This window comes from Streptomyces griseus subsp. griseus (assembly GCF_000720255.1).
Classification (GTDB): domain Bacteria; phylum Actinomycetota; class Actinomycetes; order Streptomycetales; family Streptomycetaceae; genus Streptomyces; species Streptomyces griseus_I.
The window spans coordinates 227,927-275,758 of record NZ_JOJE01000020.1; the positions used below are offsets into that span (position 1 = coordinate 227,927).

The 47,832-nt window shown below is 72.6% G+C and carries 38 protein-coding genes and 1 pseudogene (1 of these 39 running past the window's edge); 23 read left to right on the forward strand and 16 right to left on the reverse strand.

Features of this window, described 5'->3' with window-relative positions; genetic code table 11:
* The 12 genes in view from IG99_RS26420 to IG99_RS48880 are tightly spaced (at most 43 nt apart) and all read left to right on the forward strand, a layout consistent with a single transcriptional unit that may run on beyond the window.
* A protein-coding gene (locus IG99_RS26420) for a hypothetical protein (protein WP_037677789.1) crosses the window boundary here: on the forward strand, positions 1–344 show its final stretch. Its footprint begins 493 nt before the window's first position; 344 of the gene's 837 nt are visible here — the last part of the coding sequence; its start codon lies off the left edge, out of view; its stop codon occupies positions 342–344.
* Positions 344–1,426 carry a HesA/MoeB/ThiF family protein gene (locus tag IG99_RS26425; protein ID WP_051865896.1) on the forward strand — a complete coding sequence of 361 codons (1,083 nt, stop codon included), beginning with the start codon at positions 344–346 and terminating at the stop codon, positions 1,424–1,426. The genes IG99_RS26420 and IG99_RS26425 overlap by 1 nt, the downstream gene beginning before the upstream one ends.
* Entirely contained in the window at positions 1,423–3,204 is a 1,782-nt protein-coding gene (locus IG99_RS26430; RefSeq protein ID WP_037677791.1) for a ubiquitin-conjugating enzyme family protein, read from the forward strand. Before IG99_RS26425 ends, IG99_RS26430 begins: the two co-directional genes overlap by 4 nt.
* Positions 3,194–4,441 carry a JAB N-terminal domain-containing protein gene (locus IG99_RS26435; RefSeq protein WP_037677793.1) on the forward strand — a complete coding sequence of 416 codons (1,248 nt, stop codon included), beginning with the start codon at positions 3,194–3,196 and terminating at the stop codon, positions 4,439–4,441. Before IG99_RS26430 ends, IG99_RS26435 begins: the two co-directional genes overlap by 11 nt.
* 22 nt (positions 4,442–4,463) lie before the next feature.
* Positions 4,464–5,321 (forward strand): hypothetical protein, encoded by an 858-nt coding sequence (locus IG99_RS26440; protein ID WP_037677795.1) that lies wholly within the window; start codon positions 4,464–4,466, stop codon positions 5,319–5,321.
* Entirely contained in the window at positions 5,318–7,165 is a 1,848-nt protein-coding gene (locus tag IG99_RS26445) for an ATP-binding protein (RefSeq protein ID WP_051865898.1), read from the forward strand. Before IG99_RS26440 ends, IG99_RS26445 begins: the two co-directional genes overlap by 4 nt.
* On the forward strand, positions 7,162–8,337 hold the full coding sequence (locus IG99_RS26450) for an AAA family ATPase (RefSeq protein WP_051865899.1): 1,176 nt from the start codon (positions 7,162–7,164) through the stop codon (positions 8,335–8,337). The genes IG99_RS26445 and IG99_RS26450 overlap by 4 nt, the downstream gene beginning before the upstream one ends.
* 43 nt (positions 8,338–8,380) lie before the next feature.
* Positions 8,381–9,178 carry a hypothetical protein gene (locus IG99_RS26455; RefSeq protein ID WP_037677797.1) on the forward strand — a complete coding sequence of 266 codons (798 nt, stop codon included), beginning with the start codon at positions 8,381–8,383 and terminating at the stop codon, positions 9,176–9,178.
* A gap of 2 nt (positions 9,179–9,180) precedes the next feature.
* Positions 9,181–9,498 (forward strand): hypothetical protein, encoded by a 318-nt coding sequence (locus IG99_RS26460; protein WP_037677799.1) that lies wholly within the window; start codon positions 9,181–9,183, stop codon positions 9,496–9,498.
* Positions 9,495–10,205 (forward strand): hypothetical protein, encoded by a 711-nt coding sequence (locus IG99_RS26465; protein ID WP_037677801.1) that lies wholly within the window; start codon positions 9,495–9,497, stop codon positions 10,203–10,205. The genes IG99_RS26460 and IG99_RS26465 overlap by 4 nt, the downstream gene beginning before the upstream one ends.
* Positions 10,206–10,208: 3 nt before the next feature.
* A complete protein-coding gene (locus IG99_RS26470; RefSeq protein ID WP_037677803.1) occupies positions 10,209–11,834 on the forward strand; it encodes a hypothetical protein in 1,626 nt (541 codons plus the stop codon).
* Positions 11,831–15,112, forward strand: a complete 3,282-nt coding sequence (locus IG99_RS48880) for a WD40 repeat domain-containing protein (protein WP_037677805.1) — start codon at positions 11,831–11,833, stop codon at positions 15,110–15,112. The genes IG99_RS26470 and IG99_RS48880 overlap by 4 nt, the downstream gene beginning before the upstream one ends.
* A 46-nt stretch (positions 15,113–15,158) precedes the next feature.
* Here the strand turns inward: IG99_RS48880 and IG99_RS26480 are convergent, their stop codons facing one another.
* Together IG99_RS26480 and amrS are read right to left on the reverse strand one after the other, a co-directional pair.
* Positions 15,159–15,425: a radical SAM-modified peptide, FtsH ternary system-associated gene (locus IG99_RS26480; protein WP_199815600.1), complete on the reverse strand. Its 267-nt coding sequence runs from the start codon at positions 15,423–15,425 to the stop codon at positions 15,159–15,161.
* Positions 15,422–16,453, reverse strand: coding sequence for an AmmeMemoRadiSam system radical SAM enzyme (gene amrS / locus IG99_RS26485; protein WP_037677808.1), 1,032 nt, complete (start codon positions 16,451–16,453; stop codon positions 15,422–15,424). The genes IG99_RS26480 and amrS overlap by 4 nt, the downstream gene beginning before the upstream one ends.
* Before the next feature lie 80 nt (positions 16,454–16,533).
* Between amrS and IG99_RS26490 the strand changes: the two genes are divergently transcribed.
* On the forward strand, positions 16,534–17,076 hold the full coding sequence (locus tag IG99_RS26490; RefSeq protein ID WP_037677810.1) for an MOSC domain-containing protein: 543 nt from the start codon (positions 16,534–16,536) through the stop codon (positions 17,074–17,076).
* Between the two features lie 34 nt (positions 17,077–17,110).
* Here IG99_RS26490 and IG99_RS26495 read toward each other — a convergent pair whose 3' ends face one another.
* Positions 17,111–17,821 carry an NADPH-dependent F420 reductase gene (locus IG99_RS26495; protein WP_267882562.1) on the reverse strand — a complete coding sequence of 237 codons (711 nt, stop codon included), beginning with the start codon at positions 17,819–17,821 and terminating at the stop codon, positions 17,111–17,113.
* Positions 17,822–18,163: 342 nt separating this feature from the next.
* Here IG99_RS26495 and leuA point away from each other — a divergent pair, with 342 nt between their 5' ends.
* Positions 18,164–19,903: a 2-isopropylmalate synthase gene (gene leuA / locus IG99_RS26500; protein ID WP_037677814.1), complete on the forward strand. Its 1,740-nt coding sequence runs from the start codon at positions 18,164–18,166 to the stop codon at positions 19,901–19,903.
* Entirely contained in the window at positions 19,900–20,703 is an 804-nt protein-coding gene (locus IG99_RS26505) for an ABC transporter ATP-binding protein (protein ID WP_037677816.1), read from the forward strand. Before leuA ends, IG99_RS26505 begins: the two co-directional genes overlap by 4 nt.
* 43 nt (positions 20,704–20,746) lie before the next feature.
* Here IG99_RS26505 and IG99_RS26510 read toward each other — a convergent pair whose 3' ends face one another.
* Positions 20,747–20,959: an EF-hand domain-containing protein gene (locus IG99_RS26510; protein ID WP_037677818.1), complete on the reverse strand. Its 213-nt coding sequence runs from the start codon at positions 20,957–20,959 to the stop codon at positions 20,747–20,749.
* 58 nt (positions 20,960–21,017) lie between these two features.
* Positions 21,018–21,932 carry a MerR family transcriptional regulator gene (locus tag IG99_RS26515; protein ID WP_037677819.1) on the reverse strand — a complete coding sequence of 305 codons (915 nt, stop codon included), beginning with the start codon at positions 21,930–21,932 and terminating at the stop codon, positions 21,018–21,020.
* 61 nt (positions 21,933–21,993) lie between these two features.
* Between IG99_RS26515 and IG99_RS26520 the strand changes: the two genes are divergently transcribed.
* Complete coding sequence (locus tag IG99_RS26520; protein ID WP_051865901.1) at positions 21,994–22,686, forward strand: hypothetical protein; 693 nt, start codon at positions 21,994–21,996, stop codon at positions 22,684–22,686.
* A 7-nt stretch (positions 22,687–22,693) separates the two neighbouring features.
* Here the strand turns inward: IG99_RS26520 and IG99_RS26525 are convergent, their stop codons facing one another.
* The 6 genes from IG99_RS26525 to IG99_RS26550 form a co-directional block, all read right to left on the reverse strand.
* Positions 22,694–23,872, reverse strand: a complete 1,179-nt coding sequence (locus IG99_RS26525; protein WP_037677820.1) for a YncE family protein — start codon at positions 23,870–23,872, stop codon at positions 22,694–22,696.
* Positions 23,872–24,657: a polysaccharide deacetylase family protein gene (locus tag IG99_RS26530; protein WP_037677821.1), complete on the reverse strand. Its 786-nt coding sequence runs from the start codon at positions 24,655–24,657 to the stop codon at positions 23,872–23,874. Before IG99_RS26530 ends, IG99_RS26525 begins: the two co-directional genes overlap by 1 nt.
* A 91-nt stretch (positions 24,658–24,748) precedes the next feature.
* On the reverse strand, positions 24,749–25,252 hold the full coding sequence (locus IG99_RS26535; protein ID WP_037677822.1) for an ATP-binding protein: 504 nt from the start codon (positions 25,250–25,252) through the stop codon (positions 24,749–24,751).
* A gap of 281 nt (positions 25,253–25,533) precedes the next feature.
* On the reverse strand, positions 25,534–26,301 hold the full coding sequence (locus tag IG99_RS26540; protein ID WP_037677823.1) for an enoyl-CoA hydratase/isomerase family protein: 768 nt from the start codon (positions 26,299–26,301) through the stop codon (positions 25,534–25,536).
* An 89-nt stretch (positions 26,302–26,390) separates the two neighbouring features.
* Positions 26,391–27,650 (reverse strand): L,D-transpeptidase, encoded by a 1,260-nt coding sequence (locus IG99_RS26545; RefSeq protein WP_078947911.1) that lies wholly within the window; start codon positions 27,648–27,650, stop codon positions 26,391–26,393.
* Between the two features lie 162 nt (positions 27,651–27,812).
* Positions 27,813–29,057: a L,D-transpeptidase gene (locus tag IG99_RS26550; protein WP_037677824.1), complete on the reverse strand. Its 1,245-nt coding sequence runs from the start codon at positions 29,055–29,057 to the stop codon at positions 27,813–27,815.
* A 175-nt stretch (positions 29,058–29,232) separates the two neighbouring features.
* Between IG99_RS26550 and glgX the strand changes: the two genes are divergently transcribed.
* Positions 29,233–31,479 (forward strand): glycogen debranching protein GlgX, encoded by a 2,247-nt coding sequence (gene glgX, locus IG99_RS26555; RefSeq protein ID WP_037677825.1) that lies wholly within the window; start codon positions 29,233–29,235, stop codon positions 31,477–31,479.
* A gap of 11 nt (positions 31,480–31,490) precedes the next feature.
* On the opposite strand, the gene IG99_RS26560 is transcribed toward glgX, so the two are convergent.
* The 4 genes from IG99_RS26560 to IG99_RS26575 are packed head-to-tail and all read right to left on the reverse strand — an operon-like array spanning position 31,491 to position 35,050.
* Complete coding sequence (locus tag IG99_RS26560) at positions 31,491–32,135, reverse strand: response regulator (RefSeq protein WP_037677826.1); 645 nt, start codon at positions 32,133–32,135, stop codon at positions 31,491–31,493.
* Positions 32,125–33,375, reverse strand: coding sequence for a sensor histidine kinase (locus IG99_RS26565; RefSeq protein WP_051865902.1), 1,251 nt, complete (start codon positions 33,373–33,375; stop codon positions 32,125–32,127). Before IG99_RS26565 ends, IG99_RS26560 begins: the two co-directional genes overlap by 11 nt.
* Before the next feature lie 26 nt (positions 33,376–33,401).
* Entirely contained in the window at positions 33,402–34,136 is a 735-nt protein-coding gene (locus tag IG99_RS26570) for an ABC transporter permease (protein ID WP_037677828.1), read from the reverse strand.
* A complete protein-coding gene (locus IG99_RS26575; RefSeq protein ID WP_037677877.1) occupies positions 34,133–35,050 on the reverse strand; it encodes an ABC transporter ATP-binding protein in 918 nt (305 codons plus the stop codon). The genes IG99_RS26570 and IG99_RS26575 overlap by 4 nt, the downstream gene beginning before the upstream one ends.
* Before the next feature lie 198 nt (positions 35,051–35,248).
* Between IG99_RS26575 and IG99_RS26580 the strand changes: the two genes are divergently transcribed.
* The 5 genes from IG99_RS26580 (at position 35,249) to IG99_RS26600 (ending at position 43,882) form a co-directional block, all read left to right on the forward strand.
* Positions 35,249–37,063, forward strand: a complete 1,815-nt coding sequence (locus IG99_RS26580) for an ABC transporter ATP-binding protein (RefSeq protein WP_037677879.1) — start codon at positions 35,249–35,251, stop codon at positions 37,061–37,063.
* The gene (locus tag IG99_RS26585; RefSeq protein ID WP_037677829.1) at positions 37,060–38,931 is read left to right on the forward strand and encodes an ABC transporter ATP-binding protein; all 1,872 of its coding nucleotides are present in this window, start codon (positions 37,060–37,062) and stop codon (positions 38,929–38,931) included. The genes IG99_RS26580 and IG99_RS26585 overlap by 4 nt, the downstream gene beginning before the upstream one ends.
* Before the next feature lie 363 nt (positions 38,932–39,294).
* On the forward strand, positions 39,295–41,340 hold the full coding sequence (locus IG99_RS26590) for a M4 family metallopeptidase (protein WP_158973239.1): 2,046 nt from the start codon (positions 39,295–39,297) through the stop codon (positions 41,338–41,340).
* 297 nt (positions 41,341–41,637) lie between these two features.
* A complete protein-coding gene (locus IG99_RS26595; protein ID WP_037677831.1) occupies positions 41,638–43,302 on the forward strand; it encodes a M4 family metallopeptidase in 1,665 nt (554 codons plus the stop codon).
* Positions 43,303–43,372: 70 nt separating this feature from the next.
* A complete protein-coding gene (locus tag IG99_RS26600; protein WP_037677833.1) occupies positions 43,373–43,882 on the forward strand; it encodes a DUF1990 domain-containing protein in 510 nt (169 codons plus the stop codon).
* Positions 43,883–43,985: 103 nt separating this feature from the next.
* Here the strand turns inward: IG99_RS26600 and IG99_RS26605 are convergent, their stop codons facing one another.
* Entirely contained in the window at positions 43,986–46,604 is a 2,619-nt protein-coding gene (locus IG99_RS26605) for a glycosyltransferase family 1 protein (RefSeq protein WP_037677834.1), read from the reverse strand.
* Positions 46,605–47,338: 734 nt separating this feature from the next.
* On the opposite strand from IG99_RS26605, the pseudogene IG99_RS26610 reads away from it, so the two are divergent.
* Positions 47,339–47,832, forward strand: a pseudogene (locus IG99_RS26610) (maltotransferase domain-containing protein); the annotation flags it as partial.

Consider the following 47,832-nt stretch of genomic DNA (forward strand, 5'->3'; position numbering starts at 1 on the left):
GCACCCTGGACACGCACACCACGCGACTGGCGGCGGACTTCCACCGCGGGCTCGACGAGACCAACCCGCCCTCCCGCGACATGCACCCGGTGCGTCTGGCGCCCGGCCACGAACTGCTCGCCGTGCACGCGGGCTTCGGAGGCGGGCCGCCCAGGCGGTTCGACTGTTTCGTCTGCGCCATGACGCTCCGGCCCGGAGACCTCGTCATCCACTGCCCCTGCTCCCCCGGCCGGCCCGACTGCAAGTGCGCGATCCACCGCGATCCGGAGCGGGGAAACCTCTGCTACGACGAGTGGCAGGCCCACAACACCACCACCCCGTGTCCGGGAGGGGGCGGCGGCTGATGACCGACACGTCCCCCACTTCCGCGGCCCGGCCGGACGGCCCACCGCAGGAGTCGCGCTACGCCCGCCACGCCCTGGTCACCGGCTGGCGGCAGGACCTGCTGGGCTCGGCGACCGTGGTCGTGATCGGCGTGGGCGCGCTCGGCAACGTCGTCGCGCAGGCCCTCGCCCTCGCCGGTGTCGGCCGTCTGCTGCTCTGCGACCCCGACGTGGTGGCCCCGAGCAATCTCAGCCGCTGTCCGCTCTTCCGCGTCGACGACGTGGGCCGCCCCAAGGCGCGGGTCGCCGCCGCCGCGCTCACCGGCCTGGCCCCGGAGGTACGGGCCGAGGCCCGCACCGCGCCCCTGGTCTCCGGCGTCGGCCTGGGCGAACTGCGCGCCGCCGCACTGGTGGTGAGCTGCCTCGACAGCCGGGCCGCACGGATCGAACTCGCCTCCCGTTGCAACCTGGTCGGCGCCGCCATGCTCGACGGCGGCACCCACGACTGGGGCGGACAGGTCACGTACTTCCCGCCCGGCGGCCGGTGCTGGGCGTGCGGGACTCCCCCCGAGGAGCTGGCCCTGGTGGACAGCCCCTGGTCGTGCACCGCGCCGCTCGCCGCCGGGCTGCCGGTCGGCGCGAGTGCCCCGGTGTCGTTCCTCGTCGGATCGTGGCTCGCCGGTCACGCCGTACGGCTGCTGCTGGGCCTGCCGGTGGAGCGGCTGCCGCTGCGGATCGACGCGTACGGCTCCGCGCTGCCCGTCTCCGTCAGGGGTTCCATGAACACACCCGGGGAGGACTGCCCACTGCACGAGCACATCGACGAGGACGACGTCCGGCGACTGCCCTTCGGCCACGAGGCCCCGGTGAGCGCGCTGCTCGCCCACACCGGTCCGGACGAGGAACCACTGGGCTGGGCCGGTTTCCGGGCCGCCGACGAGCCGCCGAACGCGCTGCCCGCGGCGTTCCGGCTGCGAGCGGCGCCGCCGGAGGCCACTCTGCGCGAGATCGGAGTGGCTCCCGCGGAGGTGCTGGCCGTCACGCGGCGGGACGGCAGTGGACTGCGGTATCTGGAGTTGGCCGGGGACGGGGGGATCGCATGAGAGACGACCTGAGGGACGCGCTGTACCGGGAGCTGGAGGAGACGGTGACTCCGGAGGAAGCGGGGATGTATCTCGCCTCGCTCCGCTTTCCCATGCACCGGCTCGATTTCAGAACCGCCCCACAGCTGTTCTGGTCCAAACTCCGCAAGCTGCTGGACAGGGGCGTGCTGGTCGACGGCGAGGACAGCCTGATCCGTCAGATCGCCCCCGCCTACCCGGGCAACCCGGTGCTCCAGCAGGCCTACTGGTCGCTGTCCGCCCCGCAGGCCAACCACTTCGGCGGCGGTCACATGCCTGCGCAGCCCCCGCCCCCGCCGCCACACCCGGGCTACCCGCAGTACGGCGCACCGCCCATGCCGCCCCAGTACCAGGCACAGACACCGGAGGCGCCGCCCCAGGGCTACTTCGCTGCACCTTTGCCGCCGGACCCGACGACCGCCGCGCCTGGCATGGGCTTCCCGCCGGGCCGGGGCACCCCGCCGTTCACCGGCCCGTACCACGCCCAGCAGCCCCAACAGCCCCACCCGGGACGGCCGCACCCTCAGGAGACCATCCAGACACCGACCACCCCGCCGGACCCCGAGCCCGCCGCGCCCACCGAGTTCCACACGCTGGTGTTCATCGCGGTGAGCCACCATGGTGATTTCATCATGGCCGTGCAGGAGGAGGACCTGTCCGCCCAGGTGCTCTTCGTCAGCTCCGGCGCCGGCGCCCCGGTGGGCCAGGTGGCGATGCTGCTGTCCGAGCCGTTGCCGCCGGAGCGGGTCACGGCCCTGCGGAACACGCTGCGCGACCGCGGAGCCTCGGACCTGGAGATCCTGCAGCAGGTGCACGGGCACCGGCCGCACATCTTCCGCAAGCTGCACGCCCTGGGGCCCGACCAGCAGCCGTACGAGTTCGACAACGTCCCCTCCACCACGACGGGGCACGACATCGCGGCCGCCGTCCTCGGGTTCGGCGAGGGCGCCCTGCGTGAGCGGCTCGCGCGGCGGCGGCGGACCGTCGTCGACCGGTCGGTGCCCGGTGGGGACTGGGTGGAGCTGGACCCGCTGTCGCAGACGCTCTACGACTCCGGCGTGCGGGACGGCGACACACTGCGCGTGTCGCCCGAGAGCACCGCCGGCGCGGGCGCGCCGCAGAGCCGGATCCGGGCGATCCTGCGGGTGAAGCGGGAGATCCTGCGGTACGCGCAGCAGCACGGCGACAGCTTCCGGATCGACCACATGGACGATTCGGAGTTCCCGACGGTCTACGACATCTCCTTCGATGCGCTGGGTTTCCGCCCCCCGCCCGAGGGCGCGCCCCCCGGAACGCTCCCGATGCCCCAGCCCTCGCACACGGTGACCATCCTGCTCGGCCCGGACTTCCCGTACGGCGCGCCGGTGGCCGTGTGGCAGACACCGGTGTTCCATCCCAACATCCTGGGTCCCGAGAGGCCACCCGGATTTCCCCCGGGTGCCCCGGACGGACTGGTGTGTCTGGGACCGTTGAACCGGGCGTACCGGCCGACGATGGACTTCGGGAGGCTGTGTCAGATGCTGGTCGACATCGCGGGCTACCGCACGTACGACGTCCGCTCCCACAATGACGGTGGCGAGGGGTGGTTCAACGCGCGCGCCGCGGCGTGGGCCGCCTCCGAGAAGGGGGAGGGCATGATCAAGGACATCGGTGGCGTGCCGTCGGCACCGGCGCGGGAGAACCCGGACGGGGACGCCGGCAGCCTGCGGGTACGGGCCCTGCGGCTGCGGAAAGCGGACGTGGTCGGCGATGGCGCCTGACGAGGGCCCTCGCAGGTGGCCGCCGGACGGGGGTCTGGAGCTGGGCCGCGAGCCCCAGGTCGAGCTGTTCTGGGGCGAGGGCACAGGGCATCTCGCCGAGCGGCTGCCCATGGTGCCCCTGCTGGAGGCGGTGCTGGCCGGTGAACTGCGCGAGCACGCACGGGATCCGGACTTCGGTTTCGTCCTGCTGTTCCACGACATCGAGGGCCGGGACCGCTACGAGGGGCCGCCGGAGATCGTCAACCTGCGTCCCGACTTCGGCCATCTGACGGTGCTGGCGCACGTCGGGGACCGGGTGCTGTACCAGCAGCCGCACTCGGTGACCGGGCTGCTGGGTCCGGTGCTCGCGGCGCTGGCCCGCAGCATCGATCCCGCCGCGCCGCGCTGGTCCTTCCGCGTCGACTCCGTCGCCCAGCGCGACTCGGCGGCCCGGCGCGGCCAACAGGACCGCGCGGACTACGGCGACTACGGCGACTTCGACCGCTACGACCTCTACGACCCGTACGACCGCTACGACGCCTACGACCGTCGGCGGCGCGGCGGTCCGCTCGACGGCCGGGACGCGTCCCGGCTGCCGCCGGTCGTGACGGGCACCGCCGATGTGGACGTCACCCGCTCCTCGCGGCTGTCGTTCGGTGTGCGCCGGGTGGAGGAGCCGGAGGCGCCGCGGATCAGCTCCTCCGACCGGCACGGTGCGGGGCTGCCACAGCACCTGGAGGAGCGGCCGGTGACCGTGCTGCTGACGCCGCGGGTCCAGCGGCTGCTGGAGCACGACCTGCGCTTGTCCCTGGAGGTCGAGGAGGGCGGCTTCCTCCTGGGCAAGGTGTACCGCAGACCGGACAGCGCGGACGGTCATGTGGTGATCGTCGAACATGTGCTGCCGGCCGAGCACTCCGGGGCCTCGCACATGCACTTCACGTTCACGGGGGACTCCTTCCGCACCATGAGCCGTGTCATGGAGGAGCGTCATCCCGAGGACCAGCTGCTCGGCTGGTACCACACGCATCTGTTCTCGGCGGTCGGCGGGATGGGACTGTCCCGCACCGACGTCGAGTTGCACCGGGCCACCTTCCGCCGCCCCTGGCAGGTCGCCGCACTGATCAACATCTCGGGCGGCCGCCGCGTCGTGCGCTGCTACAGCCGCTCCGAGAACTCCATGGAAGCGTGCCCCCTGTGGAGCCGGGATGACGACACTGCCCCTTACCGTCTCACGCGTCCTTCGCTGGGCCGCCGTTGACCGCGCCGGCCCCCCACCGTCCGTGTCCGACGCCGCCGGACCGCGGCCCGGGGACGACGGCGACCCGGTGGCGGGGGTGGAACGGCTGGCCGCGGTGACGGCGGCCCGGCTGCGGCTGTCCGCCCCGCCGTTGGGCGACGGCGGGCCCGCCGGGCTCGGCGCGCTGCTGCTCGCCACCGCCGTGGCCCTGCGGCACGTTCCCGAGGTGGCCGGGATGGCCCTGGACGTGTCCGCTCCGGACTCCGCGGCGGATCTGCTGGCCCGGCACGGTCTGGTGCGCCGGGTCCGCTCCTGCGGTGACCCGGCGCTCGCGCCCGACGACAGACTGGGCGACGAACTGCTGCGCCACTCACCCCTGACCGGGCTGCTGAGCGCGCCCGCGACCACGCCCGGCGCCGAGGCGGCCGCCGAGCAGGTCCTGGACCGGCTGCTCGGTCACCCCGAGGGCCGTACGACGGTCACCACCGCACTCGCGCCCCCGCCCACCGGCCCGCGCACGGCGCGCTGGCGCGCCCGGCTGCTGGAACGCCGCCGGTACACCGCCGAGGAACGGCGGTGGGTCCTCGACGTGTACGAGACGGCCCTGTTGCACCACGGGCCGGAACTGCGCCGTCGTACCGCCCACGCCACCGTGGTACTGGCGGGTGTCGGGCCCGTGCCGCCCGGCCCCGACGAGCGGGACACCGGGGCGGGCCGGGTGGTGGACGAGGCCGAGGCGCTCGCCGAGTGGTGGCGGCCGCTGGCGGTGCTCACCCACCGCCACGGCACGGAGCTGCGCGCCCGACCGCTGCTGGAGGGCTACGACGACGCCCTGGAGCTGTGCCGGATCCACCGGGGCGTGCTGGCCCGTACCGAACTGACCCGATTGGCGGCCCGGTGAGTGACATTCCCTACGAGGTGAAGGTGGTGGCCCGTTCCGAGGCCGAACGGAACGAGCTGCTGGGGGCGGCCCCGACGCTGTCGCTGCGGGACGTGCTGGCCTCCGGCGGCTACCGGCTCGTGGAGGACGTGCCGGAGGAGTTGTTCGACCTGCCGTGGGAACGGTTCGCGCCGGACTGCGTGGTGGAGGGCCGTACGGAGTCCGGGGCGGGACCGTCCGAGGCGGTGCCGGACCGGCAGGCGGAGCATCCGGCCGAGCTGAGGGACGGTCAGGCGGTGCGGTTCGCCTACTGGGAGCACATCGAGCAGGTGGCCTCGCTGCTGCGCAACGGCCTGCCGGTCCTCGTCGTCACCGAGAAGCTGGTCGTCACCCACTTGTGGACCGAGATGACCTCGAGCGCGGATCTCCGTCCGGTGCTGCTGGAGGACCCGCAGGGCGCGGCCGCCGCGGCCGTCGAGGATCCCCCGGCCGGTCAGGAGGTGGCCGTGCTGTCAGGGATGGTGGACCCCCTGCGCGCCGAGGCCGGCGTCCGCGCCGACCGGCTGACCCAGCTGCGCGGCCTGCTGGAGCGCCACAAGGACGGGGACGTCATCGTCCTGCCGCATCTCGATCTGCTCTGCGGCGGCCAGGACCTGGGGCGGCACGCCGAGGCCAGGGAACTCGTGGAGCTGCTGTACGAGTACCCGGACCGGCTGGTGCTCGCCTTCGCCGACACCTCGCTGCCGCTGCCGCACGTGCTCGCCGAACGGTTCAGCGTCCGTGTCTCCATCTCCGGTGTCCCGCCCACGGTCCCGGTGCCGCACCGGCCGGACGCCCCCAGGGTCCCGCTCGGCGTCGCGCTGGTCACGGCGGACGAGGCGAACTGCTTCGAGAACTTCAGCCCTCGGGACTTCCACAAGCACGTGGCCGGTCTCAACCCGGTGCGGATGCGTCAGGCGATGCGCTACGCCCACCAGGTGCACAGCGAGCCCCGTCCCGAGGGCGGCCGCCCCTCGGTGCGGGACCTGCGGGGCACCCTGCGCTCCTTCAAGGCGAAGCAGTCCACCATGTTCGAGGTGCCCGACGTCACGCTCGCCGACATCGGCGGCTACGACGACGTCAAGAGGGAGATCGAGCAGGCCCTGGCCATTGTCACCGGCGCCCGGCAACTGCCCGCCGAACTGGAGTCGGTGCGGGGTGAGTTGGTGCCGCGCGGCTTCATCCTGCACGGCAAGCCGGGCACCGGCAAGACGCTCTTCGCCAAGGCGATCGCCAACATCATGGACGCGACCATCCAGGTCGTCTCGGGCCCCGAGGTACTGAACATGTACGTCGGTGAGAGCGAGCGGATGGTGCGCGAGGTGTTCGCCGCGGGCCGGCGCAGCGCGCCCTCGGTGATCGTCTTCGACGAGTTCGACGCGATCGCCTCGGCCCGCAGCAATCGCCAGGACGGCGGCACGCGGGTCGGCAACAGCGTGGTGGCGCAGATCCTCACCGAGATGGACGGCTTCCGTCCCGAGGTGCAGATGCTGGTCATCGGCACCACGAACCGCATCGACATGATCGACGCGGCCCTCCAGCGGCCCAGCCGGTTCCGCAGCATCCACATCGAACTGCCCGACCTGGCCGCCCGGCGTCAGATCCTGCGGCACCACGCGGGCCGCTACCACGTGAAGATCGAGGACGAACTGTTGGAACTGATCAGCGGCGCGACCGACCTCTGGAACGGAGACGAACTGCGTTCCCTGATGCGGGACGCCGCCATCGAGGAGAACCTGCACCGCAGGCCGCCCACCGCGCTCCAGATGGGCAAGCTGGTCGGCCGCATCCAGCACGAGCGCCGTCAGCGCAAGGCGGAACAGTGACGTCGCCCCCCGCCGCCGGCGCCGGTCCGGCACAGCTCGGCTGGGACGCGGAGGACCTGCGGGCCATCCGCACGCTGCACACCCTCGGCCGCAGCGTGGAGCTGCATTTCACGGGCCGTCGGCAGGCGTTGGACCTGCTGAAGATCGCGGTCGTCGCCCAGGAGCACGTGCTGCTGCTGGGCCCGCCCGGAACCGGCAAGACCGATCTGGTGTCCCGGTTCGCGGCCGGTCTCGGCACCCACCCCTTCATCCGGCTGCTCACCCGTTTCACCGAGCCCGCCGAGCTGTTCGGCCCGATGGACGTGGTCGCCTTCCGCGACGGCCGTCACGTGGTCCGCACCGAGGGCATGCTGCCGGAGGCGTCGATCGTCTTCCTGGACGAGGTGTTCCAGTGCGGCAGCCCGATCCTCAACACGCTGCTGACGGTGATGAACGAGCGGCTGTTCCGGCACGGCGGGGGAACCGTCAAGGTGCCGCTGATCAGCCTGATCGGGGCCGCCAACACACTGCCCCGCGACCCGTCCCTGCTGGCCTTCGCGGACCGGTTCCTGCTGCGGCTGCACGTGACACCGGTGGCGGAGAGCCGCCTCGAGGACCTGCTCGCGGCGCACTTCGCACCGCCACCGCCGGACGCCGCGCAGCGGGCCGACGGGCAGACCTACGTCGACAAGGACTCCCTGGACCGGCTCGGCCGCCAGGCGGCCCGCGTCGATCTGAGCGGGGTGACCGCCGCCTACCAGGCGCTGATCCGCGAACTGCTCGGGCAGGGGGTGGCCCTGTCGGACCGGCGGATCATCCGCGGCACCCGGCTGGTGGCGGCCGCCGCGATGCTCGACGAGCGGGTGCGGGCCGTGCCCGGCGACCTGTGGCCGCTGCGCCACTTCTGGTCCGATCCGGTGCACGAGCCGGTGGTGGCGGAGGCGGTGAGCCGGTTGGGCGGTGACGACGGCGCGCGGCAGGCACGGGGGCGCGACCCGCAGGCCGTCCTGGCGGACGCCCGGATCCTGTTCCGCCGACTGGGATCGGACCCCTCCCCCGCCGCCACGGAGGCGACACTGCGCGGCCTGAACAGACTGCGGCGGGAGCTGGAGGCACATCATCCGGGCAATGGGGCCGCACGGGACGAACTGGGCACTATCATCACCAACACGCTTGAGTTCCTTCCCCGTTGAGCGGGGAAGCGACCGGGCCCCGTACGGGGGGAGCCGACAGGACATGTGCAATCCACGCCGAGTCAGAGTCACCGCGACGCGGGAGGTCGCCGAGGCCTGGCAGGTCGAGCTGGAGCGCCGGGTCGCCCTCAGCGACACCGTCGTCAGCGAACTGGAGATCTCCTACCCCTTCGGCGGCACCCTGGGCGACCGCACCCGCGCGGTCTTCGAGGCCGCCCTCGCCCGGGATCCGCACTGGCGGGAGACGAGCGACGGCGCCCATGAACTGCCGCTCGCCGACGGCCTGGTGACATACCGGTCGGCGGACGGCACGCTCGTGGTGCGGGCCCGGCTGACGGACACCGCGCGCGCCGAGGGGGTGGCGGCCGAGACCCTGCGCGGCACGGTCACGGACGTGGCGCACGGCGAGGGCGAGGGCCGCTACTACGACGACAACTACCGCGGCAGGACCCGGCGGGCCGCCGACGCGGAGGCCCGCAGGATCGCCGAGTCGGCGGCGGAGCGCAACGCGCGGGCGCTGCTCGCCGGCGTGCGCCGCCGCGCCCAGGAGGCCTCCGCGGTCGCTGAGCGGGGTGCCGAGGACCGCGTACGGCAGGCGGCCACCGCGGACGCCGCCGCGCACTTGGAGGCCGAGCGGGCCCGGGTGCGCGAGGAACTCGACGCCCGCAACCGGGTCCGGGTGGAGCAGCTGGGGCAGGAGGCGTTGCGGGCGGTGAACGCCGTACTGGCGCTGGCGTACCGGGAGGCGCTGCTCGCCTTCGCACGGGAGCAGGGGGCCCGCGCCGTCAAGGTCGACGAGTCGGAGGACTCGATCGCCGTCGAGTTCGAGATGGGGAGCTAGCCATGCGGGTCAGAGTGCGCTTCCGCTTCAACACGGTCTCCGGCGAGGTGGAGCTCTTCCAGATCGACGACATCGGCGCGGAGGAGGCGGACGGGACGGAAGGGGCCCGCTCGCGCGGGGCGGCGCACGACGCGGAGCACGACCGGATCAGCGCGGAGATCGGCGCGGTCACCGCCCGCCGGCCCGACGTCGAGGAGGTACGGCCGGTGGTGGCCGGCGTCCCGTTCGATCCCACGCGGTGGTCGCGGATACGTCCGGTCAGCAACAGGAGCGAGGAGTCCGAACCCGACGTCGAGACGGGAGAGCTGGGCGCGCAGTGAGCAAGAGGGTCCATCTGCTGCTGCGAGCGGCCCGCGCCTACGCGGAGGCGGGCGCGCACGCCGAAGCGGCCCGCTGCTACGACACGCTCGGCTGGCGCTGGAGCGCGGCGGACGCCTACCACCGCGCGGGCGATCTGGAACACGCCGCCGAGACCTACCGCAGGGCCGGCCACCCGGAGCGTGCCGCCCGCTGCTTCCGGCTGCTCGGCCGCCCCGACCGGGCCGCCCGGTGCTGGCAGGAGACGGGCAGCCCGCTGGAGGCGGGATGGGAACTGCTGGTCGCCGACCTGACCGAGGCGGCCGCCCCGCTGCTGGCCGCCGCCGCCCGCACCCCGCCCACCGCACCCGCTCCGCTGCTGCGGCTGGCCCTCGCGCGAGCGCTGTACCGCTGGACCGTGGAAGGCGGCGGCCGGGGTCGGGCCGTGGGCACCGGAATGCTGTTGGGGCTGCTGGCGGAGGTCGAGCAGGGAATCCTCACCGTGTCCTCGCGCATCGAGCGGCTGCGGCTGCTGGAGTGGGGGGTGGAGACGGCCGACCGGATCGGCCGCTTCGACGTGTCCGCCGCGCTGTTCGGCGCCGCGCACCGGCCGCGCCAGGACCAGTCGGCCGCCCGTGCCGAGGTGCTGGCCCAGTGGCAGGAGTGGGCGGCCCTGCGGTTGGGCGGTACGGCCTGGCTGCCCCTCCCCGACACCACCGTGGCGGGGTGAGCCGTGTCCGACTTCCTGGGCCGTCCCCGGCGCCGCCCCGGTGACGACGTACGCCCCGCGCGGACCGCCGCGGCGAGTCGTGCGGACCGCTGGCGCAGCGCCGGCCGCTTCGGTTCCGCCCGCCAGACGCTGGCGGCCCTGGGTTCGCTGTACGCGGCGGGCGCGGCGGACTGGGTGTGCCACCGCGGACCCGGTGGGGCGCGGGGCGAGGCGCCGGCGTACTGGCTGCTCACCACCGCGCACGGGCCGGTGGCCGCCGATGTGATCGCGCTGCACGGCGGGGAGCCCGTGCCGGTGGACAGCCCGCGGACGCACGACCTGGGCGAGGTGCGGTCCTGGCCGGAGGTGACGGCGGTGGAGCTGTTGGCCGCCTTCCCCACCCACGGCCCGCCGACCATGGGCCACCCGCTGCTGTACGTGCTGACGGCGCCCGCCCTGCTGCGGACCGTGGTGCGCCACGCGCGGTCCGCTCAGGCCGACATCTCCCTCGTACGAGCCTCGGCGCGTCCGCTGTTCCCGCGGGTGCGGCCCGGCACGGAGGAGGAGCGGCTGCTGGTGCTGCTGAGCGCCCCGGCGGACCCGGCCCTCGACCATTCGGCCCCCGAGGCTCCGGACCGCGCGGTCCCCGGCGGTCTCGTGCACTCCCTGGTGTCGCTGCCCCGTACGTCCGTGTGCCGTCCGGCCGCCCACTGCGCGCGACTCCTCCTCGACGTACGGCACGATCCGCCGCTGGACGAGGAGTTGCTGCGGCCCGCGATCGCCGACGGGGAGTTGTGGCTGCTCGGCGACTCGGGTGAGCAGCCGCCGGTGGCGCTGCGACTGCTGGGGGCTCCGGCGCCACTGCGGGTGGAGGCCCCGCTGGACGCGCCCGCGCCTGCCGTACGGCGGGCGGCCGGCCCCGCGGCCGAGCCGCCCGGGACACGGTTGCGGGTGGTGCCGGACGCGGAGGCCGGCACGGGGGTCGACGCGGTGCTGCTCACGGATCCCGAACTTCCCCTGCTGCGCCGCTATCTGATGGGCCGTCCGTTGGCGGAGCAGGCGTTCCTCGCGCTGGGGGACGGCACGCACCTCCTCGTCGACGCGTCGGGGTGGGTGGCGTCCGTGCCCTTCGGCGTGCCGCTGCGCCGGGTGGGCCCGGGTGCCTGCTTCGTCCAGTCCGGGCACGCGCTCACCCCGCCGCTGCCGCCGGGTGCCCGGATCCGGTCGCTCGGGCTGCGGGCGGGGGTCGCCGTGGTGTGCCGGGAGGCGGGCCGGTCCGAGTTCCGGCTCGACCCGCTCGTACCGGTGTGGACGCTGTGGGCCCCCGAGGAGCCACCGGCCGTACCGCCCGCGCTGTCCCGCACGGCCCACGAACTCCTCACGCTGTTCGAGACGCTGATGGAAGATCGGGCGGGACGGACCGGCCCGGGGGACGCCACGGCGCCGCCCGGCGCGCCCGAGGCGTCCGAGGCGTTGCGGGGAGCCGAAGGGGCGGAGGAGGACCCTACGACCGCGCTCGCCCGGGCCGCCCGGTTGCGGGCCGAGGGACATCTCCCGGAGGCCGCGGAGGCGTTCCGGACGGCCGGGGATCCGCTGCAAGCGGGCCGGCTCTTCGAACAGGCGGCACTACGGCTCGGAGAGGCGGAGTGACCTCGCCCGCGCCCAGCGACGGCCGGGCGCCGCAACGCCGCTGGTTCCGGGCCGACAGCGCCCACTACGGCTCCCTCTCCCCCGACGGCACCCTCTTCCTGCGCACCGAGGGCACCACCGTGGAAGCGGTCGACGACAGCGGCCGCAGACTGTGGTCGGCCTCGCTGGACGCCTCAGGGGAGGGCGGCGGGCAGGACACCGGGACGGCGTCCGGCGTGTGGGCGCCCGACGCGAGTGAGGTTCTGGTGTTCCTCGGCGGGTGGGGGCATCTCCTGGACGCCGACACCGGCGCCGAACGATCCCGGCTCCCGGCGGTGCGCGGTACGGCGGGGCAGGCCGCCGCCGTCTCGCCGGACGGCCTGCGCACGGCCCTGCTCTCCGACCCCCGCACCGTGACCGTCCATCACCGCCGGACGCGGGCCACCGTCCACCTGCCCGTCGGGGACGAGGTCTGCGACCTGGTGTGGGACCCGGGCGGCCGGCTGCTGTGCGTGGCCACCCCGACCGCGCTCCAGCTGTGGAACCCGACCAGCCGGGACCCGTCCGCCACCCCGTGCTCCGGGCGCACCGCCCTGCACGCGGTCGCCTGGTCCCCGGACCGCAGGACCCTGGCCTTCGCGGACGCCGAGGGCGTTCACCTGGTCGACGCCCACGGCACCGCCCCCGCCATCTCCGCCAACGCCCCGTCCGTGTACGGCCTCGGCTTCAGCCGCACCGGCCGCCACCTGGCGGTCGCCGGCTCCGGCGGTGTGCTGGTCCTCGACCGGGAACTCTCCCCCGTCGCCCACATCCCGGGCTCCCCGCGCCTCCCGGCCGACTTCAGCGCCTGCGCCGCGGGGCGGCTGCTGGTGCGCACCGAGCAGGACGGTACGGCGGGCCACGCGCTGTGGGAGCTGCCCGACACCGTGGAGCCGGCGTCCGGCCGCCGCACCGACGCGGCGCTGCAGCGCTGGGTGGCCGCCATGTGCGGCTCGGTGGGGCGAAGGGTCCCGGAGCCGGGCGAGTCACCCGCGCTGCGCACCGGACCACCGCGCCCACTCGGCACCGGCCGGGACCTGCCGATGCCGGCGTTCGCCTGGGTCACCGACGGTGCCTCGGCCGGCGAGCTGCGACCTGGCCTGGTGGCACTGCGCCGACCGGCACCCGGGGAGCCGTCACGGACGACCCAGCCGAACGGGAGCACCCCCACAAGGCCGCCCCGGACCGACGAGCCGGTCTGGACCGCCGAGTTGCCCATCGCGCGTGCGGGTGGAGCGGTCGACATCGAGGCTTCGGCCGAGGCCCTGGATCCGGAACGGGCCGACTCCCCGGGGGCGGCCCTCGCCGTGGCGACGCACCGTGGGACGGCGGAGCTCACCGTGCTGGACGCGGCCACGGGTACCGTACGGGCGCGGTTGCCCGGGGGGCAGGCACCGGTGTGGTGTCCCACCGGCGGTGGCCGGCTCGTCGTGCCCGAGCCGGGACGGCAACCCGCCCACCTCTACCTGTACGAGCTGGGGGAACCGCCCTCCGCGACCACCGCGGTGAGCCGGTTCGTGCGCGGCCGGGTGGGCCGGCCCGCCTGGTCGCCCGACGGTCGGCTGCTGGCGGCGGGCACGTCGGGCGAGGTACTGCTGTGGCGGATGCCGGAGTTCGCCCTGTCCAGTCCCCGCCTGAGACTGCCGCCCAGGGCCTTCGGCACCAGGGTCGCCTGGTCCCCCGACGGCCGCAGACTCGCCGCCACCTGTGATGCCGGCAGCGGGCCGATCGTCGTCTGGGACACCTCCGACTGGCAGATCCAGCGCGAGCTGGGGGCGCCGGGCGGCATCGGCTGGGCGCCCGCGCTCGCCTGGTCGCCGGACGGTTCCCTGCTGGCGGCGCCCGGGCCGGGCAGGTCGACGTCCACCGTGCAGATCTGGGACGTGGCGGAGGCCTCGGTGGTGCTCACCCTCGAACCGCCCCGGGTCCGGGGCCAGTTGTGGTCGGTGCGCTGGTCCCCGGACGGCCGTCGGATCGCCACGACGTACGGCGGTGGCACCACGCTCGTCTGGGAGCTGCTCACCGCAGGCCGAGCGCCGTCCGCGCCGCTCCCGCTCCCCGCCCACCGGCTCGCCGAACTGGGCACCGCCGCCGTGGCCGCCGACGCCGCTGTCCCCCTGTCCACCCTCACCGAGCTGCTGACCCTGCTCGCCCCCGGCCCGGCGGACCCCTCCGGCCCGGCCGCGGGCGGTACGCCCGCCGGCCTCACGGAGCTGCTGTACGGCGCCCGGGCGGCGCGGGCGCTGCGCGCGCTGGACTGGCCACCGGCCGCGCACCCCGCGCTGGCCGCCGTCACCGCCACCCAGTTGCCGTCCGACTCCCGGTACGCGGCGCCCTCCGCCGTCCCCGCGGCGGAACTGCGCTCCGCGCTGGAACGCGGTCTCGGCGGCGCGGCCCAGGACGCACCGGAGCACGGTCACGCCGCCGGAGCCCTGGCCGCCGCGCTGGAGCGGACCCGCACCCGGTTGCTGCCCGCCCTCCGGCTGCTCGGCCCGGACGCCGTACGCCAGGACCCGGGGCTGGTGCACCGAGTGGCCCAGGGCCTGGGAAGGCAGGGCCCGGGACCGGACGGACGCCATCCGGTACCGGGGCTGCGGCTGCCTGCGTCCCCCGTGGGCGACGAGATCACCGGGCCCACCGCGGCCGGAGCCCCGGCCGGCCTGGTGCGACACGGTCCGCCGGACCGCATGGTGCCCAGCCAACTGGCCCTGCCCGACGATGTGCTGGGCCCCCTCTACACGCAGGAAGCGCTGCTCTACCGCACCCGGCGGGGCGCGGCACCGCCCGCCACCCGCAACGCCGTCCTCGTCCTGGACACGGGACCGGCGGCCCACGGTCAGGTCGGTACGTGCCTCCGGGTGTGCGCCCACGCCCTGGCCGAGGCGCTGCTGCGGGCGGGGCGCCGGGTGGAGCTGCTCCAGCTGAACGGCCTGAGCGGTCCGCTGCCGCTGGCGGGCCCTGCCGAACTGCGCGCGTTGTGGCAGCTCTCCCCGCCCGCGCCCCCGGACCCCGTCCGGGCGGCGGAACGCGCGGCCGCCGCGCTGCGCCGGCTGGAGGGCGGCACGCTCGGCACACCCCGCGCCGTGCTGCTCACCCACCCGCACCAGCGTCGGCTCGGCCTGCCCGGCCTGCTCACCGTCCGGGTCCACTACCCGGGCGTGCCCACGACAACGGACGAACGGGACTGCTGGACGCTGGCGCCCGATCCGGAACCGGAACGGCTGACCGCCGTACTGGCCTCACTGCTCGCGGAGTTGTGACGGCCGGCCGTCCACATGCGGTCCGGTCAGCAGGTCGCAGCCGGTCTCAGCCACACATCATCTGCTCGATCTCGTCCGGCCCGAGACCCTCCAGCAGCCGTTCCAGCAGCTCCGGACGGAAGGCGTCGCCGAGGATCTCCACCCCCTCCGCGGACCAGGTCAGCCGCAGCCGCACCAGCCGCCCCTCGGGGTGCCGGGCGTACTCGTCCGCGTCGATCAGGTCGGGCAACGAGTCCACCAGCCGATAGGCCGCCCCCACGGCCTGCTCCCCCGTCTCCTGCTCAGCGTTGTCGACGTCGTCCGAAGCCGTCATCGCCAGACCCCCTTGATGTGTGTCCCGCACTGCTCGCACCGCCCCGTCCCGTCCAGCCGCAGGGCGGACAGGGCCCAGATGTCCCGGTCGACCACGGCCTGCTCGCAGCCCGGGCAGTAGGTGGTACGCCCCTCGGCCCCCAGGGCCCGCTCCACGTACACGTACCGCAGCCCCGCAGCCCTGCCGATGGCCCGGGCCCGGTCGAGGCGGTCGGGGCCGGTCGGTGCATACGTGTCCATGCGGTACGTCGGGGTGAACCGCATCAGGTGCCAGGGGATGTCCGGGTCGACGGAGGCCAGGAACCCCGCGATGGCCTCCAGCTGGGCGTCCTCGGCACTGGTCCCCGGGATGAGCGGTGTGGTCGCCTCCACCCAGACGCCTTGGTCGTGCATCCGCCGCAGCGTCTCCAGTACGGGCCGCAGCGGCGCCCCGGTGAGTCTGCGGTGCGGCTCCTCCTCGGCGGCCTTGATGTCGATGTTGACGGCGGACAGCGCGGGCGCCAGGCGGTCGGTGGCCTCCGGGGTGAGGAAGCCGTTGCTCTTCCACACCAGAGGCACTCCCGCCGGTCTCGCCTCGGCGGCGAGCGCCAGGGTCAGCTCCGGGGCCAGGGAGGGCTCCGAGTACGACAGTCCCACGGACGCGGACGCCCCGGCCGCCTCCCGCACCACCGCGGGCACGTCCACCGCCTCCGACGCCGGCCCGCGGCCGGTGCCGGGCTCGCGGCCGTACTGGGACAGCCGGTGGTTGACGCAGTAGTCGCAGCGGAAAGAGCAGCCGGGCGGCGCCAGCGTCAGCACCGTGCTGCCGGGCCTGAAGTGGTAGAAGGGCTTGCGTTCGACCGCGTCCCGGTGCCGCACCGTCGTCGCGAGGGTGAGGGTCTGCACGGAGCCGCCCCGCCGTCGCCGTACCTTGCAGGCCCCGGTCTCGCCGTCCCGCAGCCGGCACCGGAACGGGCACAACACACACCTGACACCGTCGTCCGTGGTCCGGGTGAAGGCGCTGTCGGCGCTCTGCCAGGTCCCCGCCACCGCGCCACCCCCGTCGTTCCGGCCAGGGTAGTGGCGGGAGTGTACGGCTGTCAGGACAATCTCCGGGGTACGCTCGCGGCATGGGTGGGATAATCAGCGCGGTCAGCAGCAACGGTACGTACTCGTTCACCAAGCCCAACCGCGAGAGCATCACGCTGCTCGCCGGCCTCGGGGTGGAGGGGGACGCGCACGCGGGGGTGACGGTCAAGCACCGGTCCCGGGTGCGGCGGGACCCCTCACAGCCGAACCTGCGGCAGGTGCACCTCATCCACGAGGAGCTGTTCGCCGAGGTGGGCGCGGCCGGGTTCGAGGTGACGGCCGGGCAGCTCGGGGAGAACGTCACCACGCGCGGCATCGACCTGCTGGGGCTGCCCGCGGGGACCCTGCTGCACCTCGGGGACGAGGCGGTCGTCGAGGTGACCGGGCTGCGGAACCCGTGCCTCCAGATCGACGACTTCCGCAAGGGGCTGCTCAAGCAGGTCGTCGGGCGGGACGAGGACGGGACGGCCCGGTTCAAGGCCGGGATCATGAGCGTCGTCGTCCACGGCGGCGTGGTGCGGCCCGGGGACCCGGTGAAGGCCGAGCTGCCGGAGGGGCCGCACCGGCCCCTGGAGATCGTCTGAGCCCACCGGGCCCGAGGCCGTCACGCTGCCGTTTCTACGCGCGCCACTCCGGCTTGCGCTCCGGGGACGCCTCCGCCAGGGCCTTCGTCACCTCGGCCACATTGCCGCGCAGGCCGTAGACCGGGGTGTCGGGCTGCTGGCGCCAGGAGTCGTCGAGGCCGCCCGCGTCGACCGTGTCGAAGCCCAGCTCGTCGATCAGGGACCGTACGACCGCCTTCGCCGCCTCGTCGTCGCCGGCCACCGGCAGCGCGATGCGGTCGGGGGCGCCGGCCGGGCGCGGGCGCTCCAGGATGTCCTGGGCGTAGGTGCCGTTGAACGCCTTGATCACGGGGCGGCCGACGGCGCGTTCCGTCCAGCGGCTCTCGGTGAGGCCCTCGACCTCGATCGCGAGGATCTTCCCGTCCCGCTGCTTCGGGTAGTAGTTGCCGGTGTCGATGACGGCGACGCCCTCGGCCGCCCCGTCCAGCAGGCCGGTGGGCAGGTTCTCGAGCGCCTTCTCGGGGACGGCGATCACGACGACCTCCGCACCGCGCGCCGCCTCCTCGATCCGGACGGGGGTCGCGCCCGTCTCCTCGGCCAGTTCCTTGAGCGTGTGCGGGCCGCGGGAATTGGCCACGGAGACGTCGTGCCCGAGGGCGGTGAGCCGCCGGGTGAGGTTCCCTCCGATGTTGCCCGCACCGATGATGCCGATCTTCATGTCCTGCCTCGCCTTTCCGGGGTCGGTGGTGCCGAGTACGGCTGCCAGGGCCGAGTAACCGTCATCCGGGGCCGGCTATGCCAAATCGGGGGCAATCTTCTGCGGGGCGCTCGTCCCACGGTCCTGGTCCGGCTCGGCAGTGCGTTCGACCAGCGGGCCGGGGCGACCCGGGCCCAGCGGCATCGGCGCACCAACTTCTCCGCGAACCAACAACCTTGACAGACATTCTCACTTGCTCGACGACCTGCGCTGTGGTTAGCGTTCCGGCATGACGCTCTGCGGTCTCCTTCTTCTCGGCTGCCGCGGCGGGGCCTGACGCGACCGGCACCCCGCCGCGGGTCGCCGTGCTGCCGGTCAAGCGTCCGACCGAGCCGAAGGCAGCGACCGCCGATGAAGGCCCCAGCACGACCCGCGCCGCAGACCCTCTGGAATCCGCAGCGCCCCAGCCCCATGCCCCACCACCGCTACCGCCCCTTCCACGAGCGCGTGCAGGTGCCCGTGGCCGACCGCGACTGGCCCACCGCCCGTATCGAGCGTGCCCCACTGTGGGTCCCCGTGGACCTGCGCGACGGCAACCAGGCCCTCGCCGAGCCGATGGACACGCCCCGCAAGCGCCGCTTCTTCGACCTGCTGACCGGCATGGGCTTCAAGGAGATCGAGGTCGGCTACCCCTCCGCGAGCCGCACGGACTTCGACTTCGTACGGCACCTGGTGACCGGCGGAGCCGTCCCGGACGACGTCACGCCGGTCGTGTTCACCCCGGCCCGGCGGGAGCTGATCGACCGCACCTTCGAGGCGGTCGAGGGGCTGCCGAGGGCGGTGGTCCACCTGTACATCGCGACCTCGCCGGTGTGGCGGGACGTCGTCCTGGGCCGGGACCGGGGGGAGGTGTGGCGGACGGTGCGTGAGGCGGCCACGCACATGGCGCGCCTCGCGGGCGACGCGCCGGGCATCCGCTTCCAGTTCTCGCCGGAGACCTTCAACCTCACCGAGCCGGACTTCGTCCTCGAACTGTGCGACGGCTTGACGGAGCTGTGGGACGCGAGCCCCGACCGTCCGGTCACCCACAACCTGCCGGCGACCGTCGAGATCGCGACGCCGAACGTCTACGCCGACCAGATCGAGTACCTGCACCGCAACCTGGCCCGCCGCGACTCGGTGATCCTCTCCGTCCACCCGCACAACGACCGCGGCACCGGAGTCGCCTGCGCCGAACTCGCCGTACTGGCCGGGGCCCAGCGTGTGGAGGGCTGCCTGTTCGGCAACGGGGAGCGCACGGGCAACGTCGACCTGGTGACGCTGGCCCTCAACCTCTTCGCGCAGGGCGTCGACCCGATGGTCGACTTCGGCGACATCGACGCGGTGCGGGAGACGGTGGAGCACTGCAACCGGCTGCCGGTGCACCCACGGCACCCGTACGCCGGCGAGCTGGTCCACACGGCCTTCTCGGGCACCCACCAGGACGCGATCAGCAAGGGCCTGACGCATCACGCCGAGCGGGCCGCCGCGTTGGGGTTGGCGCCCGGACAGGCGCCGTGGGAGGTGCCGTACCTGCCGATCGATCCGGCCGACGTGGGCCGGTCCTACGAAGCGGTGATCCGGGTCAACTCGCAGTCCGGCAAGGGCGGTGTGGCGTACCTGCTGCGCACGCACCACGGCCTGGACCTGCCCGGGCGGATGCGGCCGGACTTCTCGCGGGTCGTGCAGGAGGCCACGGACGGCAGCGGGCGCGAGGCGACACCGAAGGAGCTGTACGAGCTGTTCCGGGCCGCCTACCTGGCGGAGGGCGAGGTGCAGCTGCACGCCTGGTCCGCCCACCGGGAGGCGCCGGGGGTCCACCGTTTCGTCTGCACCCTCCAGATCGGCGACCGCACCGGCGACCACGAGGGCACCGGCAACGGCCCCCTCACCGCCTTCGTCGACGCGCTGGCCGGCGCCGGCTTCACCGTGGACGTCCTGGACTTCGCCGAGCACGACCACGAGCACGAGCACCCGGTCGCCGGGGACTCGGTCGCCTACGCCGAGTGCCGGGTGAACGGCACCACCGCCTGGGGCGCCGCCGAGGATTCCACGGCCCTCGCCGCATCCGTCCGTGCGGTCCTGTCCGCGGTGAACCGGGCCGTGCGATGACCGAGGTCCTGCGCGCCGAGGACGTCCACCTGGTGCGGGAGGGCCGGCCGATCCTGAGGGAGGTGTCGCTGACCGTCCGGCCCGGCGAGCACTGGGCGCTCCTCGGGGCCAACGGTGCCGGGAAGTCGAGCCTGCTCGGCCTGCTGGGCGCCCTGATCCACCCGACGCGCGGCACCGTGGACGTCCTCGGCCGCAGGCTGGGCCGGGTCGATGTGCGCGAGCTCAGGTCGTACGTGGGTCATGTCGATCCGCGTCACCCGCTCGGCGAACCGCTGCGCGTCCGTGACGTGGTCCTGACCGGGTTGACCAACTCCATCGCGATGCTGCCGCGTTGGCGGCCGACACCGCAGCAGCGGGACCGGGCCGACCACCTGATCGACACGCTGGGGCTCGCCGGTCACCGGGAGGCGCGCTGGCCGACGCTCTCGCACGGACAGCGCGGCCGGGCCCTGATCGCCCGCGCCCTGATGCCGCAGCCGCGACTCCTGCTGCTCGACGAACCGGCGACGGGCCTGGACCTGCCGGGCCGGGAGCGGCTGATCGAGGCGCTGGGCGCACTGCGCGAGGCGCATCCGCGGCTGGCGACCGTCCTGGTCACCCACCACCTGGAGGAACTCCCACCGCACACCGGTCACGCCCTGCTGCTGCGCGAGGGCCGCACTCTCGCCCGGGGTCCTGCGGCCGAGGTTCTCACCGGTGACCTGGTCGGCGCGTGCTTCGGCCTGCCGCTGGCGCTGGAGCGGCACGGCGGACGGTGGAGCGTGCGGACCGAGCGCCGGGCGGACACCGTCCGGGCATGACGAAGGGGGGCGCCCCTGGCGGGCGCCCCCCTCGCGTCGCGTGTCACTTGTTCAGGTAGGCCCAGAACTCGTCGAACGACAGGAGCTTGTCGCCGTTCAGGTCGCGGGTCTTGATGATCGCTTCGGCGACCGTCTCGGTGACGTTCCAGTCACCTGCCTGGGCCAGGGCGGTCTTGAACTCGGCCGCGGTGATGAAGCCGTCACCGTCCGTATCGATCCGCTCGAACTGCTTGCGTGCCTCGTCGATGTCCGCCACCGATCCGCCCCTTTTGCTCGTGTTTGTGCGACTTGCTGTCGTACTGACGCAGGCCAGATTAACCGCCCGCCCGAGCCCGCAGCGCAGCGACCACCCAGGAGAACTCCCGCTCGTAGGCGGGCTGGGGTTCGAGCCCCCGCACGACGGCCGCCAGCTCCCGGTACCGGGCGAGCTGTACGGTCGTGGCCGCCTCCATCCGTTCCAGTACGGCAGCGGGATCCGCGTCGCCGAGCACCCCGCGCAGGACGTCGCCCGCCTCCGGCGCCTCGGGGACGACTCCGTCGCGCAGCGCCTCGCCGGCCAGCTGGACCAGGCGGCTCATGAACCACAGGGAGGTGCCCGGCGGGACGTCCGGTCCCCGGTCCGCCGCGTTGAACTCGACCGCCCGGCGCATGGTCGCCCGGAACTGCGGGTCCTGGATCAGCTCGGCGAGCTCCACCCAGGCGTCCACCTGCTCGGGTGCGGGGTCGTCGGGCAGGTCGGCCGGGGCGAACCGCAGACGGCGGCGGATGTCGGGGTCGGCCGTGTCGAGCCCCTCGAAGACCTCCGCCATGAAGTCCTCGACGATCCGGCTCCGCTCGGCCGCCGAAAGTCGTGCCAGCTTGTTCATCAACGTCGTCTCCTCCGCGGTCGAACCGCGTCGCGCCACGGACGACAGCACCGCACGGGTCACCTTCAGCGCTCTGATCTGCGCGTCCAGCGCCGCCACGTGCGCCGCCGCCACCTCCGCGACCGTGCGCTCGCCCGCCAGCACCCGGCGCACGGCGCCCAGGCCGAGGCCCAGCTCCCGCAGGGTGCGGATCAGCTCCAGGCGGGCCACGGAGCCGGCGTCGTACAGGCGGTAGCCGCCCGCCGAGCGGGCCACCGGGGTCAGGACGCCCTCGTCGGACCAGTAGCGGATGGTGCGCACGGTCAGTCCGGTGGCCCGCGCCAGCTCGCCGATGGTGAGAAGTCCGGTGCCGTCGTCGATCATGTGTGTGAGTCTGGGCCTTCCAGTGGGTGGAGACTCAAGCGGAGACGCGGGGAGCTTTGCGATGGAGACCTTGCGGGACATTCTCGACGCGGCCGCCCGCGGGGCCCTCCCGCCCGCGGACGGCGCCGTCACCGTCGTACCGCAGGCCTGTCACCGGGACGCGGGGGTCCTCGCCTTCACCGCGCACTCCGTCGTGTTCACGGACGAGGACCCGGCATGGGTGTACGAGACGCTGCGCGCGACGGACTGCGACGCGTTGGCGGCGCCCATGCACCCGCGGTTCCTGGCGGCGTTCCTGGAGCGGACGGACCGTACGTCCGAGACCGTCGACGCGATGCTCGTCGGCTCGCCACTGCCGGGTGGACCGCCGCTCGCGCTGGAGGAGATCGAGGACGCCGGTCATTCCCGTGCCGGTTACGCCCGCCGGCGGCGCGACGACGTGCGCGCCTGGACGACGGACGGCGGTGTGCTGGTGATGGGCCGCGGGATCGGCGGCCGCCTGGAGGTCTCGGTGGAGGTGGACGAGGAGGTACGGCAGCGGGGGCTGGGGCGGCTGCTCGTGACGGCGGCCCGGCATCTCGTCACGGAGCCGCTGTGGGCGCAGATCGCCCCGGGGAACGCCCGCAGCACGCGGGCGTTCCTGGCGGCCGGTTACCGTCCGGTGGGGGCGGAGGCGCTGCTCAGCGCCAGGCACGATTCCGGTCGGGTGACGGCGGGCCGCGCACCGTCACCCGTCCGGCGGCGTGTCGACTGACCGCGGGTCAGCGGAAGATGCCGGTGTGGCCGAGCGAGTAGCGGCCCGGCTGCGGGTAGACGGCGAGGCCGTGCGGGCCGCTGCCGACGGGGATGCGGGCGAGCTGGGTGCCGGTGCGGGTGTCGATGGCGTACACCTCGGCGTTGTAACGGCCCGACAGCCACAGGACCTTGCCGTCGGCCGAGACGCCGCCCATGTCGGGGCTGCCGCCGTGGGGCAGGTGCCACTTCTTGGTCAGCTTGTTCTGGGTGAAGTCGAAGACGGAGACGGTGCCCTCGCCGCGGTTGGAGACGAACATCTCGTGGGAGTCGCGGCTGACGTACAGCCCGTGGGCGCCCTTGCCGGTGGGCAGGAGGGTCGGCTTGTCGAAGGTGTCGCCGTGGAGCACCCACATGCCGTGGGCCATCATGTCGGCGACGTAGAACCGCTTGCCGTCGGGCGAGACCTTCACGTCCTGCGGCATGGCGCCGTCGAAGGGGAGTTTCTGCTGGCCGACGACCTTCATTTTCGCGGTGTCGACCTTGAGCAGCTCGCCGCTGAACTCGCAGGAGACGATGAAGTAGCGCCCGTCGAGGGAGAAGTCGGCGTGGTTGACGCCGTAGCAGGAGACCGGGACGGTCTTCTTGCGCTCCATGGTGTGCGGGTCGCGGAAGACCAGCTCGCGGTCGAGGGAGGCCATGACGACGGCGTACCTGCCGTCGGGCGTGAAGTAGAGGTTGTACGGGTCGTGCACCTCGACCGCCTTGCCCGCCTTCCCCGTCTTCGGGTCGATGGGGGTGAGGGTGTGGCCGCGGTTGTTGTTGACCCACAGGGTCTTCAGGTCCCAGGACGGCACGACGTGCTGGGGCTGACGGCCGACGTGGAGGGTGTCGATGATCTCGTACGTCTTCGGGTCGATGACGGTGACCGTGTCGGACTCGGTGTTGGGGACGTAGATCCGGGACGGGAAGTCCTTGACCACCGGGGAGAGCCGGTTCGGGCGGTCGGCCGCGTAGACGTCCTCGGGGTCGAGGACGGGCGGCATGCCGGGCAGACCCTCGATCTGCTTCTTCCGGGGCGGTGCCGGCACGGCCGCCTTGGTGGAAGGGGCGTGTTGCGGCCGGTCCCTGGACTCGGTGGAGCAGGCGGCGAGGGCGAGGAGGACGGCACCGGCGAGGAGGGTGCGGTTGACGAGGTGGCGGTGCATCAGCTCAGCAGCTCCGTGGTGGTCACCGCGCGCAGTCCGCGGCGGTGGAGTTCTTCCAGTACGGCGGGGAGTGCGGCGACCGTGTCCGCGTACCCGAGGTGCAGGCTCACCACGGACCCGTTGCGGATCTCGCCGAGGACCTTGCGGGCGACGGCGGGGGCGCCGGGGGCGGTGAAGTCGAGGGAGTCGACGTCGTAGGACAGGACGTGGGGGTAGCCCGCGGCGCGGGCCAGCCGCTCCACCCGCGGGGAGGCGCGGGCGGCGCGGGAGGGACGGAACCAGGTGCCGATGGAGCCGGTGAGCCGCCGCAGCCGCTGGGCGCATTCGGTGATCTCCCGCTCGGCCTCCGTCTCGGACATAGCGTTGACGTCGAGGTGGCGCTGGGTGTGGTTGCCGAGGTCGTGTCCGCCGTCGAGGATCCGGCGGGCGAGCCCGGGGTGTTCGTCCAGCCAGCTGCCGACGGCCAGGACGGTCAGCCGGGCGCCGTGCGCCTCGGCGACGGTGAGGAGGGCGTCGGCCAGCGCGGGGTCGCCCTGTCCGTGGCAGGTGAGGGCGACCCGGGGGCGGTCGCGGGGGCCGTGTGTGATCTGGGCTGCTACCTGGGGAAACAGGCGGGGGGTGGGGGCTGGGGTGCGGTCGCCGGTAGGTGGGGCGGCCGTCCCGGCCGGGGGCGGGTGGGCGCCGGCGCCGTGCGGGGCGCACCCCGCGGCGAGCGCGCCCGCGGCGGCGAGGCCGGCTCCCGCGCGAAGCGCCGTACGGCGGTCGGTCGTGGTCACCCGCACCATTTAAGGGGGGCTCCGCCGGGATTGCGGCCATTGATCCGATCGGCGGCCCGTCGGCCGGCCACCGCTCACCCCACCGCCGGAGCCGGCGGTGTCAGCGATCCGCGACCCGCATCTCGAACCACGTCGTCTTGCCCCGCGGCAGCAGGTCGACGCCCCACCGGTCGGACAGCTTGTCGACGAGGAAGAGCCCCCGCCCGCTGATGTCGAGCTCCTGGACCGGCATCAGACACGGTAACCCCCGCGAGGGGTCACGGACCTCGACCCTGATCCAGCCGCGACGGCGGCGCATCCGGAGACCGAAGGCACGGGCGCCGGTGTGGCGGACGGCGTTGCCGACGAGCTCGGAGACGAGTAACACCGCGTCCTCCGTCATCTTCGGGGTCAGGCCCCAGTGGCGCAGGACGACCACCTGGGCGAGCCGGCGGGCCGTGGCCGCCGACTCGGGACGGGACGGCAGCGAGACCTCCGTCTCCGCGGGGTTGCCGAACAACTCGATTGCCTTGAGCGCCCGTTCGTCCTCCACCGCCGGCGACCAGCGCGCCGCGGCCACACGCCCGTGCCCCCGCGGCTGTTCGACACCCTCCAGCCCCGCCATGCCACCATCATGGCCGTCGCGCGTACCCTCCGGGGCCGTTCCGACGGAATACGCCCCCTGGAAGCCACCGCTCCACGCGCTGCTCCCGGCATGTGCCGACGGCATTTCGGGACCGGATAAATCCCCGCCGACCTGCGACGACGACTCCGCTGGAGGCAATCGTCGAACTCCCTCGACAAGGCGGACTCAAGGCCGGCTTGAGGTTCCCGTAAACCGCCCCATCGAGGGACCCGGATCAGACACGCCGTCAATTGCAAGTGGATCGGCGGATTTTCAGAAACTCACAGGAACTTGGCCTTGCCCGGGCCCTCCTCCACGAAACTGCGCATTCCGCGCTCGCGGTCCTCGGTGGCGAACAGGCCCGCGAACCAGTTCCGTTCGACCGCGAGACCCGTCTCGATGTCGGTCTCCAGGCCCGTGTCGATGGCCTCCTTCGCCGCGCGCAGCGCGATGGCCGGGCCCTGCGCCAGCTTCGCCGCCCACGCGTGTGCCTGTTCGTAGACCTCGGCGGCCGGGACCACCCGGTCCACCAGGCCCAGGGTCAGCGCCTCGTCGGCCTTGACCATCCGGCCGGTGAAGATCAGGTCCTTGGCCTTGGAGGGGCCGATCAGGCGGGACAGGCGCTGGGTGCCGCCGGCGCCGGGGATCAGTCCGAGCAGGATCTCCGGCTGGCCGAGCTTGGCGTTGTCGGCGGCGATGCGGAAGTCGGCGCAGAGGGCGAGTTCGCAGCCGCCGCCCAGCGCGTAACCCGTGACGGCCGCGACCACCGGCTTGGGGATGCGGGCCACGGCCGTGAAGGAGTCCTGCAGGGCCCGGGCGCGGACGATCATCGCCGCGTGGTCCATGGCCTGCATCTCCTTGATGTCCGCGCCCGCCGCGAACACCTTCTCGCCGCCGTAGACCACCACGGCGCGCACGTCGTCGCGGCGCGTGGCCTCCTCGGCGAGCTCCTTGAGGCGGTCCTGGGTGGCGATGTCCAGCGCGTTCATGGGCGGACGGTCGAGACGGAGCGTGCCGACGCCTTCGGCGACTTCGAGATTCACGGTCATGAGGGCAGGTTAACCGTGGCTAACGGGAACGGCCCTGGTGCCTTACCTCACACCGGGGCCGCCCACGTCGGACTCGCGTCAGGACAGGCTCACGCCTTCCACTTCTCCCAGGACATGTTCCAGCCGTTGAGCCCGTTGTCCGGGTCGACGGTGCGGTCGTGGGAGTTCTTGACGACGACCACGTCTCCGACCATGGAGTGGTTGAAGAACCAGGCCGCCGGAGTGCCGCCGTCGTAGCCGCCGCGCACGTCGCGCAGGCCGATGCAGCCGTGGCTGGCGTTGTAGTTGCCGAAGGCGTCGCCGCCCCAGTAGTTGCCGTGCAGGAAGGTGCCGGACGTGGTCAGGCGCATGGCGTTCGGGACGTCCTTGATGTCGTACTCGCCGCCGTAGCCCACGGTCTCGCCGTTCATACGGGTCACCTTGAGCTTCTCGCTGATGACCATCTGGCCGTTCCAGGTCTCCATGCCGGGCTTGCCGGTGGTGACGGGGATGGTCTTGAAGTCCTTGCCGTCCCGCCGGACCTTCATCGTGAGCTTGTCGACGTCGACGACGGAGACCTGCTCACGGCCGATGGTGAAGGAGACGGTCTTGTGCTGCTTTCCGTAGACGCCCTCCCGGCCCTCGACGCCGTCGAGGTTGAGGTCGACGGTGACCTTGGTGCCGGACTTCCAGTACTTCTCGGGACGGAAGTCGAGGCGGTCGTTGCCGAACCAGTGGCCCTCGACGTCGACGGCCGGCTCGGTCTTGATCCTCACGGCCTTCTCGACGTCCTCGGGGTGGGTGATCCCCCTGGTGAAGCGCAGGGAGAACGGCATGCCGACCCCGACCGTGGAGCCGTCCTCCGGGGTGAAGGTGCCGAGGAAGGTGTTCTTCGGCGTGAGGGTCGTGAAGGAGGCGTCCTCGGCGGCCGTGCGGCCCCCGGAGTCCTTCGCGACCGCGTGCACCTTGTAAGTGGTGGCGGCGGCCAGGTGCGTGCTCGGCGTCCAGCCCGCTCCGTCGGCGGATATCTTCCCGTCGACCTTCTCGCCCTTGTCGTCCTTGACCTCGACCTCGGTCAGCTTCCCCTTGGCGGCGCTGACCTTCAGGGCGCCGCTGGTGTCGACGGACGCGGCCCCGTTCTTCGGAGCGATGGTGACGACCGCCTCCGACTGCTTGCTCTGCGCGGCCGCCGCGTCCTTGTCCTTGCCCTTCCCCCCGGATCCCGAGTCCGAGTCGCCCCCACCGCACGCGGTGACCGCGAGCAGCAGGGCGCCCAGTATCAGCGCCGGCACCCCCCTGCCGCGGCCACGCCCCGCTCGTCTGTCCGCCCGCGCGTCAACCGACGCCCCCGATATCGGTCGCACGTTCAATTCCGCTCTCCCCTCCCCCGGGCCCGGTCAGGGCCCACACCGCGCCTCCCATGCGCGCTGGCCGCATATTAACCACAAGGTCAGGAGCCCCGACGGTCGAAGATTGTCACCGTTCAGTCCCAACTTGATCAGACACTTCGCGCAACCCACCCCCCTGTCGGGTTACTTCAGCGCACTGCCCGCTTTCCATTCGTTCCAACCCATATTCCAGCCTCCGAGCCCGTTGTCGGGAGCGACCTGTTTGTCCTTGCTGTTGACGACCTCGATGACGTCCCCGATGAGACTGCGGTCGAAGAACCAGCCCGCGGGCGTGTCCGCGCTGCCGCCCTTGACGTCCCGCAGGCCGACGCAGCCGTGGCTGACGTTGGCCCGGCCGAAGGCGTCCGGCGCCCAGTAGTTGCCGTGCAGGAAGGTGCCGGATTCGGTGAGCCGCATGGCGTGCGGGACGTCCGGGATGTCGTACTCGCCCTTGCCGTCCTTCTTCTTGAAGCCGACCGTGGCACCGTTCATCCGGGTCAGCTCGAACATCTCGGTGACGACCATCTTGCCGTTGTACGTGGTCGTCTTGGGGGCGCCCGCCGTGATCGGCACGGTGGCGAGCACCTCGCCGTCCCGCCGCACCTCCATGGTGTGCTTGGCCGCGTCGACGAGCGAGGACTGGTGGCGGCCGACGGTGAAGGAGAACGTCTTCTCCTGGAGCCCGTAGACGCCCTCGGCCCCCTCGACGTCCCGGAAGTTCAGCGCGACGGTGACCCTGGTGCCGGGCCGCCAGTAGCGCTGGGGGCGGAAGTCGAGGCGGGAGGTGCCGAACCAGTGCGGCCGGATCTCGACGGCGGGCCGGGAGGTGACCCGCACGGCGCGTTCCACGGCGGCGCGGTCGGTGAGCTCCCGGTTGAACTCCAGGGAGACGATCATCCCGGTGCCGACGGTGGAACGGTTCTCGGGGCTGACGTAGCCGATGAAGCGCTCGTCGGGCACATACGTCGTGAACGTGGTGTGCCGGGCGGAGCGGCGGCCCTCGTCGTCCAGGGCCACCACGTCGACGCTGTACCGGGCGGCGAGCGCCAGCCGTTTCGCCCTGGGCTCCCAGCTGGTGCCGTCCGCGGAGATCCGCCCGGGCACCGGGGTGTCCTGCGCGTCGCGCGACGCGACGACCTTCACCGACTCCAGGCTCCCGCCGGGCGCCCGGACGCGCAGCGCCCGCTCGGGACGTACCCCCTTCTGGCCGTCACCAGGAGAGACCTGGATGACCTCCGCGGCCGCCGGCCCCTTGTCGAAGCCCCCGCCCGGGTCGCTCCCGGCGGGCTCCGGTGTGCAGCCGGCGGCCCCGGCCAGCAGTCCTGCCCATGTCACTACGGCGGCCAGCACGGCCCTCGCGCGCCGTGCGCGCCCTTGAACTCGCCTCACGTGATCCCCAACGAGCGGGCCCGCCCCAGGGAAACGTGAGTGCGACCCATGTGCTGGGCAGAACAGTGGGAAGACCACGTGATGGGGAGCCGCGCCGGTGCTCGGGAGCCGGCACCAGGGGCAGAGCGGCGCGCCTCTTCCCATCCCGTGACCACGAGCCGCGGGAGGCTGACCAGTGTCGAGCGCAGCCGAACAGGAGGCGGTGGCCGAGGGTGGGCACCCCGCCCTCGCCGTGAACGGCGCGCGCCGCGCCGTACCGCCGCCCGCCGTGCCCGTGTGGCCGGGGGCGTCGACACCACTGGGCGCCCGGTTCCGGGTCGGTCCGGACGGGGTCGCGGGCACCAACTTCGCGCTGTGGGCGGGCGGGGCCGAGGCGGTCGAGCTGTGCCTGTTCGACGAGAACGGGCGGGAGACCCGGGCGCGGCTGACCGAACTGACGCACGAGATCTGGCACGGCTTCGTGCCGGGTGTGATGCCGGGCCAGCGCTACGGCTACCGGGTGCACGGCCGTTGGGACCCGTGGACCGGCGCCCGCTGGAACCCGGCGAAACTGCTCCTCGACCCGTACGCGCGCGCGGTGGACGGCGAGTTCGCGCTGCCGCCGGAGGTGTACGGGCACGTCCGGGACTGGCCCGAGCAGCATGTGGCCGACACCGTCCGCGACGACCGTGACTCGGCGCCGTACGTCCCGAAGGGGGTCGTGGTCCACGACGACGCCCCCGACGACGAGTGGAGGGACGACCGCCGGCCCAAGACGCCGTGGGCGGACTCGGTCATCTACGAGCTGCACGTGCGCGGCTTCACCAAGCGGCACCCCGGCATACCCGAGGAGCTGCGCGGCACGTACGCCGGTCTGGCGCACCCGGCGGCGATCGAGCACCTGGTGAAGCTGGGCGTGACGGCGGTCGAGCTGCTGCCGGTGCACCAGTTCGCGCACGAGGACCACCTGCTGCGCCGGGGTCTGCGCAACTACTGGGGCTACAACTCGATCGGCTACTTCGCCCCGCACGCCGGGTACGCCGCCTCCGGGACGACGGGCCAGCAGGTGGGCGAGTTCCGGCGGATGGTACGGGCGCTGCACGCGGCCGGCATCGAGGTCGTCCTCGACGTGGTCTACAACCACACGGCGGAGGCGGGCGAGCTGGGTCCCACGTTGTCGCTGAAGGGCGTCGACAACCGCGGCTACTACCGCCTCCAGTCGGACGCGCGCCGCTACGCCGACTACACGGGCTGCGGCAACACCCTGCACGTGGTCCAGCCGCACGTGCTGCGCCTGATCACCGACTCGCTGCGCTACTGGGTGACGGAAATGGGGGTGGACGGCTTCCGCTTCGACCTGGCGGCGGCGCTGGCCCGCTCCATGCACGACGTCGACATGCTCTCCCCGTTCCTCGCGGTCATCGCGCAGGATCCGGTGCTGCGGCGGGTGAAGCTGATAGCCGAGCCGTGGGACGTGGGCTCCGGTGGCTACCAGGTGGGCGCCTTCCCGCCCCTGTGGACGGAGTGGAACGACCGCTACCGCAACGCCGTGCGCGACTTCTGGCGGCACGCGCTGCCCGACGTGCGGGAGATGGGCTACCGGCTGTCGGGCTCCAGCGACCTGTACGCCTGGGGCGGCCGGCGCCCGCAGGCGTCGGTCAACTTCGTCACCGCCCACGACGGTTTCACCCTGCGCGACCTGGTGTCGTACGAGCGCAAGCACAACGAGGCCAACGGCGAGGGCGACCGGGACGGCACGGACGACAACCGGTCGTGGAACGGCGGGGCCGAGGGCGAGACGGACGACGAGCGGGTACGGGCGCTGCGACGACGGCAGCTGCGGAACCTCCTGACCACGCTGCTGTTGTCGACCGGTGTCCCGATGCTGGTCGCGGGTGACGAGCTGGGACGCACCCAGGGCGGCAACAACAACGCGTACTGCCAGGACAACGAGATCAGCTGGGTGGACTGGGGGCTGCTCGAGGAGCCGGGCTGGAAGGCGCTGTTCGACCTCACCTCCCGGCTGATCGCGCTGCGCCACCGCCATCCCGTGCTGCGCCGCCGGGCGTTCTTCTCCGGGCGGCCGCACTCGGCGGACGGGCTGCGGGACCTGGCGTGGTTCACCGCGCGGGGCACGGAGATGACGGAACGGGACTGGTACGCGCCGGCGGCCACGCTCGGGATGTACCTGTCGGGACGGGACATCCCCGGCCGCGACGAGCGCGGCGAGGCGATCCTGGACGACAGCTTCCTGACGGTGCTGCACGCCGGGGACCGGCCGGTGAGCTTCGTGCTGCCGGGCCCGCCGTGGGCGGACCGCTACGAGGTGGTCGTCGACACCTCACGCGAGGAGCAGGCCGAGGCCCCGGCCGTCATCCACCGGGCTGGGGTGGAGGTGACGGTACCGGCGCGGGCGGTGCTGCTGCTGAGAGTGGTCGGCTGAGGTGAGCCGGGTCAGCCCAGGATCCCCCGCTCGTACGCCACCGCCACCGCGGCCGCCCGGTCCTTGGCGCCCAGCTTGGCGTACAGGTGGGTGAGATGGGTCTTCACGGTCGCCTCGCTGATGAACAGCTCCCGGGCAATCTCCCGGTTGGACGTGCCCTTGGCGACGAGTCCCAGGACCTCCCGCTCGCGGGGGGAGAGGGGCTCGTTGCCCGGGGCCCTGGGCGCGCGGACCGCGGAGACCAGGCGGGAGGCGATCGCCGGCGAGAGCACCGTGCGGCCCTGCGCGGCCGCGCGGACGGCGCTGAACAGCTCGTCGCGCGGGGCGTCCTTCAGCAGGTAGCCGGTCGCGCCCGCCTCGATCGCGGGCAGCGTGTCGGAGTCGGTGTCGTACGTGGTGAGGACGAGGACCTTGGCACGGGCGCGGCGCCGCGTCAGTTCGGCGATCGCCGCGACCCCGCCGCCGGCCGGCATGCGCAGGTCCATGAGGATCACGTCCGGGTCGAGGGCGGCGGCCCGTTCGAGGGCCTCGACACCGCTCGCGGCCTCGCCCAGCACGGTGAAGCCGGGCGCGGACGCGAACATGCCGCGCAGGCCGTCGCGTACGACGGGATGGTCGTCGACGATCAGCAGGGAGATCGGCGCTTCAGTTGTCATGGCGCACCAACGGTACGCGAGCCGACAGCGCCGTGCCGTGTCCCGGCTCGGACTCCACGGTGAGGGAGCCGGCGATGCGTTCGGCGCGGCCGCGCATGCCGTCGAGGCCGAAGCCGCCGCTGCTCGTGCGTTCGGGGAGGGTCAGCGGGTCGAAGCCCCGTCCGTCGTCGCGGATGTCGAGGATCACCTCGTCGCCCAGGAAGCTGAGGGTGACACCGAGGCGGGTGGCGGCCGCGTGGCGGGCGGCATTGGAGAGTGCCTCCTGGACGATGCGCAGGAGGGTCGCCGAGACCTCCTCGTGGAGCTGTTCCACCGTGCCGGTGACCGTGAACCCGGCACGCACGCCGGTCCGTTCGCCCCACTCGGCGACCGTCTTCTTCAGTGCCTCGGGCAGCCCGTCGTGCTCCAGGGCCACGGGGGCGAGGTTGTGCACGGAGCGGCGGGCCTCGCCGAGGCTGTGACGGGCGAGGTTCACGGCACGGCTCACGTGCTCGCGCGCCAGTTTCTCGTCGGGGGTGTTCGTGACGACCTGGAGCTGGGCGATGATGCCGGTCAGGCCCTGGGCGATGGTGTCGTGGATCTCGGCGGCGAGCCGCCGGCGCTCGTCGGCGACGCCCGCTTCCCGTGCCTGTACGAGGAGTTGGGCGTGCAGGGCGGCGTTCTCGTCGAGGGCCTGCTGCAGCGCGGCGTTGGTACGCCCCAGTTCGGCGATGGTCTCTGCCTGGACGTAGGCGCGTTCCTGCTCCTGATAGGCGAACCGGGTGAACACGCCGACCAGGCCCATGTTGACGCCGAGAACGAGGAAGAAGCCGAGCCAGAGGACCAGGCCGTGCGGCGGCATGCCGCCCACCTCGCTGCCGGCCATGGTGATCGCGGTCAGGAACAGACCGGGCATCACCAGTCGGCGGGGCAGTTCGCGGGCAGCGGTGTAGTAGCCGGCCACCGCGTAGAAGGCGAAGAACGGATTGAGCCAGGTCAGCACGAACCCGAGGGCCCAGCGCAGCAGGTAGAGGCACACACCGGTCCGGCTCGGGCCCGGCCGCCTCCGCTTCACCCGCCCCCACCACACCTGCAGAAGGGCACCCGCGGCCACGAGGGGCACCGAGACGATGATCTCGGTCCGCCCCATGCCGACCGGGCGGGCGGAGAGGGCCGCCGCGACGACGCCGACGGCCAGCAGCGCGTAGGGCCCCCGGTTGTCGAAGGGGGTCCGGGCCTCCACCGGCACCGTGTTCGTCACGACCCCAGTGTCCGGCACGGGCCCGCTCACTCCCAGCGGAACCAGCGCACGGCGGCGGCCGTGAGCAGGATCGTCCAGGCCGCGACGACGCCGAGGTGGCCCCAGCCGGGCCAGTCGCCCGCGGCGGCCTCGTTCAGGGCCTGCGCGGCCGCGCCGAAGGGTGAGAAGCCGACGGCCTTCGCCAGTACGTCCGGCATGGTCTGCACCGGCGCCCACACGCCCGCGCAGAACATCGCCGGGAAGAACACGGCGGACCCGATCGCGCCGGCGATCTTCGTCGTCCGGGACAGCGCCGAGACCACCGCGCCGAGCGCGAGGGCGGCCAGCACGGCCAGGACGAGCGCGAGGACGTATCCGAAGGGCTGCTCGGGCAGTCGTACGTCGAAGGCGAGCCGGCCGACGACGAGGGCGAGCAGCGACGATGTCAGGGCGGCGCCGCCGAACACCACCATCTGCGCGGACAGCAGGGCGGACGGGCGGACCGGGGTGGTCGCCATGCGGCGCAGGATGCCGCGCTCCCGGTAGCCGGTGAGGTTCTGCGGCATCGCCTGGAGGCCGCCGACGATCAGACCGAGCAGCACGGCCACCGGGACGTAGCCGTCCACCGGGCGCAGGCCGCCGAAGGAGTCGTCGGGCTGCCGGAAGGACGGGATCGAGCCGAGGATCACCAGCAGCAGGGTCGGGAACAGCAGGATCCAGAACAGGGCGCCGGGTTCACGGCGGAAGAGGCGGATCTCGGTGCGCAGGACGGCGGTGTTCATGCCGCGGCCTCCTTCGTGCCGTTCCCGGTCAGATCGAGGAACGCGTCGTCGAGCGTGGCGTCGGTGACGCGCAGCTGGTGGGCGGTGACGCGGTGGCGGGCGAGGAGGGTGATGACGGCGTTGACCGTCTCGTCGCCGCCGGCGAGGGTGACGCGGCCGTCCCGGTACGCGATCGAGGCGAGCCCGGGCAGCGCGTTCAGATCGCCTTCGTCCAGCGGGGCGGACGGGGTGAAGCTGATGACGGTGGCGCCCGCCGAGCGGCGGATCAGGCCGGCCGGGGTGTCCAGGGCGGCGACGCGCCCCTTGTCGATCACCGCGATCCGGTCGCAGAGCCGCTGCGCCTCCTCCATGAAGTGGGTGACGAGCAGGACGGTGACGCCGTTCGCGCGGATGTCCTCGATCAGCTCCCAGGTGTCCCGGCGGGCCCGCGGGTCGAGGCCGGTGGTGAGCTCGTCCAGGACCACGATCCGGGGGTCTCCGATCAGGGCCAGCGCGATGAACAGGCGCTGCTTCTGGCCGCCGGAGAGCTTGCCGACCCGGGAGTCCAGCTTGGCGGTCAGGCCGAGTCGTTCGGCGAGGGGCGCCCAGTCCAGGGGGCGCGGGTAGAAGGCGGCGTACAGCTCCAGGGCCTCGCGGACGGTGAGCTTGGGTTGCAGCTCGCTCTGTTGGAGCTGGGCGCCGAGGACACCGGCGACCCGCTCGTGGTCGGCGACGGGGTCGAGGCCGAGCACCCGGACCCGGCCGGCGTCGGGCACCCGCAGGCCCTCGACGCACTCGACGGTGGTGGTCTTGCCGGCGCCGTTCGGGCCGAGGACGCCGAAGATCTCCCCCTCCTCGACGGTGAAGGAGACGCCGTCGACGGCCGGACGGCCGCCGTAGGACTTGCGCAGTTCGCTGACTTCGATGACGGGCATGGCACCAGGGTCGCGGGGCGTGCGCACGGCGCGCATCGGCCGACGCGCTCGCTCCGGCATCGGCCGATCGGTTGATGCGGGGATACGACCCGACGCGGGTTCGGCTCCTCGAACGCGCAGGTCGTAGGACCAGCGAAGGAGGGGGATCGGGCCGAAACCCGGTGGGCGATGTCAGTGCCGGTCCGTAGGCTCGCGGTGATGCCGACACAACCCGCACCCACCAAGGACCGGTCCGCCGTCCGGACGTTGCTGCGCCTTTGGCCGTACGTGCGGCCCGTCCGGGCGCGGCTGTTCACCGCCGCCTTCGTGGCGGTCCTCGCGTCCTGTCTGGGGCTGGTGATCCCGCTCGTCCTGAAGTGGATGGTCGACGGTCCGGTCACCGACCGGGACCCGGCGGGCGTCTGGCTCGGAGCGCTGTACCTGCTGCTGCTCGGGCTCGCGGAGGCACTGCTGTTCGGGGCGCGGCGGTGGCTGGTGGCGCGGCCGTTGTCGCACGTAGAGGCGGAGATGCGGGCGGATCTCTACCGGCGTCTGCAGCGGCTGCCGGTGGCCTTCCACGACCGGTGGGCCTCGGGGCAGCTGCTGTCGCGGGGCACCACGGATCTGATGCTGCTGCGCATGTTCCTCGCCTTTCCGCTGACGTTCCTGCTGGTCAACTCGGTGACGATCCTGGTCGGCGTGCTGATCATGCTGGCGCAGGACTGGACGCTGGGGCTGGTGATCCTGGGGCCCGCCGTGCCGGTGATGGTGACCTGCGTGGTGTTCGAGAAGCGGTACGCCGACGTGGCGCGGCTCGCGCAGGACCAGGTCGGTGATCTGACGACGGTGGTCGAGGAGAGCGTGCTCGGCATCCGCATCATCAAGGGGTTCGGACGGCACCGCAGCCAGGCGCGGGCGTTCCGGGAGCTGTCGCGGACGTTGCGCGGGACGGAGCTGCGCAAGGCGCGGCTGCTGGCGGCGATCTGGGGCGTCATCGTGACGCTGCCGGAAGTCGCCATCGGGGCGGCGCTGGTGCTCGGGACCGTGCAGGTGGCCGACGGGGAGTTGTCGGCGGGCACGTTGGTCGCGTTCCTGTCGACCGCCCTGGCACTGCGGTGGCCGGTGGACTCGATCGGGTTCCTGCTGGCGATGAGCCAGGAGGCGGCGACGGCCACGGAACGGTACTTCGAGGTGATGGACGAGGCGGCGGAGGAGCCGGGGGCCGCCGGTGCGCCGAGGTCGGTGCCGGAGGGCGGGGAGACGGCACGGGGGCTGCGCTTCGACAACGTTTCCTTCCGTTATCCCGATGCTCCCTCCGGGTCCGCACCCGTGCTCGATCGCGTCGTTCTCCACGTCCGGCCCGGGGAGTCCATGGCGCTGGTCGGGGCGACCGGGAGCGGCAAGACCACGCTCACCGCGCTGGTGCCCCGGTTGCACGAGGTGACCTCGGGGCGGATCACGCTGAACGGCGAGGACATCACCGCGATGCCGAGGGAAGCGCTGCGTGCCCGTGTCGCCGTCGCGTTCGAGGAGCCGACGCTGTTCTCGGCGAGCGTCGGGGAGAACGTGCTCATGGGAGCCGGGGACGACGCCGGTACCGAGGAACTGGAGCGGGCGCTGGCCGTCGCGCAGGCGGACTTCGCGCACGCGTTGCCGCAGGGGACCGAAACGCAGGTCGGGGAGCAGGGACTCAGTCTGTCGGGCGGTCAGCGGCAGCGGCTCGCGCTGGCCCGCGCGGTCGTCGGCCGGCCGGAGTTCCTCGTCCTGGACGACCCGCTCTCCGCGCTCGACGTCCACACGGAGGCCGCCGTGGAGGCGGCCCTGCGCCGGGTGCTCGCCGACACCACGGCGCTGATCGTGGCGCACCGCCCGTCCACCGTGCTGCTCGCCGACCGCGTCGCCCTGCTGTCGGGCGGCCGGATCGCCGCGGTAGGCACCCATCAGGAACTGCTGCGCACGAACGCCGAGTACGCCCACCTCATGTCCGGTCTCACATCCGGCGAGCAGGCCGGTCACCAGGAGGACGAGCGATGACCACGTCCACCACGTCCACGACTCCCCCCTCGGGCTCCACCACCGCCGACCAGGAGCTCCCCCTCTCCCAGAAGACCGGCGACCCCTTCGACCGGGACGTCCTGCCCACCCCGCCCGGTGCCACGGCCGCCCTCCTGCGGTCGCTGCTCACCCCGATGAAAGCGCGCGTCACCGTCACCACGCTCCTGCTGCTGCTCCAGCAGGCGGCCGTCCAGGCGGGCCCGCTGCTGGTGGCGTACGCCATCGACCGGGCGGTACCGGCCTTCCGGGACCACGACCGCGGTCCGCTGATCGCGGTGGCCGTGGGCTATCTGCTGTGCGCGGTGGTGTCCGGCGGACTCCAGTACGCGTTCATCGTCGCCTCCGCCCGCGTCAACCAGGACGTGCTGCTCGACCTGCGGGGCCGGATCTTCCGGCACGCCCAGGCGCTGAGCGTCGACTTCCACGAGCGCTACACCTCGGGCCGGCTCATCTCCCGCTCCACCACGGACGTGGAGTCGCTGCGGGAGCTGCTGAGCGAGGGGCTCCAGGAGCTGGTGACCGTCATCCTGTCCTTCGTCTACATCTCGGCCATGCTGCTCTGGCTGGATCTGGACCTGGGCGCGGTGGCGGTGGCCTCGTTCGTCCCGCTCTACCTGCTGGTGCGGACGTACCGGCGGCGGGCCGCGCGGGTCTACACGAAGCGGTCGACCGCGATGGCCGCGGTCATCGTGAAGTTCGTCGAGACGATGAACGGCATCCGGCCGGTGCGGGCGTTCCGCCGCGAGGACGTCAACGACGAGGCGTTCGCGGTGCTGAACCGGCGGCACGAGCGGACCAACGGCGACGCCACGCTGGAGATGGCGCGGTACGTGACCGGTTCGCGGCTGGTCGCCAACACGGCCGTCGCGGGGATCGTGCTGTGGGGCGCCCACCGGGTGGCGGACGGCTCGCTGGAACTGGGTGTGCTGGCGGCGGCGGTGCTGTACCTGCGGCGTCTGTACGACCCGATAGACCGGCTCGGGATGTTCCTGAACTCGTACCAGTCGGCGGCGGCCTCGCTGGAGAAGATCGCGGGGCTGCTGGCGCAGACGCCGTCCGTGCCGGAGCCGTCGGCGCCGAAGGAGCTGCCGCCGCTGCCGGGTGAGCAGCCGGGCCGTGAGGTGGTCTTCGACGGCGTCCGGTTCGCCTACCGCACGGGCGGTGAGGTGCTTCCCCGCTTCGATCTGACCCTGCCGGCCGGGCAGACCGTCGCGGTCGTGGGTTCCACGGGCGCGGGCAAGTCCACGCTGGCCAAGCTGCTGGCCCGTTTCTACGACCCCACCGAGGGCCGGGTGCTGCTCGACGGGGTCGACGTGCGCGACCTGGCCGTGCCGGAACTGCGGCGCGGGGTGGTGATGGTGACGCAGGAGGCGTTCCTGTTCTCCGGCACGGTCGCCGAGAACATCGCGATCGGGCGGCCGGACGCGACGCGGGAGGAGATCGAGCGGGCGGCGAAGGCCATCGGCGCGCACGAGTTCATCAGCGCGCTGCCCGACGGCTACGACACGGACGTACGCAAGCGGGGTGGCCGGATCTCCGCCGGTCAGCGTCAGCTCGTGGCGTTCGCCCGGGCGTTGCTCGCCGACCCGGCGGTGCTGATCCTGGACGAGGCGACCAGTTCGCTGGACATCCCCGGGGAGCGGGCGGTGCAGCGCGCGATGGCGACGGTGCTGAACGGCCGTACGGCGGTCGTGATCGCGCACCGGCTGTCCACCGTGGAGATCGCCGACCGGGTGCTCGTCATGGAGCACGGCCGGATCGTCGAGGACGGTGCCCCGGCCGAACTGATCGCGGGAACCGGCCGGTTCGCCGATCTGCACCGGGCGTGGCGGGACAGTCTGGCTTGACTGTTCGCCCACCCGGGCTCGACTCCAACTCCCCGGAGCCTCCCGCAGGGCCGGCCGAGCCTCGCCCCGGGTTCAACTACCCCACCCCCTGCCCCTCTTGCAACCAATGATCCGTATATCGAACATGACCATCCGGTCAACGAAGCCTTTCCGGCCAACTTCTTGACGCGCTCCTGACAGCAAGCGCCATCCGGTGCCAGGCTTCCCACGGCCGCTTCACAGCAACCCCACATGCGTCGAGCTGTGAGGCCACACGGCCACCCGCACCTGGTTCCGCGCAACGCCCTGTTCTGCCCGGACGGCCCACCCGCCGCCCGGTCTCCCCTGGCCGCGCGACCCGCGGCCGCGCAGAAGGAGTCAGTGTTGAGAAGCAGTTCCTCCCACAGACGCACCTCCCACACCCGCAAGGCCACGGCTGTCGCCCTCGTCGGCGTCGCCGCGTTCCTCGCCGCCGCCGTCCAGAGCGGTGCCGCCAACGCAGCCCCGGTGAAGGCACCGTCGGCCGCGGGCAAGGCCGACCCGGGCGCGCTGCCCGCGAAGCTCACCCCGGCCCAGCGCGCCGAGCTGCTCCGCCGGGCGGACGCCGGCAAGGCGAAGGCCGCCGAGCAACTGGGCCTCGGCGCCAAGGAGAAGCTGATCGTCCGTGACGTGCTGAAGGACCGCGACGGCACCCTGCACACGCGGTACGAGCGCACCTACGAGGGCCTTCCGGTGCTCGGCGGCGACCTGGTCGTCGAAACGGCCCCGTCCGGACGGACCGAGGGCGTCATCAAGGCCACCCGCGCCCAGATCAAGGTCGCCTCGCTGAAGCCGGCCGTCACGGCGTCGAAGGCCGAGCAGCAGGCGCTGGGCGCCGCGAAGGCGGAGAAGGCCAAGAGCCCCGACGTCAACAGCGCGCCGCGCAAGGTGATCTGGGCCGCGAACGGCACGCCGACCCTGGCGTACGAGACGGTCGTCGGCGGCTTCCAGCACGACGGCACCCCGCAGGAACTGCACGTCATCACCGACGCCACCACCGGCAGCAAGCTCTTCGAGTGGGAGGCGATCGAGACCGGCACCGGCAACACGGTGTACTCCGGCACGGTCGACCTCACCACCACGCAGTCCGGGTCGACGTACAACCTGACCGACGGCGCGCGCGGCGGTCACAAGACCTACAACCTCAACCGGGGCAGCTCCGGCACCGGCACGCTCTTCTCGGGCCCCGACGACGTCTGGGGCAACGGCCAGGCGTCCAACGCGGAGTCGGCCGGCGCCGACGCGCACTACGGTGCCGCGCTGACGTGGGACTACTACAAGAACGTGCACGGCCGCAGCGGCATCCGGGGCGACGGGGTGGGCGCCTACTCCCGGGTCCACTACGGCAGCAACTACGTCAACGCGTTCTGGTCCGACGCCTGCTTCTGCATGACGTACGGCGACGGCTCGGGCAACGCCAACCCGCTCACGTCCATCGACGTGGCCGGTCACGAGATGACCCACGGCCTGACCTCGGTCACCGCCAAGCTGAACTACAGCAACGAGTCCGGCGGTCTGAACGAGGCCACCTCCGACATCCTCGGCACGGCGGTCGAGTTCTACGCCAACAACTCCTCCGACGTCGGTGACTACCTCATCGGCGAGGAGATCAACATCAACGGCGACGGCACCCCGTTGCGCTACATGGACAAGCCCAGCAAGGACGGCTCGTCCAAGGACAGCTGGTACTCCGGCCTGGGCAACCTCGACGTGCACTACTCGTCGGGCCCCGCCAACCACTTCTTCTACCTGCTCAGCGAGGGCAGCGGCACCAAGACCATCAACGGTGTCACCTACAACTCGTCCACCTCGGACGGCCTGCCGGTGACCGGCATCGGCCGCGCCAAGGCGGAGCAGATCTGGTTCAAGGCGCTCACCACGAAGTTCACCTCCAACACCAACTACGCGGGCGCCCGCACCGGCACCCTCGCGGCGGCGGGTGAGCTGTACGGCACCACCTCGGCCGAGTACAAGGCCGTACAGGACGCGTGGGCGGGCATCGCGGTCGGCTCGCGCTCCGACGGCGGTGGCGGCGGTGGCGGCACGTCCTTCGAGAACGCCGCCGACGTATCGATTCCGGACAACGGCGCGGCGGTCACCTCGTCGGTCACCGTCTCCGGGCGGACCGGCAACGCCCCCTCGAACCTTCAGGTCGGCGTCGACATCGTGCACACCTACATCGGTGACCTCCAGGTGCAGCTGATCGCCCCCGACGGCACGGCGTACACGCTGAAGGCGTACGGCACCGGCGGCAGCGCGGACAACCTCAACACCACGTACACGGTGAACGCCTCCTCCGAGGTCGCCAACGGGACCTGGCAGTTGAAGGTCCAGGACAACGCGGCCCGGGACACCGGCTACATCAACAGCTGGAAGCTCACCTTCCCGTAGGCCGGCCGCCCTTCGGGCAACCGTCCGCACAGGCGCCGTCCCGGGCTTCGAGCCCCGGGGCGGCGCCCGCGTTTTTTGCCCGCCCTATGCACACGTCGGGTTGGCGCTTTACCCAGGTCAACTCCGTTTACATTCCCGCAATGTTCACCCGGGAGACGGTTTTCAGCCAACATCACGGGAGGGTCATGACATGTACGCGTCCCTGGTGCAGTCTTCCTCACAACCGCCGCACAACTTCACAACCACCTCCGGCCGGCCGCCCCACGCCGACCCGGACTCCCCCACCAAGGAGCTTGTGTGTCCTCCCTCTACGCGCGTCACAAGCGCTCCACTCTGGCCATCGCCACCACCGTCGCCGCCGGAGCGCTGCTCACCACCGGTCTGACCACCGGTTCCGCCGCCGCCCAGGTCCCCGCGGACACCACCGCCAAGGCCCCGCTGGCCGCCGCACCGGTCCAGCTCACGTCGGCAGCGCGCACCACGCTCATCAAGCAGCAGCAGGCCGACGCGTCCCGGACCGCGCAGGAGATAGGTCTCGGCGCCAAGGAGAAGCTGGTCGTCAGAGACGTCGTCAAGGACGCCGACGGCTCGGTCCACACCCGCTACGAGCGCACCTACGCGGGCCTGCCGGTCCTCGGCGGCGACCTGGTCGTCCACCAGTCCAAGTCCGGTGCGACCAGCGGCGTGACCAAGGCGCTCAAGGCCGCCGTCAAGGTGGCCTCGCTGAAGCCGCAGATCACCACCGCCAAGGCGGAGAAGCAGGCACTGACCGCCGCCCAGGCCGCCGGTTCCGAGAAGACCGCCGCCGACCAGGCCCCGCGCAAGGTGATCTGGGCGGGCAACGGCACGCCGACCCTCGCCTACGAGACCGTGATCGGCGGCCTCCAGGACGACGGCACCCCGAACGAGCTGCACGTCATCACCGACGCGGCCACCGGCAAGAAGCTCTACGAGTACCAGGGCATCGAGACCGGCAGCGGCAAGAGCCTCTACTCCGGCACCGTCACCCTCGGCACCACGAAGTCCGGCTCGACGTACCAGCTGAACGACACCGGGCGCGGCGGCCACAAGACGTACAACAAGGCCCGCAGCACCAGCTCCTCCGCGGGCACCCTGTTCACGGACGCCGACGACGTCTGGGGCACCGGCACCGCCTCCAGCTCCAGCAGCGACCAGACGGCCGCCGTCGACGCCGCCTACGGCGCCGCGGTCACCTGGGACTTCTACAAGAGCGCCTTCGGCCGCAGCGGCATCGCCAACGACGGCAAGGCCGCCTACTCCCGCGTCCACTACGGCAACGCCTACGTCAACGCCTTCTGGGACGACAGCTGCTTCTGCATGACCTACGGCGACGGCGAGGGCAACACCGACCCGCTGACCTCGCTCGACGTGGCCGGCCACGAGATGAGCCACGGTCTGACCGCGGCCACCGCCGGCCTCAACTACAGCGGTGAGTCCGGTGGACTGAACGAGGCCACCTCGGACATCTTCGGCACCGGCGTCGAGTTCTTCGCCAACAACGCGTCCGACAAGGGCGACTACCTCATCGGCGAGAAGATCAACATCAACGGCGACGGCACACCGCTGCGCTACATGGACAAGCCCAGCAAGGACGGCGGCTCCGCCGACTACTGGTCCTCCGGCGTCGGCAACAAGGACGTCCACTACTCCTCGGGCGTCGCCAACCACTTCTTCTACCTGCTGAGCGAGGGCAGCGGCTCGAAGACGATCAACGGGGTGACCTACAACTCCCCGACGTCCAACGGCTCCACCGTCACCGGCATCGGCCGCGACAAGGCGCTGAAGATCTGGTACAAGGCGCTGACGACGTACATGACGTCGACGACGAACTACAAGGCCGCCCGCACGGCGACCCTGAACGCGGCGTCGGCGCTGTACGGCTCCTCCAGCACCGAGTACAAGACCGTGGCCGCGGCCTGGTCGGCGGTCAACGTCGCCTGACGCACATCCGCTTGACATGAGTGGCCCCCGGGACGAAGGCAGCCCCGGGGGCCGCCCTACTCTTGGGCGCATGTCCTTCACGTACGCGGATGTCGGCGCGACCCGCGAGAGCGGCTTCTGCCCGCCCGGCTTCCACCCCCTCCATGTGCGCGCCCGCCTCGGCGAGGGGCAGGCACTCTTCCAGCGGGCCGCCGAGGCCGTCCTCACCTGGGAGATGCACCGTGCGCTGGGCGTCGGCATAGCCGCGGCCTCCGACCGCGCGGCCCCCGACGTGGACGTCACGGTCACCCTCGCCGGGATGATCAAGGCTCCCTGCCGGGTGGTGTGGACCGTGGAGGAAACCCGCCGGGCGGGCTGGGCCTACGGCACCCTCGCCGGACACCCCGAGTGCGGTGAGGAGTCCTTCGTCGTCGACCGTACCGGCGACGGCACGGTCTGGCTGACGATCTCCGCCTTCAGCCGCGCCGCCAAGTGGTACTCCCGGGCCGGCGGCCCGGCGACCCGGGGGCTGCAACACGCCTACGCCCGCAGGTGCGGGGTGGTCCTGCGCAAGCTGTGCGCGCCGGAGGACGACGCCTGAGCCGCTGCCCGGCCTCCGTCGCGGCCACCGGCCCCTCCCCCGGGTGACGTGCAGGCCGGCGGGCGACCGCCCGGCCGGCCCTCACGTCAGTGTCGCGGAGACCTCACCGCAGCAACACCCCTGCTCCTTCCCCGAGTTCCTCCCCCGGCACGGTCACGAGTCCCAGCTCCGCGGTGGACGCGAGGAGCCGGTGGGCCGGGAGGATGCGGACCGTGTAGCCGTAGGGGCCGGTGCGGTCGAGGGAGAGGGGACCCTCGTAGACCCAGCGGCCCTCCGCGTCCGGTCCGCCCATCGACTTCAGCGGGACGGTCGTCGCGTCGGTGATGCGGTCCCGGGAGTCGACGCGGCCGGAGAGGACCTGGACCTCGACGTCGTCGGGGGCGAGGTCGCCCAGGCCGACGCGGACCCGGAGGGTGAGGGTGGTGCCCAGTTCCGCGGTGGCGGTGCCGGCGGACGTCTCGACGTGGTCGACGCTGACGCCGTGCCAGGCCGCGCGCACCCGGGACTTCCAGGCGGCGAGTTCGCGGGCGGAGTCCGGGTCCATCGAACGGTGGGCGAGACCGGCGGGGGCGTACAGCCGCTCGACGTACTCGCGCACCATACGGCCGGCCAGCACCTTGGGACCGAGCAGGGTGAGGGTCTGGCGGACCATCTCGATCCAGCGGTCGGGCAGCCCGCCCTGGCCGCGCTCGTAGAAGCGGGGTGTCACCCGTTGTTCGAGAAGATCGTAGAGCGCGGCCGCCTCGATGTCGTCCCGGCGGTCGGGGTCGGTGCCCACGCCGTCCGCGGTGGGGATCGCCCAGCCGAAGTCCGGCTGGAACCACTCGTCCCACCAGCCGTCCAGGACGGAGAGGTTGAGACAGCCGTTGAGGGCGGCCTTCATACCGGAGGTGCCGCAGGCCTCCAGCGGCCGCAGCGGGTTGTTCAGCCAGATGTCACAGCCGGGGTAGAGCTTCTGTGCCATCCCCATGCCGTAGTCGGGCAGGAACACGATCCGGTGGCGCACGCGCGGGTCGTCGGCGAACCGCACCAGTTCCTGGATGAGCCGCTTGCCGCCGTCGTCCGCCGGGTGCGCCTTGCCCGCGATCACGATCTGGACCGGCCGCTCGGGGTGCAGCAGCAGGTCCATCAGCCGGTCGCGGTCCCGCAGCATCAGCGTCAGCCGCTTGTACGACGGGACGCGCCGCGCGAAGCCGATGGTGAGCACGTCGGGGTCCAGCACCCCGTCGATCCAGCCGAGCTCGGCCGTCCCCGCGCCGCGTTGCCGCCAGGACGCGCGCAACCGCTCCCGCACCTCCGCCACCAGTTGCTCGCGCAAGGTCCGGCGCAGCTCCCAGATGTCCTGGTCGGCGATGTCGGCGACCGCGTCCCAGCGGCCGTCGCCGCCCACGCTCAGCGCGTCCTCGGCCCGCTCCGCGCCGACCTGCCGGGCGCCCAGGCGCAGCACCTCGGGGGCGACCCAGGTGGGGGCGTGCACGCCGTTGGTGACGGAGGTGATCGGGACCTCGTCGGGGTCGAACCCCGGCCACAGGCCCGAGAACATCCCCCGGCTGACGTTGCCGTGCAGCAGCGAGACACCATTGGCGCGCTGGGCCAGACGCAGACCCATCACGGCCATGTTGAAGAGGTTGGGTTCGCCGCCCGGATAGGTCTCCATGCCGAGCCGCAGGACGCGTTCGACGTCGATGCGCGGGAGTTCGGCGTCGGGTCCGAAGTGGCGGGCGACCAGTTCACGGTCGAAGCGGTCGATACCGGCCGGGACGGGGGTGTGGGTGGTGAAGACCGTCCCCGCCCGGACCGCCTCCAGCGCCGAGTCGAAGTCCAGACCCTCCGCGCAGAGTTCGGCGATGCGTTCGAGGCCCAGGAAGCCCGCGTGGCCCTCGTTGGTGTGGAAGACCTCCGGTTCGGGGTGACCGGTCAGCCGGCAGTACGTCCGCACCGCCCGTACACCCCCTATGCCGAGCAGCATCTCCTGGAGCAGCCGGTGCTCGCTGCCGCCGCCGTAGAGCCGGTCGGTGACCGAGCGTTCGCCGAGGTCGTTCTCCTCGACGTCGGAGTCGAGCATGAGCAGCGGCACCCGGCCCACCTGGGCCAGCCAGATCCGGGCGTGCAGCGACTTTCCGCCGGGCAGCGCGAGGGAGACCTGGGCGGGGGTGCCGTCGGCCTCCCGCACCAGCGCCACCGGCAGTTCGTTGGGGTCGAGGACGGGATAGTGCTCCTGCTGCCAGCCGTCCCGGGAGAGGGTCTGGCGGAAGTAGCCGTGGCGGTAGAGGAGCCCCACGCCGATCAGCGGCAGACCGAGGTCGCTGGCCGCCTTCAGATGGTCGCCGGCGAGGATGCCGAGGCCGCCGGAGTACTGCGGCAGCGCGGCCGTGATGCCGAACTCGGGTGAGAAGTAGGCCACCGCGTCGGGAAGTTCGTCGGACTGGGTCTGGTACCAGCGCTCCCCGGTGACGTAGTCGTGCAGGTCGTCGGCGACCGCGGCGAGGCGGCGCAGGAAACGGCGGTCCTCGGTCAGCTCCGCGAGCCGTTCGGACGAGACTCCGCCCAGCAGGCGTACCGGATCACAGTCTGAGGCGGCCCAGCGTTCCGGGTCGACGGACTGGAACAGGTCGCGGGTCTCCGCGTGCCAGGACCAGCGCAGATTGCGCGCGAGGTCGCTGAGTGGCCGCAGGGGTTCGGGAAGAACGGGACGGACGGTGAATCGACGGATCGCCTTCACATTCCACCTCGGCGCGTTGCGTTGTGGACGCACGGCGGTGTGCGTCTCGGCGTCACCCCCGACGGTACCGGCGTCGGCGTCCCGTTCGCTGGGAGTGCCGCGCCCCGACCAATATGGCCGATTACACCCCATAGGCCTCCTTGTGTCACCCGGTCCCGCACGAGAGGCTGCCCGGAGGCGTACCCGCTCGACCGTCAGGAACGGTCGAAATCGGCCATGTCCACGGCGCGGCGCCCAACGGCTACGCGCCCCGGACGCGGAGAAAAGGGGGAGCCTCTCCGGCGTCATGTAGACGGCCACCGTGGGCAACGAGGGCAACCAGCCGGTGACAACTCCCTCGCACGAGTGAAGGAGACGACCACGGTCGGCGCGACGGACCGTACGTGCGCCAAACCGGCCTGCTCCGGGCACGGCCCCCGAGGTCCGCTCCGACGCAGGTCGCCGGGACGCTGGTTGACTCGGCCTCGAAGGGGAAGGTGTCCGGCCGGGATCCGGGTTCACCGAACGAACTCCTGCGGGTGCCGTCCGCGTAGGGCGGAGTGCCGGTACGGGCCCCGTTCGGCTCGAACGGGGCCGGTCTTGTGCGTAGACATACGCGCGAGTAGTTAACAAAGTGCCGGATTGCGTACCCGAATAGGGTGGGAAGGCTCCACCGGTATCCCCCAGGTACACCACGCAGGACCCACCTCCCCACAGCCATCCGCCCACCCACGTTGACGCGGACAGGAGCGGTCATGCCCGCCACGCACCATTCGTCAGCACCCCCGACACCCAGCACCGCCGCACCTCCCGTGCGCACCTCGGACGTCGGTCCACCACCGGTCCCGGAGCGGTCCTCCACGCCCGGCGCCACCGCCGTCGGGCGCATACCGGTCCTCGACGTCCGGCCCGTCGTCCAGCACGGACGCCTGCCCGCCAAGGCGGTCACCGGTGAGACGTTCCAGATCTCGGCCACCGTCTTCCGCGAGGGCCACGACGCGGTCGCCGCCAACGTGGTCCTGACGGACCCGGACGGCCGCCCCGGCCCCTGGACCCCGATGCGCGAACTCGCCCCCGGCACCGACCGCTGGGGCGCCGACGTCACCCCGGACGCCGTCGGCCGCTGGACGTTCCACGTCGAGGCCTGGAGCGACCCGAGTCGGTGACGGCGTCGCAGACGCTGCCGTTGCTGGTGGAACGGGAGCGGGCGCTGTACGGCGCCTGGTACGAGTTCTTCCCCCGCTCGGAG

Excerpts from the sequence above, each read along its gene's own strand:
- IG99_RS26535 (WP_037677822.1), bottom strand. The coding sequence starts at position 25,252 with ATGGCGGGGCTGGAGGGTGTCGAACAGCCGCGGGGGCACGGGCGTGTG.
- IG99_RS26575 (WP_037677877.1), bottom strand. The coding sequence starts at position 35,050 with ATGCCCGTCATCGAAGTCAGCGAACTGCGCAAGTCCTACGGCGGCCGT.
- IG99_RS26520 (WP_051865901.1), top strand. The coding sequence starts at position 21,994 with ATGGAGACCTTGCGGGACATTCTCGACGCGGCCGCCCGCGGGGCCCTC.
- IG99_RS26430 (WP_037677791.1), top strand. The coding sequence starts at position 1,423 with ATGAGAGACGACCTGAGGGACGCGCTGTACCGGGAGCTGGAGGAGACG.
- IG99_RS26435 (WP_037677793.1), top strand. The coding sequence starts at position 3,194 with ATGGCGCCTGACGAGGGCCCTCGCAGGTGGCCGCCGGACGGGGGTCTG.
- leuA (WP_037677814.1), top strand. The coding sequence starts at position 18,164 with ATGAAGGCCCCAGCACGACCCGCGCCGCAGACCCTCTGGAATCCGCAG.
- IG99_RS26525 (WP_037677820.1), bottom strand. The coding sequence starts at position 23,872 with ATGCACCGCCACCTCGTCAACCGCACCCTCCTCGCCGGTGCCGTCCTC.
- IG99_RS26560 (WP_037677826.1), bottom strand. The coding sequence starts at position 32,135 with ATGACAACTGAAGCGCCGATCTCCCTGCTGATCGTCGACGACCATCCC.
- IG99_RS26585 (WP_037677829.1), top strand. The coding sequence starts at position 37,060 with ATGACCACGTCCACCACGTCCACGACTCCCCCCTCGGGCTCCACCACC.
- IG99_RS26505 (WP_037677816.1), top strand. The coding sequence starts at position 19,900 with ATGACCGAGGTCCTGCGCGCCGAGGACGTCCACCTGGTGCGGGAGGGC.
- IG99_RS26600 (WP_037677833.1), top strand. The coding sequence starts at position 43,373 with ATGTCCTTCACGTACGCGGATGTCGGCGCGACCCGCGAGAGCGGCTTC.
- IG99_RS26480 (WP_199815600.1), bottom strand. The coding sequence starts at position 15,425 with ATGACGGCTTCGGACGACGTCGACAACGCTGAGCAGGAGACGGGGGAG.
- IG99_RS26530 (WP_037677821.1), bottom strand. The coding sequence starts at position 24,657 with ATGGTGCGGGTGACCACGACCGACCGCCGTACGGCGCTTCGCGCGGGA.
- IG99_RS26570 (WP_037677828.1), bottom strand. The coding sequence starts at position 34,136 with ATGAACACCGCCGTCCTGCGCACCGAGATCCGCCTCTTCCGCCGTGAA.
- IG99_RS26490 (WP_037677810.1), top strand. The coding sequence starts at position 16,534 with ATGGGTGGGATAATCAGCGCGGTCAGCAGCAACGGTACGTACTCGTTC.
- IG99_RS26540 (WP_037677823.1), bottom strand. The coding sequence starts at position 26,301 with ATGACCGTGAATCTCGAAGTCGCCGAAGGCGTCGGCACGCTCCGTCTC.
- IG99_RS26425 (WP_051865896.1), top strand. The coding sequence starts at position 344 with ATGACCGACACGTCCCCCACTTCCGCGGCCCGGCCGGACGGCCCACCG.
- IG99_RS26460 (WP_037677799.1), top strand. The coding sequence starts at position 9,181 with ATGCGGGTCAGAGTGCGCTTCCGCTTCAACACGGTCTCCGGCGAGGTG.
- IG99_RS26455 (WP_037677797.1), top strand. The coding sequence starts at position 8,381 with ATGTGCAATCCACGCCGAGTCAGAGTCACCGCGACGCGGGAGGTCGCC.
- IG99_RS26515 (WP_037677819.1), bottom strand. The coding sequence starts at position 21,932 with ATGATCGACGACGGCACCGGACTTCTCACCATCGGCGAGCTGGCGCGG.
- IG99_RS26580 (WP_037677879.1), top strand. The coding sequence starts at position 35,249 with ATGCCGACACAACCCGCACCCACCAAGGACCGGTCCGCCGTCCGGACG.